Annotated in this window: 51 protein-coding genes (2 of these 51 running past the window's edge); 22 read left to right on the top strand and 29 right to left on the bottom strand. The window is 65.9% G+C overall.

Features of this window, described 5'->3' with window-relative positions:
* The 3 genes in view from EO245_RS01635 to EO245_RS01645 are tightly spaced (each overlapping or abutting the next) and all read left to right on the top strand, a layout consistent with a single transcriptional unit that may run on beyond the window.
* On the top strand, positions 1 to 2,008 hold the 3' portion of the coding sequence (locus EO245_RS01635; protein ID WP_128891295.1) for a polysaccharide biosynthesis tyrosine autokinase. Its footprint begins 182 nt before the window's first position; only the last 2,008 of its 2,190 coding nucleotides appear in the window; its start codon lies beyond the left edge, outside the window; it ends in the stop codon at positions 2,006 to 2,008.
* Positions 2,008 to 3,135, top strand: coding sequence for a hypothetical protein (locus tag EO245_RS01640; RefSeq protein ID WP_128891296.1), 1,128 nt, complete (start codon positions 2,008 to 2,010; stop codon positions 3,133 to 3,135). The genes EO245_RS01635 and EO245_RS01640 overlap by 1 nt, the downstream gene beginning before the upstream one ends.
* Positions 3,132 to 3,707, top strand: coding sequence for a putative colanic acid biosynthesis acetyltransferase (locus EO245_RS01645; RefSeq protein WP_128891297.1), 576 nt, complete (start codon positions 3,132 to 3,134; stop codon positions 3,705 to 3,707). The genes EO245_RS01640 and EO245_RS01645 overlap by 4 nt, the downstream gene beginning before the upstream one ends.
* On the opposite strand, the gene EO245_RS01650 is transcribed toward EO245_RS01645, so the two are convergent.
* The 9 genes from EO245_RS01650 to EO245_RS01685 all read right to left on the bottom strand — a co-directional run bounded on the left by EO245_RS01650 (position 3,698) and on the right by EO245_RS01685 (position 13,596).
* Positions 3,698 to 4,816, bottom strand: a complete 1,119-nt coding sequence (locus EO245_RS01650; protein WP_128891298.1) for a glycosyltransferase — start codon at positions 4,814 to 4,816, stop codon at positions 3,698 to 3,700. The genes EO245_RS01645 and EO245_RS01650 overlap by 10 nt on opposite strands.
* Positions 4,813 to 5,667 carry a glycosyltransferase gene (locus tag EO245_RS01655; RefSeq protein ID WP_164931236.1) on the bottom strand — a complete coding sequence of 285 codons (855 nt, stop codon included), beginning with the start codon at positions 5,665 to 5,667 and terminating at the stop codon, positions 4,813 to 4,815. Before EO245_RS01655 ends, EO245_RS01650 begins: the two co-directional genes overlap by 4 nt.
* Entirely contained in the window at positions 5,664 to 6,974 is a 1,311-nt protein-coding gene (locus EO245_RS13330) for a hypothetical protein (RefSeq protein WP_164931237.1), read from the bottom strand. The genes EO245_RS01655 and EO245_RS13330 overlap by 4 nt, the downstream gene beginning before the upstream one ends.
* Positions 6,937 to 7,917 carry a glycosyltransferase family 2 protein gene (locus tag EO245_RS01660; protein ID WP_234026928.1) on the bottom strand — a complete coding sequence of 327 codons (981 nt, stop codon included), beginning with the start codon at positions 7,915 to 7,917 and terminating at the stop codon, positions 6,937 to 6,939. The genes EO245_RS13330 and EO245_RS01660 overlap by 38 nt, the downstream gene beginning before the upstream one ends.
* Before the next feature lie 72 nt (positions 7,918 to 7,989).
* On the bottom strand, positions 7,990 to 9,375 hold the full coding sequence (locus EO245_RS01665; RefSeq protein WP_164931238.1) for an SGNH/GDSL hydrolase family protein: 1,386 nt from the start codon (positions 9,373 to 9,375) through the stop codon (positions 7,990 to 7,992).
* A gap of 80 nt (positions 9,376 to 9,455) precedes the next feature.
* Complete coding sequence (locus tag EO245_RS01670) at positions 9,456 to 9,806, bottom strand: hypothetical protein (RefSeq protein WP_128891301.1); 351 nt, start codon at positions 9,804 to 9,806, stop codon at positions 9,456 to 9,458.
* Between the two features lie 54 nt (positions 9,807 to 9,860).
* A complete protein-coding gene (locus EO245_RS01675; RefSeq protein WP_128891302.1) occupies positions 9,861 to 11,051 on the bottom strand; it encodes a glycosyltransferase in 1,191 nt (396 codons plus the stop codon).
* The gene (locus EO245_RS01680) at positions 11,048 to 12,376 is read right to left on the bottom strand and encodes a hypothetical protein (RefSeq protein ID WP_128891303.1); all 1,329 of its coding nucleotides are present in this window, start codon (positions 12,374 to 12,376) and stop codon (positions 11,048 to 11,050) included. The genes EO245_RS01675 and EO245_RS01680 overlap by 4 nt, the downstream gene beginning before the upstream one ends.
* The gene (locus EO245_RS01685) at positions 12,373 to 13,596 is read right to left on the bottom strand and encodes a WcaI family glycosyltransferase (RefSeq protein WP_128891304.1); all 1,224 of its coding nucleotides are present in this window, start codon (positions 13,594 to 13,596) and stop codon (positions 12,373 to 12,375) included. Before EO245_RS01685 ends, EO245_RS01680 begins: the two co-directional genes overlap by 4 nt.
* Before the next feature lie 149 nt (positions 13,597 to 13,745).
* Between EO245_RS01685 and EO245_RS01690 the strand changes: the two genes are divergently transcribed.
* Positions 13,746 to 13,979: a hypothetical protein gene (locus EO245_RS01690; RefSeq protein WP_128891305.1), complete on the top strand. Its 234-nt coding sequence runs from the start codon at positions 13,746 to 13,748 to the stop codon at positions 13,977 to 13,979.
* A 22-nt stretch (positions 13,980 to 14,001) separates the two neighbouring features.
* Here the strand turns inward: EO245_RS01690 and EO245_RS01695 are convergent, their stop codons facing one another.
* The 5 genes from EO245_RS01695 to EO245_RS01715 form a co-directional block, all read right to left on the bottom strand.
* Positions 14,002 to 15,396, bottom strand: a complete 1,395-nt coding sequence (locus EO245_RS01695; RefSeq protein WP_128891306.1) for a sugar transferase — start codon at positions 15,394 to 15,396, stop codon at positions 14,002 to 14,004.
* 100 nt (positions 15,397 to 15,496) lie between these two features.
* Positions 15,497 to 16,528 (bottom strand): DNA polymerase III subunit delta, encoded by a 1,032-nt coding sequence (gene holA / locus EO245_RS01700; RefSeq protein WP_128891307.1) that lies wholly within the window; start codon positions 16,526 to 16,528, stop codon positions 15,497 to 15,499.
* Positions 16,525 to 17,013 carry an LPS assembly lipoprotein LptE gene (lptE, locus tag EO245_RS01705; protein ID WP_128893414.1) on the bottom strand — a complete coding sequence of 163 codons (489 nt, stop codon included), beginning with the start codon at positions 17,011 to 17,013 and terminating at the stop codon, positions 16,525 to 16,527. The genes holA and lptE overlap by 4 nt, the downstream gene beginning before the upstream one ends.
* Positions 17,013 to 19,526, bottom strand: a complete 2,514-nt coding sequence (leuS, locus tag EO245_RS01710) for a leucine--tRNA ligase (RefSeq protein WP_128891308.1) — start codon at positions 19,524 to 19,526, stop codon at positions 17,013 to 17,015. The genes lptE and leuS overlap by 1 nt, the downstream gene beginning before the upstream one ends.
* Positions 19,527 to 19,715: 189 nt before the next feature.
* Positions 19,716 to 20,168, bottom strand: coding sequence for a DUF3576 domain-containing protein (locus EO245_RS01715; RefSeq protein WP_128891309.1), 453 nt, complete (start codon positions 20,166 to 20,168; stop codon positions 19,716 to 19,718).
* A gap of 331 nt (positions 20,169 to 20,499) precedes the next feature.
* On the opposite strand from EO245_RS01715, the gene EO245_RS01720 reads away from it, so the two are divergent.
* Positions 20,500 to 21,237 (top strand): hypothetical protein, encoded by a 738-nt coding sequence (locus EO245_RS01720; RefSeq protein ID WP_128891310.1) that lies wholly within the window; start codon positions 20,500 to 20,502, stop codon positions 21,235 to 21,237.
* Between the two features lie 121 nt (positions 21,238 to 21,358).
* Positions 21,359 to 22,081, top strand: a complete 723-nt coding sequence (gene phbB / locus EO245_RS01725) for an acetoacetyl-CoA reductase (protein ID WP_128891311.1) — start codon at positions 21,359 to 21,361, stop codon at positions 22,079 to 22,081.
* A gap of 18 nt (positions 22,082 to 22,099) precedes the next feature.
* Here the strand turns inward: phbB and EO245_RS01730 are convergent, their stop codons facing one another.
* The gene (locus EO245_RS01730) at positions 22,100 to 22,873 is read right to left on the bottom strand and encodes a LuxR C-terminal-related transcriptional regulator (RefSeq protein WP_128891312.1); all 774 of its coding nucleotides are present in this window, start codon (positions 22,871 to 22,873) and stop codon (positions 22,100 to 22,102) included.
* 86 nt (positions 22,874 to 22,959) lie between these two features.
* On the opposite strand from EO245_RS01730, the gene EO245_RS01735 reads away from it, so the two are divergent.
* Positions 22,960 to 23,232, top strand: coding sequence for a ribbon-helix-helix domain-containing protein (locus EO245_RS01735; protein WP_128891313.1), 273 nt, complete (start codon positions 22,960 to 22,962; stop codon positions 23,230 to 23,232).
* 7 nt (positions 23,233 to 23,239) lie between these two features.
* On the opposite strand, the gene EO245_RS01740 is transcribed toward EO245_RS01735, so the two are convergent.
* Both EO245_RS01740 and murA read right to left on the bottom strand, forming a co-directional pair.
* Positions 23,240 to 23,464: a hypothetical protein gene (locus EO245_RS01740; protein WP_128891314.1), complete on the bottom strand. Its 225-nt coding sequence runs from the start codon at positions 23,462 to 23,464 to the stop codon at positions 23,240 to 23,242.
* Positions 23,465 to 23,526: 62 nt separating this feature from the next.
* Positions 23,527 to 24,810: a UDP-N-acetylglucosamine 1-carboxyvinyltransferase gene (murA, locus tag EO245_RS01745; protein WP_128891315.1), complete on the bottom strand. Its 1,284-nt coding sequence runs from the start codon at positions 24,808 to 24,810 to the stop codon at positions 23,527 to 23,529.
* 104 nt (positions 24,811 to 24,914) lie between these two features.
* On the opposite strand from murA, the gene galU reads away from it, so the two are divergent.
* Entirely contained in the window at positions 24,915 to 25,802 is an 888-nt protein-coding gene (gene galU, locus EO245_RS01750) for a UTP--glucose-1-phosphate uridylyltransferase GalU (protein ID WP_128891316.1), read from the top strand.
* Here galU and EO245_RS01755 read toward each other — a convergent pair whose 3' ends face one another.
* From EO245_RS01755 to EO245_RS01790, 8 genes are all read right to left on the bottom strand, one after another.
* Positions 25,803 to 26,459 carry a DUF4259 domain-containing protein gene (locus EO245_RS01755; RefSeq protein WP_128891317.1) on the bottom strand — a complete coding sequence of 219 codons (657 nt, stop codon included), beginning with the start codon at positions 26,457 to 26,459 and terminating at the stop codon, positions 25,803 to 25,805.
* A gap of 76 nt (positions 26,460 to 26,535) precedes the next feature.
* Positions 26,536 to 27,273 (bottom strand): SDR family NAD(P)-dependent oxidoreductase, encoded by a 738-nt coding sequence (locus tag EO245_RS01760; protein ID WP_128891318.1) that lies wholly within the window; start codon positions 27,271 to 27,273, stop codon positions 26,536 to 26,538.
* The gene (locus EO245_RS01765; protein ID WP_128891319.1) at positions 27,270 to 28,571 is read right to left on the bottom strand and encodes a cytochrome P450; all 1,302 of its coding nucleotides are present in this window, start codon (positions 28,569 to 28,571) and stop codon (positions 27,270 to 27,272) included. Before EO245_RS01765 ends, EO245_RS01760 begins: the two co-directional genes overlap by 4 nt.
* Positions 28,571 to 30,109, bottom strand: coding sequence for an acyl-CoA synthetase (locus tag EO245_RS01770; protein ID WP_128891320.1), 1,539 nt, complete (start codon positions 30,107 to 30,109; stop codon positions 28,571 to 28,573). Before EO245_RS01770 ends, EO245_RS01765 begins: the two co-directional genes overlap by 1 nt.
* Before the next feature lie 163 nt (positions 30,110 to 30,272).
* A complete protein-coding gene (locus EO245_RS01775; protein ID WP_128891321.1) occupies positions 30,273 to 30,977 on the bottom strand; it encodes a M23 family metallopeptidase in 705 nt (234 codons plus the stop codon).
* Between the two features lie 145 nt (positions 30,978 to 31,122).
* Positions 31,123 to 31,932 (bottom strand): ferritin-like domain-containing protein, encoded by an 810-nt coding sequence (locus tag EO245_RS01780; RefSeq protein ID WP_128891322.1) that lies wholly within the window; start codon positions 31,930 to 31,932, stop codon positions 31,123 to 31,125.
* A 4-nt stretch (positions 31,933 to 31,936) separates the two neighbouring features.
* Positions 31,937 to 32,410 (bottom strand): peroxiredoxin, encoded by a 474-nt coding sequence (locus EO245_RS01785; RefSeq protein ID WP_128891323.1) that lies wholly within the window; start codon positions 32,408 to 32,410, stop codon positions 31,937 to 31,939.
* On the bottom strand, positions 32,407 to 35,175 hold the full coding sequence (locus tag EO245_RS01790) for a bifunctional [glutamine synthetase] adenylyltransferase/[glutamine synthetase]-adenylyl-L-tyrosine phosphorylase (protein WP_128891324.1): 2,769 nt from the start codon (positions 35,173 to 35,175) through the stop codon (positions 32,407 to 32,409). The genes EO245_RS01785 and EO245_RS01790 overlap by 4 nt, the downstream gene beginning before the upstream one ends.
* Before the next feature lie 30 nt (positions 35,176 to 35,205).
* Here EO245_RS01790 and EO245_RS01795 point away from each other — a divergent pair, with 30 nt between their 5' ends.
* The 3 genes from EO245_RS01795 to EO245_RS13520 are packed head-to-tail and all read left to right on the top strand — an operon-like array spanning position 35,206 to position 38,053.
* A complete protein-coding gene (locus tag EO245_RS01795) occupies positions 35,206 to 36,888 on the top strand; it encodes a M28 family metallopeptidase (RefSeq protein WP_128891325.1) in 1,683 nt (560 codons plus the stop codon).
* Positions 36,889 to 36,920: 32 nt separating this feature from the next.
* Complete coding sequence (locus tag EO245_RS01800; protein ID WP_128891326.1) at positions 36,921 to 37,889, top strand: agmatine deiminase family protein; 969 nt, start codon at positions 36,921 to 36,923, stop codon at positions 37,887 to 37,889.
* 35 nt (positions 37,890 to 37,924) lie between these two features.
* Positions 37,925 to 38,053, top strand: a complete 129-nt coding sequence (locus EO245_RS13520) for a hypothetical protein (RefSeq protein WP_255416948.1) — start codon at positions 37,925 to 37,927, stop codon at positions 38,051 to 38,053.
* Here the strand turns inward: EO245_RS13520 and EO245_RS01805 are convergent.
* The 3 genes from EO245_RS01805 to EO245_RS01815 form a co-directional block, all read right to left on the bottom strand.
* Entirely contained in the window at positions 38,042 to 38,791 is a 750-nt protein-coding gene (locus EO245_RS01805) for a sulfite exporter TauE/SafE family protein (RefSeq protein WP_128891327.1), read from the bottom strand. The genes EO245_RS13520 and EO245_RS01805 overlap by 12 nt on opposite strands.
* 9 nt (positions 38,792 to 38,800) lie before the next feature.
* A complete protein-coding gene (gene thrS, locus EO245_RS01810; protein ID WP_128891328.1) occupies positions 38,801 to 40,810 on the bottom strand; it encodes a threonine--tRNA ligase in 2,010 nt (669 codons plus the stop codon).
* Between the two features lie 244 nt (positions 40,811 to 41,054).
* Complete coding sequence (locus EO245_RS01815) at positions 41,055 to 42,713, bottom strand: alkaline phosphatase (protein ID WP_128891329.1); 1,659 nt, start codon at positions 42,711 to 42,713, stop codon at positions 41,055 to 41,057.
* Between the two features lie 153 nt (positions 42,714 to 42,866).
* Between EO245_RS01815 and EO245_RS13335 the strand changes: the two genes are divergently transcribed.
* The 8 genes from EO245_RS13335 to EO245_RS01850 all read left to right on the top strand — a co-directional run bounded on the left by EO245_RS13335 (position 42,867) and on the right by EO245_RS01850 (position 52,872).
* Positions 42,867 to 43,040 carry a hypothetical protein gene (locus EO245_RS13335; protein WP_164931239.1) on the top strand — a complete coding sequence of 58 codons (174 nt, stop codon included), beginning with the start codon at positions 42,867 to 42,869 and terminating at the stop codon, positions 43,038 to 43,040.
* Positions 43,037 to 43,660: a hypothetical protein gene (locus EO245_RS01820; protein WP_128891330.1), complete on the top strand. Its 624-nt coding sequence runs from the start codon at positions 43,037 to 43,039 to the stop codon at positions 43,658 to 43,660. The genes EO245_RS13335 and EO245_RS01820 overlap by 4 nt, the downstream gene beginning before the upstream one ends.
* Entirely contained in the window at positions 43,657 to 43,848 is a 192-nt protein-coding gene (locus EO245_RS01825) for a helix-turn-helix transcriptional regulator (protein WP_128891331.1), read from the top strand. Before EO245_RS01820 ends, EO245_RS01825 begins: the two co-directional genes overlap by 4 nt.
* A 172-nt stretch (positions 43,849 to 44,020) precedes the next feature.
* Positions 44,021 to 44,761 carry an alpha/beta fold hydrolase gene (locus EO245_RS01830; protein ID WP_128891332.1) on the top strand — a complete coding sequence of 247 codons (741 nt, stop codon included), beginning with the start codon at positions 44,021 to 44,023 and terminating at the stop codon, positions 44,759 to 44,761.
* A 21-nt stretch (positions 44,762 to 44,782) separates the two neighbouring features.
* Entirely contained in the window at positions 44,783 to 45,622 is an 840-nt protein-coding gene (locus EO245_RS01835; RefSeq protein ID WP_128891333.1) for a hypothetical protein, read from the top strand.
* Entirely contained in the window at positions 45,619 to 46,605 is a 987-nt protein-coding gene (locus EO245_RS01840; protein WP_199798667.1) for an LLM class flavin-dependent oxidoreductase, read from the top strand. The genes EO245_RS01835 and EO245_RS01840 overlap by 4 nt, the downstream gene beginning before the upstream one ends.
* A 261-nt stretch (positions 46,606 to 46,866) precedes the next feature.
* Positions 46,867 to 51,597, top strand: a complete 4,731-nt coding sequence (locus EO245_RS01845) for an NAD-glutamate dehydrogenase (protein ID WP_370246166.1) — start codon at positions 46,867 to 46,869, stop codon at positions 51,595 to 51,597.
* Positions 51,598 to 51,645: 48 nt separating this feature from the next.
* Positions 51,646 to 52,872 (top strand): NAD(P)/FAD-dependent oxidoreductase, encoded by a 1,227-nt coding sequence (locus EO245_RS01850; protein WP_128891334.1) that lies wholly within the window; start codon positions 51,646 to 51,648, stop codon positions 52,870 to 52,872.
* Here EO245_RS01850 and queG read toward each other — a convergent pair.
* Entirely contained in the window at positions 52,856 to 53,932 is a 1,077-nt protein-coding gene (queG, locus tag EO245_RS01855; protein ID WP_128891335.1) for a tRNA epoxyqueuosine(34) reductase QueG, read from the bottom strand. The genes EO245_RS01850 and queG overlap by 17 nt on opposite strands.
* A gap of 44 nt (positions 53,933 to 53,976) precedes the next feature.
* On the opposite strand from queG, the gene EO245_RS01860 reads away from it, so the two are divergent.
* The 3 genes from EO245_RS01860 to EO245_RS01870 all read left to right on the top strand — a co-directional run.
* Positions 53,977 to 54,984 (top strand): ABC transporter ATP-binding protein, encoded by a 1,008-nt coding sequence (locus EO245_RS01860; RefSeq protein ID WP_128891336.1) that lies wholly within the window; start codon positions 53,977 to 53,979, stop codon positions 54,982 to 54,984.
* Positions 54,981 to 56,204 carry an ABC transporter permease gene (locus tag EO245_RS01865; RefSeq protein ID WP_128891337.1) on the top strand — a complete coding sequence of 408 codons (1,224 nt, stop codon included), beginning with the start codon at positions 54,981 to 54,983 and terminating at the stop codon, positions 56,202 to 56,204. The genes EO245_RS01860 and EO245_RS01865 overlap by 4 nt, the downstream gene beginning before the upstream one ends.
* Positions 56,205 to 56,336: 132 nt before the next feature.
* Positions 56,337 to 56,635, top strand: the 5' end (the start) of a protein-coding gene (locus EO245_RS01870) for a cytochrome P450 (RefSeq protein ID WP_128891338.1). Its footprint extends 1,039 nt past the window's final position; the window shows 299 of its 1,338 coding nt (coding positions 1–299); its start codon is at positions 56,337 to 56,339; its stop codon lies beyond the right edge, outside the window.

Below are 56,635 nucleotides of genomic sequence, written 5' to 3' on the forward strand. Positions count from 1 at the left end.
CGCCGGGATCATCTTCACGCTTTCGACCACGCCGATCTACCAGGCCACCGGCACCGTCCAGATCGACAGCCAGGTCAACGAAGTGCTCGACGAGGACGCAACCATGCCTCCGGTGGAATGGGATGTGGAGCGCTTCCTGCAGACCCAGCTCGACGTGCTGCTGAGCCGCGGAATGGCCGAGCGGGTGGTCGACCGCCTCAACCTGACGCGCGACGACACCTATTTCGAGCGCATGGGACTGAGCGCGCCGGAAGTCGCCGCGCCGGGCCGGACCATGGCCGAAACCCGCCGCGCGATCATTGCCGCGAACCTGCAGGGCAATGTCTCGGCCGAACTGCCGCGGTACAGCCGCGTGGTCGATATCGGCTTCACCAGCCCCGATGCGACCTACGCCTCGCAGATCGCCAACGCCTATATCGAGACCTTCATCGCCTCGAACCTGCAGCGCAAGTTCGATTCCTCCTCCTACGCGCGCGAATATCTCGAGCAGCAGCTTGAGCTGGCCAAGGACCGGCTGGAGGAAAGCGAGAAGGCGCAGGTCGACTATGCCCGCCGCTTCGGCCTCGTCGATATTCCCGATACGAGCGAGCGCGACGGGGCGGTCTCGATCGTCCAGACCAACCTTGCCGAAGCCAATGCCGCGCTCAATGCCGCGCGCACCGCACGCATCCTCGCCGAAGAGCAGTACCGCGTCGCCCAGCGCTCGAACGGCTTCTCGATCCCCGACGTGCAGGACAACGCCTACATCCAGAGCCTGCAGCGCCAGCGCGCCGAGATTTCCGCCGAGATGGCGCAGGATGCGGAGCGCTATCGCGAAGAACACCCGGTAATGCAGCAGCATGCCGAGAAGCTGCGCGGGATCGAGCGACAGCTCGACCGCGCGGTGTCGGACACGCGCGGTTCGCTGCGCCAGCGCTACGAGGCGGCAATGCGAAACGAGCAACGCCTTGCAGCGCAGGTTGAGCGGCTGCAGGCCGGAACGGCTGCCGAACAATCGGAGCGCGTGCAGTACAACATCCTCTCGCGCGAGGCGGCGACCAACCGCGCGATGTATGACGCACTGCTCCAGCGCTACAAGGAAATCAGCGCCTCGGCGGGCGTGTCGACCAACAACATCTCGCTGGTCGACCGTGCCGAATTGCCCGGCGGCCCGATCCGCCCGCGCCCGCTGATCAATATCGGCCTCGCGCTATTTGCGGGCCTCGCGCTGACCGGCCTGTTCATTTTCGCCCGCGAGTTCATCGACGATGCCGCGCGCACGCCGGACGATGTGACCGATCGCCTTCGCCTGCCCTTCCTCGGTACCGTGCCCAGGCTCGAAAGCGCGGAGCACATCGTCGAGGAGCTCGACCGGCCCAAGTCGAACGCGTCGGAAAGCTTCGCCGCGCTGCGCACTTCGCTCGCCCTGCTTTCGACCGAGGGGCTGCGCTCGATCCTCGTCACCAGCAGCCAGCAGGGCGAGGGCAAGAGCCTCGTCGCCTATGGCATCGCGCGCAGCTTCGCACGTGCGGGCAAGCGCACGCTGATCGTCGACACCGACCTGCGCCGCCCCTCGCAGCACCAGATCCTGGGCACCTCGCGCGAGAAGGGGCTGACCAGCGTCATTACCCGCCAGGCCTCGCTCGCCGACGTGGTTTACGAGGCACAGGACGGGCTGCATCTCGTACCGAGCGGCCCGCTGCCTCCGTCCGTCCCCGAACTCCTCGCCAGCAACAGCTTCGAGGAATTCCGCGACCTCGTGATGAACGAATACGACATCGTCATCTTCGACGGACCGCCGGTGCTCGGCCTTGCCGACACCGTGCTGCTCGCCCAGCGGATCGAGCATCTCGTCTTCGTCACCGAAGCCGGGCGAGCGACGCATGGCCGGGCGCAAGCTGCGATCCGGCGCCTGCGCGACAACGATATCCGCGTCGATGGCGCGGTGCTCAACAAGTTCGATCCGAAGACCTCGGGCTACGGCTATAACTACGGCTATTATTACTCCTACGGCGAGGATGCCGCCTGATGCGGGCTATTGCGGCCCTCGCCGCAACGACCTTGCTCGCACTCGGCGGAGCGGCGCTCATCCTGCCCGGCGCGATCACGGCAGCTGCCGGGCCCGATGCCGCCCGCTTCGCATTCTGGGACCGCACGACCCAGCGCGAACTGGCCGCGCGGCAACTCGAAGCAGATAGTCCGGAAGCGGCAGGCACCCATGCCCGCGCCGCGCTGGCCGCGATGCCCTACGATTCCTTTTCGCTCGCAGTCGCCTCGATCGGCCAGCCGGACGAGCAGCGGGTGATGGCGCTCAATCTCGCAGCCGGTCTCGGCTGGCGCGATCCGGTGACCAATCTCACGCTGATCCGCACCGCGATTGCGAGCGGGGAGGCGACAATTGCCGCGCAGCGCATCGATGCCCTCGGCCGGATCGAGCCCAATGCACCGCTTCAGGGCGAGGTCGACCGCCTGCTCGCCCTGCCCGGCGGAAGCGAGGCGCTGGCCGAGCGGGCACACCGGCGCGGGAAGTCCTATTGGTGGCAAGGGTACCTTCGCTCGGAGCCGGCTGACGCGACCATCGCGCAGCAGCGCGCGGACCTCGTACGCCGCTTCGACCGGCAAGATGGCGCGTGGCAACGCACCGCCGTACGCGATGCGATGATCGGCTTCGACAAGGCGGACATGCGCGCGCTCTCGCTATCCCTGTGGCGCGATACGCTTGCCGATCCGGAACGCTTCTCCGGCATGGTCTACGACCCGGATTTCGCAGGTATCTCGGCTGGCGCTTCGCCGCTGGGGTCGGAATGGCAGGTCTTGGCCAGTGCCAATGCGCGTGTCGAAGCCGCGGAGCGAGGGGTCGTCGTTTCCCCGCTCGGTCTCGGTAACGAAGCCGTGCTGAGCCAGCGTCTCGCGCTTCCGGCCGGTCAATATGTCCTCTCCGTCGAGGGGGCGGGCGATGGCCCCTTCACATGGAGCTTGAGCTGCGAGGGGCGCGAAATCGGTCTCGAAAGCGGCGAGCCTTCGCCGCTCGGTCGCTGGCTGCTGACCCTCGCGACGGATTGCGGCGATGCGACGCTTGCTCTTCGGCAAGCCGGGCGCGGGTCCGACGGCGAACAGCTCAGCCTGACCGGCGTTTCGCTCGAGCCGATGCAATGACCGACCCGCTTCCCGCATCCGAAAGCAGGCCGCTCGAAGGCGGTGCGAGCTTCAGCCTCGGCAACCGCATCGAGCGCGGCTTGTGGGGCGCGGTGTGGCTGCTTCTCGGACGCCTCGTCCCGCCGCCCTTCGGCTTCGGCTGGCGAAGGCTCCTACTGCGCCTGTTCGGTGCGCGCATGGAGGCCGGTAGCCGGGTCTATCCGAGTGCGCGCGTGTGGCTTCCGCGGCACCTGGCGATGGGAAAAGGGGCAACGCTCGGGCCGGGCGTCCAGTGCTACAACATGGCCCCCATCCACATCGGCAAGGGCGCAATCGTCTCGCAGAGAGCCTTCCTGTGCGCGGGCGACCATGACCACCGCGATCCGCATTTCCAGCTCGTCACCCGGCCCATCCGCCTCGAGGAAGGTTGCTGGGTCGCGGCCGAGGCTTTCGTCGCGACGGGCGTGACCATCGGGCAAGGCGCAGTCGTCGCGGCGCGGGGCTGCGCGGTGTCGGATGTGCCGGAATGGACGATCTGGGCTGGAAATCCGGCGACGCAGGTCGGGATGCGCGAAGTGCGCTCTCAGGACTGAGCGAGTAGCTGCAGGACCGATTCGGCAAAGCGCGCCGTATCGCCGAGCGGTGCCGTTGCCTCGGCGCCTTTGCGCAGCCGCAACCATAGCGCTTCGTCGGCTCCGACCCATTCCATCAGCGCTGCGAGGCCTTGCTCGTTCTTAGGATGGAAAGTGAACCCGCTCACCCCGTCCAGCACCAGCCGGTCGGCCGCACCGCAGCGGTTGCTCGCCAGCACCGGCAGGGCAAGCGCGAGCGCTTCGGGAACGACATTGCCGAATTGCTCGACCGTGCTGGGCAGGACGAGGCACAGCGCATCGCGCATTTCCCGTGCGACCCGGTCGGTCTGCACGAAGCCGAGCCAGTCGACATGATCCGCAATGCCGAGGTCGACCGCGACGCTCTTCAATTCCCCCTCAAGCGGACCGGAGCCCGCGATGCGCAACTGCCGCGGTCGTGCGACCAGCGGGCGGTAACGCGCATAGGCGCGCAGCAACAGGCCGAGGTTTTTCTTGCTGACGAGCCGCGCCACGGCGAGGAACGGCCTGTCTGCATGGCCGCGAGGTTGGGCGTCCGGCGTCCCTGCCAGCGCCTTGATCCGCGCCTGGTCGACGGTATTGTACCCGCCCAGCACGCGCTCCTTGTCGAGGCCGAGCCAGCGGAAATAATCGACCGAGCGATCGAGCGAAGCGATCGCTCCCTGATAGGGTCGCAGGAACTGGCGCTTGGCCAGCTCGCGCATCGGCGTGCGTGGCAGGTCGTCGAATTTCGAGCAGCCCATGGTGAAAACCTTGCGCCGCGCCATGCGCGCTCTGCTCGCGGCCATCAGGATCGCCGGCTTGTCGTAGTGGCAGAAGAATACCGCTTCGCAGCCATGCTCGGCCAGCGCGTTGCCGATGGCCCGCGCGATCGCGCCCGCGCCGGTCTCGGACCACGAGCCTTCTTCGAACAGTGTCACCTTCTCGAAACCGGCGGCAGGCGGATTGTCCCATTCGTAGGTATCGCTCTTGCGGAAGATCTCGATCCCCACGACCGACTGCCCCTGCCCCAGCGCTCGCGCGACTGCGTTGCAGCGATCGACGTGGAGCGGGCCGAAATTGTCCCACACGAAGGCCACCGTACCGCTCATGCGCCAAGCTCCGCCCAGCCCGGCGGCTGCGCCTCGGTGAACACGTGGTCGCGCGGCGCCATCGCATCGGCGAGGCGGCGGTACGTGTTGATTGGATGAAGTATCCGGTGCCCCAGCTGGGCTGTGCGCCGGATCACGGCATCGACGCGCGTCGCATCGCGGCCGAACTCCTCTCGGAAATAGCGGGCATGGGTGCGCGCACTTTCTGCCGCGCTGCGCTGGCTCACGGTGATGGAATCGGGCTGCATGCGGAACAGCGACCAGTAGCCGCTCGCATTGACCAGCTCGAAGCCGGCGCGGTCCATGTCGACGAGGATTTCCGCGTCCCAGCTCGTCCGGTTGTCGAGATTGAAGCCTCCGACCTGACGGAACGCCTCGGCGCGGTAGAAGGTCGATTGCTGGAGTGCGAAAGCCGTGCCGCGCACGAAACGCCGCGCCGAAAAGCGGGTCGAGATGGCGCGGCGCAAATAGCGGCCGTGTTCGTCGACGAGGTAGCCGTTCCCGATGATCGCACCGGCCCTCGGGTGCCGGGCGATTGCCAGTGCTGCCTCCTCGAATGCTCCGGGCAGGAAAACGTCGTCGGCGTTGAGATAGATGAACCAGTCGCCGCTCGCCCGCTCGAATGCCTTGTTGAGGCCATCGGCTGGGCCGTCGTCATGCTGCTGGATCAGCGTGAAACGATCCCCGTAGCGTTCGCCAAGCCGCTCGATCACGCGGGGCGTCTCGTCGGTCGAGCCGGGCTCGACGATAAAATATTCGACCTCGGGCCCGGTCTGCGACAGCACGCTTTCGGCTGCGGCGGCGAGGAAGCGCCCCTGGTTGAACGCGTTGGTGACGACCGAGATTTTCACGCACCCGCCCCCACGATGTGCGAGACATCGAACAGGGCGACGCCGCGCCTGCCGTCTTCGCAATGATCGACTGCCACCATGGTCTCGGCACGATTCCAGCGAGGGTGAAGATCGCACTTCGCATCGCTGTCATCGCTGGTGACGCCGTGATGCATCGCCGCGATGTCGACGCGGCTTTGATGCTGGAGGTCGTAGAGCATCAGCGTCAGTTGCCCGGAAGCGTCGGGATAGGTGTCGTTGACCATCCAGCCATGGGTGCGGGCGACCATCGGGTGGCCGTCCTCGTCGAGAGCGGGCCATCCGAACCGGCGGCGCGGCTGCGTATTGCCGAACGTCACGGTGAAGAAACTCTCCGACAGCACGCGTTTCTTCCACCGGCCGGTCATCTTGCGGGCAAGAGACAGCAGCGGTTTGACGACAGGCAGGTTGAGCCCTCCGGCGGCGCGTACTTTTGCCAGCCCGCCGCCCGAGAAACGCGCCCATACAACCAGGCGGTCGTTGTCGAGCCAGTCGAAGTGGCTCACTTTCTCGTCACCGAGAACATGCAGGCCCGAGCCGTCGGCGCCGCACCCCATAAGACGCGTATAAAGCCCGCCATCCGCCGGAAAAAACCGGTGCAGGAAGACAAGGCGGCTGCCGTCAGGCGAAATGCTCGGATGGCTGAGGAAATGTCCCTCGCCCGAGCCCTGCCATGACGCGAGCACATCTTGGAGGCTGACGAGCATTCTCGCCTTGCCGCTCGCCATGTCGACTCGCCAAAGCCCGGTTTCCGAGGGTTCGGGGCGGTAGTCTTCCGACGCGAGAGAGGCATAGCCATACGCAGGCCAGAGCTTGGCAAGCAGCGCGAAATCCTGCGTTATCGCCCAGGTCCCGTCCGGCACGATGGAATAGACGCCGCGCTCGAGCCGCCGGGCTTCAGCGCCATCGGAGGTGCACACCACGCCCTCGCACTGGCCGCTTTCCGAAGCACGGTTGAAGACGAATTGGCCGGTGTCGCCGGGAAGCCATTGCTGCCGGGCGGCCTGCTGGAAGTTCCAGCATTCGGTCTCGGCCAGATCGCGGGTCGCGCCGGTATCGGGATTCCACGCAGCGATAGTGGCTGGCCGCGTGGTATCGACCATGTCGCAGGTGCCCGTCGGCAGGGACAGCAGCAGAAGCTCGCTCCCGTCGGGCGACCACGGGCAAAGGTCGTGGAACCCGAAGAACATGTTCCTGTCGCGCGGCGTCCTCGCCATGAGGCGCGCGCTCGGATTGGTCAGGCGGATCGCTTCAGCGCTCATCGGATAGCCGCCCTCGTGCAAATCCATGAATGTCGAGACCCGTCAGCTCGGCAAGGCGCTCGAGCCGAGCGTCGCGATCCTCGCATCCGTCGAGCGCCCGTTTCAACTCGTAGCGTTTCGCATCGACGAGGAAGCGATACCAGAAGCCCTGCAACACGTGATAGACCAGCCCCGCGCGACCATCGAGAAAGCCCAGCTGGAAGATGTAGCGCCAGAGGAAATAGGCCAGCGGCCCGATGCCGAGCGGCAGGCGGTTGTAGAGCCTGGTCTTGATCGATCGCTTGCGTTTCGCCTGCGCGGTCGAGCCCTCGATCGCCCTATCCTCATCGCCCAATTCACCGAGCAGCGCATCGACCGCTTCGCGTGTCGCATAGGCATTGTGCTTGGTGGTGAAGAAGCCGAGATCGCCGAGGTTCTCGTCGGCAAATGTGCCCGCGACATGCGCGATATCGCCCTTTTCGAGCACCATGTGCTCGTCCATCCAGCGCTGTTCGATATGGGCACCGCCGGTGCGCCAGATGCGCAGCAGCCTGAGCGGATAGCGCCCGCCGAAGCGGATCCACTTGCCGAGGAAGATGTGCCGCCGGTCGAGGCTCACACCGCCGGTTGTCGCGGGCAGGCTTGGCAAGGTGCGGACGAGGCGCTCTACCAAATCCGGCCCGAGCCATTCGTCCGCATCGAGCCTCATGGTCCAGTCGCTGTCGATACCGCAATTGTCGAGCGCCCACTGGAACTGGTCGGCATAGTTGACCCACGGCCGCTCGAACACTTCCGCTCCGTGGGCGCGGGCAATCCCGCGCGTCGCATCGCGTGAACCCGAGTCCACCACTACGATGCGGCTGGCCAGCCCGCCCAGCGAAGCAATGGCGCGCGCAAGATGGCGCTCTTCGTCGCGGGTGAGGATGACGACAGTCAGCGAGGGGGCTTCGCGCTGCCCCCCCATGCCACTGCTGTCCGTCACGCTTCCCATGCCCACGGGTCTATGGCGCGCGCGCAGGCATGGGAAGCGGAGGTGACGGGTTTTGAACCGCCGGAATGTGGCTCAGGCCCTGCCGGTGCTGCGCAAGTGCCGTTTGAGCATGGAGGCGTTGAGCATGCCGATCATGCGGTGACCATGGTCGTTCGGGTGATAGCCATCGTCGCCGACATAGATATCGCCCGTTCCCCAGCCGCTCGGGGCGACGCTGGTCCCGCGACCGGTGATGTAGGCCGGGCCGACCTCGCGCACCGGCTCACCGGCGGCATGGGCATATCTGAGCGCGCCGTCGAAGCCGTAGATCTGCTTGCCGCCGGACAGGCCGACCGCGGTAACCACCACGCGTTCGCGGGTCGCGCCGCTGCCGATCTCGACGGTCGCACCGATCCGCAGGTTCGTGTCGGGCGTCGAACTCGAAGTATTGACCCGGAACCCGGCGGATGCGTCGACGGCGGTGGGCGTCCCCGTATTACCCGCACGGCCAGCGGCAAGATTGTCCATCAGCATGCCTGCATTGCCGACCGCCGGTCCCGAAAATTCCATCGGCATCTCGAGCAGGCTCATCCAGGCACCGCCCGCTTCGGTGAAGGCGGCCTTTGCGGCGTCGAGAACGTCCCAGCTTTCCGAGGGCCAGGCCTCGACGCCGAAGGCGGTATTCATCCCGCCTGCCACGACGCAGTCGGGCAGGGCCTTGCGCAACCGGCTGACGAGCGAGCGCACGCCCGCGCCGACCGCCTGCGGGCCGTAGGACATGTCGTTCACGCTGCCGAACAGGAAGACGACTTCGGGCCGGTACGCGATGACATCCGCTTCGAGGCGCTCGTTCCAGTTGGGGCTGAGACCCGAGGCATTGGCGACATAACCGGTCCCGCCGATGCCCGAGGTCCAGACATCGTCCCACCCCATCGCGTCGGCGAACCAGTTGGTCCATCCGGTCGGGGCTGCGGTGGTGAAGCTGTCGCCCATGCAGATCGCGCGTGGCCCGCGAGCCGGCGCGGCCCAGATCCCGTCGCCCGTGCCGGTCCAGACACCGGCGAAAGCCGACTTATAGCTCACGAGATCGATGCGGCGCACATCGCGCGAAGCGAAATCGATGCGGATATATTGCTCACCGTCCGTCGTGATCGGATCGAGCGAGAGATACTGCCCGTCGATCTTGACCAGCACACCTTTGGAATTGTTCTGGAAGTGAAGCTCGATCGCGGCGCCATCGTGATAGAAAGAGAATTGCTGGCTGGCGGGAACGCGCGGCCCCGCCAGGTCGCTCGTCACCGTGGCAGCGCTGCGAAAGCCGAGAGTGGGGCCGGTCGTATCGGGCAGGCCGCGTGCGAAGGTGAAGTGCGCACCGGTCGGCTGCGATGCGATGGGGTAGGAAACGTTGCCGCTGCCCGCGAACCATGCGCGCGGCAGGCTCCGCGTGGAGGAAACGGCAAACGGCGGGGGCGAAGCCATTTGGGCGGCAACGTGATCGGCAGCCGGCATGGGCCATGGGCGAACGGGCGGGCTTGGCCGCGGCATGTGGAGCGCGCGCATCAGTCGAGCACCCACGCACTGGCAGTTGCCGTCGAGCCGAGCGACATTCGCTGGCGGACAGAGAACGGCAGCAGCGTCACCCCCGGAGCGAAAGTCAGCGGAAGCTGCGTCGTATCGGCGAGCTCGAAATTGAGCACGCCGCCCTGGCTGCAATCGACCAGCAGCGCCTTTCCGGGTTCGACAGCGGTATCCTCGACCAGCGCCCGCGCGGCCACATAAGGCGCCTCGACAACCGGGACGGGATTGGAAGGTGAGACAGGCAAGGCGGCGCCGTCGGCCCCTTCGGTTGCAACGGCGGCGAGCGGCACGAAGCGCGCTGGATGTCGGATGACGGGAGTAAGGTCAGGCATAGATGGCTCCTTTCGAACCAGTGCCTAACCAAATGGGTTATCTGTAGGAAAGCTCTATTTCGCTGCGCGAGCCTCGATCGACAGGAGTTCGATTAACCGCGCCGCAACCGCAACGATTTCGAATTGCTGCTCGAACAGCTTCCTGCCCCGCTCGCCCATCGCGTCGCGCTCGCTAGCCTCGAGCGAAGCGATTTCCCGGATCGCTGCGGCGGCACCATCGACATCGGTTGCGCAGACGATGCCTGCCCTCGCGCGCACGATTTCCGGTGCGATATTGACCTGGTCGGAGATGACGACGGGGCGGCTGCAGGCAAGCGCTTCCGCGACGATCACGCCGAAATTCTCCTGATGCGAGATGAGCGCCATCGCTTCGCAGCCTTGAAGCGCGCCCCATTTGGCGTCGCCCTGCAGCATGCCCGGCCATGCGATCCGTTCACCGGCGCGCCTGGCGCTTTGGCGAGAAAGCAGCGCCTGCCGGTAGTCGTCATCGCCCGGCCCGGCCATGACGAGCGCGTAGTCGTGCTGGTCCAGCGTAGCCTCGAACGCATCGAGCAGGATTTCGCACCCTTTCTTGGGATGCAGCCTGCTCATGAAGAGCAGGTACGGCCTCTCCCCGATCTCAGGCACCAGCTTGCGAAAGGCTTCGACCTGGCCCGGCGCGAACGGCGGCACGCTCGTGCCGTAGCCGACAATCTCGCCGCGCACACCCCATGGCTTCCATGTGCCGCGCGCCAATTCCAGCTCGCGCTCGCAAGTGAACGCGCCGGCTGTCGCCGCATGCATCAGCGGGCCTTCGTTCACGCGCCACAGAACACGCTTCACGGCATCCTTCAGCGGGTATTGCTCCCGGAACCATGGGTCGAGCATGCCGTGGGGAAACACGACATAGGGGATACCCGATCCGGGCAGCACCAGGCGCGCCGCCCGCGTCGCGTAATTCCACAAGCCGTCGACGATAACCCCGTCGTAGGAAGCGAGATTGTCCGCCAGCCAATTCACCGCCTCGGGCGAACGCCGTGCCCAGCGCCGCAACGAGGCAAGCGGCCCGGACCCGTCGGGCGCTGGCGCACCCTTCGCGTGGACCGGCATCGGGCAGTCGCTCACCCAAGGATCGTCAGGCCGATCAAGCGTAAGCATCTCGGACGAGTGGCCGGCTGCCTCGAAAGCCTCGTGAAGCCGAAGCACCCCTTCGACCGGGCCGCCGCCATCCGGGTTGCAGCTCGCAATGACGTGCAGCAGCTTCATCGGCGATTGGGGGACAGTTTCTCGGCTTGCGGCGCAAAGGTGATCGGCCGCCACCACCCCGGCTCGGGACGAGCCTCGCGGATTATCCAGAGCAGGGTGACGATCTGGAAAGCAGCGGTGAACCGCTCGGTCGATCCGAAGGGCGAGAAGGGTATCGCCCAGACCAGCCCGACAGCGAGGAAGGCGACCAGCGGCAGCAAGGGCTCGCGGCTCTTCAAGAGGCGATAGCTGGCGATGAAAGGCAGGGTGAAAATGTACAGCCAGAACACGGCCCCGAGCACCCCTGCCTCGACCCAGGATCCGAAGAAATAGCTGTGCGTCGGGATCAGCTCGCGGCGCTGGAAGAACGGGTCTTCCCAATCCATTCCGAGCCGAAGGCGAAGCGAGCGATAGAGCTCGACATAGCGCCGGTCCTTCGCCCAGCTGCCGTGCCCGATGATCGGGGAATCGGCGATTGCCCGCACCGAGATCAGGCTTTCAGAGCGTCCACCGAGCAGCAGCGAGATCTCGCCCGATGTCTGCTTCTCGTGCTTGACCTGTGCCTCGGTGCCGAGCGCACCCGATCGCGCGATATCGCCGTAACCTGCACTGATCGCGCCTGCCCCGATGATCCCTCCGATAAGCAGGATGACGAAGCCAGTCGGCCTTATCCGCTGCTGCAGGGCGGGCCAGCGTTCCACCATGATGACGAGCATGCAGATGACCGCCGCAAGCGCGATCACTACGAATGCGGATCGCGCGTTCTGGAACAGCACGAAAGCTGCAAGGCCGCCGAGCAGGAGCGGAGCGAGCTTGCGCAAGTGCGGGGCGAACCGCGCCGCGAGGATCAGGGACGAGGCAAGAATGAAGACCGCCGCCTGGTCGTAGCCGAACTTCCATTCGGCTCCCTCGTATTCCTCCAGCACGCCTAAGCCGGCGGCCAGTCCCATGCCGAGGGCGAAGGCCACCAGGTAAGCTCGGCGGCGCGGCAGGAAGAGCCAGAGCGCCGCGATCTGGATGCCGAAGAAGGCGATCTTGGCCCAAACCCTCAAATAGTCCTGCGGCGCGGTATCCCGGACGAGGTCGGTCACGATTTGCGATACGAGCCACAGGGCGAGGAGTATGAAGACGGTCTTGATCCGCGCGAGCCGCTCGATCGCATCGGGCGCCTTGAGCAGGAATACGAACAAGGCGACGCCGATCAGGTCGGTCAGGTACAGGCGCCCGAAGAACTCGATGACTACCAGCCGGGTCAGGGGATAGGCGAAGGCGACCAGCACCCAGGGATCGAATTCGATCCGCCCCCTTTCGCGGGATTGTGCCAGTGTCTGGTCGATCGTACTCATGGCCCGCCGTGCTCGCTCGCCGCCTGTTCCAAGGCTATGGCAAATCGCTCGAGCAAGACAGGGGCCGACCAGCGTTCGCGCGCAAGTTCCCCGGCTTTCTTGCCGAGCCGGACGCGCAGCCCCTCGTCGCTTGCCAGCCGTTCGACCGCCATGGCGAGCGAGGCCGCATCTCCGGGTTCGGCAAGGATGCCGCAGGGTGCAACCTCTTCGCCGAGCGCGGTGGCCGGATCGGCAGTCGCGACGACCGGACGGCCAGAAGCGAGCATGTTGGTCAGCTTTGATGGCAGCACGAGGTCGGCGGCCCCGGCGATCTGGGTCAGCACGTGAATATCCGCCATGGCGAGCAGCGCGCCCAGGTCGCGGCGCTCGACCAGCGGGCGGATATGCAGGTTCGTCGTTCCTTCCGCATCGGCCTCGAGAGCCTCGCGCGCGGTGCCTTCCCCGCACACGACCCATTGGACATCGCTTCGCCCGGCCGTCAGGCGCGCGGCCTCGCCGATGATATGCGCGCCCTGCTTGAGCGCGAGATTGCCCGAATAGAGCGCGATCGGCCCGTCCGGGATCGCGAGCTTCCTGCGCAGCTGCTCCACTTCCTCCGCTCTGGCTGCGAGGTCGGTGTCGGCCCAGTTGCGCAGCTCGATCGCGCGTTGCGGCGCCGCGCCCTTCTCGATCGCCTTCGCCACCATCGGCCGGGATATCGAGCTGACATGGTCGAAGCCCGCGATGACCCGGCGCTCGAATGCCGATCCCATGCGTGCAAGCATGCCGCTCGACAGCAGGCCGGTAGCCACCGCTGCCTCGACTTCGAAATCCTGGATATGCAGCCAGGAGGCCGCGCCCCACTTGCGCGCGAAGCCAAGCGCTACGGGCGCCGCGACGAGAGAAGGCGCGATGGCGAGGACAAGGTCCTGCCGGTCCAGCTTCGTCATTGCCCTGCGCGCGCTCCGCGCGAAGCTCAGGTAATGCGCCATGCGTGATGCCGCGCGCGGACGAGCGGGAATGAAATGCGAAACCCTGACGACGGTGACGCCGTTCTCGACGCTGCGGCTGCCGTGCTTGTCGAAACCGGGGGCGAGCCGCCAGTCGGGGTAATAGGGATTGCCCGCGACAACCGTCACATCGTGGCCCCGCCGTGCGAGGAACTCCGCGAGCCCGCTCGTGTATGGCCCGATCCCGATCGGTTCGGGGGCATAGTTCAGTCCGAGAATGGCGATCTTCATGGGCTATTTCGGAGGTAATGCAACCGCGCAGCCGCCACCAGCATACACTCCGGATTAATCCCCCTCGGGCTATGGAAATGGCGGAAATTCGCGGTTTCGGTTGACCTGCGAATCGCGAAACGGCAGAATCTGTTGCCGGAGAACGAGTTGTGAGACGCATTGTTACCCTGCTGGCCGGCGCGAGCCTGGCCCTTGGCGCGGTTTCCGCGCAGGCAGCCGTGCGTCCGCAGGTCGCTGAATTCGGCATCATCGCCGATGACGATTACCAGGCAAAGGAACGCTTTGGCTGGGCTTGGGCCGGGGTAGCGATCCTGCTCGGTCTCGGCGTAGTCCTGTTCGTCAACGACGATCCCGGCAGCCCGCGCGGCAACAGCCCGCGCTGACCGCCAACCCTTTAGCAAATACTCAATAGGCGTTGTGGTGTCGCAGGACGCCCAGTGTCCTGACGGCGATCATCAGGTCGCGCTGCAGGCTCCAGTTCGCGATATATTCGAGATCGGATTGCAGGCGCATCTCGAGGTCGCTCTCCTTCTCCGTCGCCCCCCGATGCCCGCGAACCTGCGCGAGGCCGGTCATGCCCGGCTTCAAGGAATGGCGGTGCCAATAACGCTCGTCGACTTCCCAGAAGCGCTTGTCGCCCGCTTGCGAAGCGATCGCGTGCGGCCTCGGCCCGACGATCGACATCTCGCCTCGCAACACATTGAACAGCTGCGGCAGCTCGTCGATGCTCGTCTGCCTGAGGAAGCGGCCGAGCGGGGTGATCCGGTCATCGTCGCGCGCGGTCGAACGCTCGCCCGTCCCGTCCGCGTGTTCGCTGCGCATGGTGCGAAACTTGAACATCGGGAAGAAGCGATTGCCGCGACCATGGCGTTTCTGGACGAACAGGGCGCGCTCGCCGTCCTGCAGCCGGATCGCGACGGCAATCAGCAGCATTGGCAGGGCGAGGACCAGTAGCGCGCTTCCGGCAACGACAAGATCGAAGAAGCGCTTGCCGATACGTCCGCGCAAGCCCAGCGGGCCGGTCGATACGACGAGGCCGGTGCGCGCCTGGTTGTCGTAGCGTTCGATCCCGAGGATCGGCATTTCGCCGGTCGTGTCGCTGATCACCTGCCCGTCGACACCAGCGGAGCGCAGGACGAAAGCCCAAAGCTCGCGGCGCTCGGCAGGGCAGGTGACGATCACCTGCTCCTGGTTCGTCAGGCACTGGCCGAGACGGTTGAGCATGTCGGGATCGTCGCGATTGGGGACGAGGCCGGCCTCGCCCGCACACAGGTGGCGCGCATGGCCGAGCGTGAAACTCGGGCCGCCATCGTCGATCACCAGCACATTGCGCGCGACCTCGCCCCAGCGGCGGCGCAGGACAGCGGCGCTGGCGACCCGCAGTCCGGCAAGCAAAGCCCCCGAAATGACGATCCCGAGGGTGAATGTCCCGCGCGAGAAAGTGGCGTTGAACTTCGCATAGAAGGCAATGAAGTTGAGCAAGGCCGCTGCCACGATCATGGCCAGCGCAATCCGCCTGATCGCATAGCCGGCATCGGTCAGCGAGCGGATCGAATAGACCCTCTGGTAGAGCGCGATCGTCAGGAAAAGCGGCACGATAAGCTGCGCCTCGAGCATCGCCTGCGCGTCGGGCAAGGCGCCGCGATAGGCGAGCCCGGCAAGCGCGAAACCCAAGGCGACCAATGCGACATCGGCAAGTACGAGGAACAGGTACGCGCGCAGCCGCTTGTGCTCGAGCGAAGGCACGGCCGGGCCTACGGCCGATCGTTCGCCATTCAGCCTGAATGCTGGCGCGTTCATTGCAACTCGCTTTCGTGCGGACCCGACCGGGTTCTATCAGGACGGAACCGATTAACCGCTCTACGCAGTACTACTTATCAACAGTAGATGGAATTCCGCCCTAGCGGCGCGGTGCAGCGGCGCGGGCGATCTCGGCGAGCCCCTGCGACAGCAGAAGGTCGGCGGACTGGCTGTTGGCGAGCAATTGCTGGTGCATTTCGGCGAGGCGCGAGACCAGCCGGTCGAGCTTCTTGCCACGCCAGCGGCGCAGCTGGTTGGCGATGTCGCGCTCGTCCTTCCAGAAGATGCGACGCGCACGCTTTTCTGCCTGGATCGTCTGCCCGATATCGGCGCGCGGCCCCATGCGGGCGGAGATCTGCGCCAGTTGCGCGGCGCGGCGCTCGAATGCGAGCAGCAGTCCGACCGGGTTGAGCGAAAGCTCGCGCATGCGCTGGAGCTCTCCGCCGAGCTTGTTCACCTCGCCCGAGAGGACGGCATTGACGACCGGCATGAAGCCGTCGTCGTCGGTCTTGGCCCCGATCGCATCGAGATCGTCCGCCGATACGTCGACCGGGCTGGAAGGCGAGCCGTCGAGATAGAGCGCCAGCTTTTCGACCTCGGACGTCGCCAGCCGGATATCGAGGCCCGAGGCACGCGCGATGCGTTCGGCGATGCCGTCGTTCATCCTCAGCCCGGATGCATCGGCGAGATTGCGCACGGTTGAGGTGATGTCGCGAATGTCGGGCGGATAGAACATCGCGACCAGCGCATCGTCGCGGGTCGCGAGCAGCTTGGCGATGCGCGATTTGTCGGTCGCGCCGGTTGCAACGATCAGGACCGGGCAAGCCTCGCCCGAACCCAGCAGGAGGTTGCCGACAGCATCGAGCGCCTCGTCACCCGCAGTGCGCACGAGGATGTGACGCTTTTCGCCGAACAGCGAGGTCGAATGCGCTTCGTCACCGAGCAGGACCGGATCGCGGCGCAGCTCCGCGCCGGGGATTTCGACGCGCTCGCCTGCGTCGGGCAACAAGGAGACGATGGACTGCGCGGCGGCGGAGGCCCCGGCCTCGTCGGGACCGCAAAAGTAGAAGACCGAGCACTGCTGCGCGGCGCGGCGCGCCTGGTTTGCGAAATCGCGCTGCGTCGCCTTCACTGGCGATCCCTGAGCGCGAGCGAGACCTGCGTCACAATGCGCCCGGCGACTTCCTCGGCGAGGTTTTCGAGCGCGCGTTCTTCCGCCGCAATGGTCGCATATTCGCTTGAGACGACGTCGATGCCGGCATCCGAGCCGGCGGTCCGGTCGAGCAGGATTTCGCCATTGGCCAGGTCGACCAGTTGGTAACGCGCGCGCAGGATGCGGCGCTCGCGGCTGATCGAATCGTCGCTCAGCACGCCTAGGCCTTCGAGCTGGTCGTCGAGCCGCACATCGAGCCGGTAGCGCGGGCTCGCATCGCCCGCGACGCCGAGCCGGTCGGTCAACGCATTGCGCATGAGCCAGCCGGCACGCCCCTCGATTGCGGGAACATCGACGGCCGCGAGTCCCTGTCCGACCTGCCCGCTGCTGCCGCCCGCATACATCGGCTGCAGGCCGCAAGCCGACAGCGCGAGAGCGAGGAGAAGAAGGGCAGAAGCGCGGATCACGTAACGATATTCACCAGCCTGTCGGGCACGACGATGACCTTGCGAACCTCGGCCCCGTCGATCGAACGCTGCACCTTCTCGCTGGCGAGCGCAAGCGCCTCCAGCTCGTCCTTCGACAGGCCCTTGGCGACGGTCAGCGTGTCGCGCAGCTTGCCGCGGTGCTGGACCGCGATGGTCACCTCGTCGTCGACCAACAGCGCCGGATCGACTTCGGGCCAGGCTGCTTCGGCCAGCAGCCCTTCGCCGCCCATGTTCGACCAGGCTTCCTCGGCAAGGTGCGGCATCATGGGGGAGACGAGATGCAGCACGGCGCGGATGGCCTCGCTGCGGCTCGCGCTCGCCTCGGCCTTTTCGATCGCGCCGGTCAGCTCGTAAATACGGGCAACCGCCTTGTTGAAGCCGAGCGCTTCGATGTCGTCGGCAACCGCAGCAATGGTCTGGTGCGTCTTGCGGGCAAGCGCCTTGTCCTCGCCCTCGGCCGAAGCATCGTACTGGCCGAACAGGCGCCAAAGCCGCTGGACGAAGCGCCAGCAGCCCTCGATGCCAGCTTCGGACCAGGGCAGGTCGCGTTCGGGCGGGCTGTCGGACAGCATGAACCAGCGCACCGCATCGGCGCCATATTGTTCGATGATCGTGTCCGGATCGACGACGTTCTTCTTCGACTTGGACATCTTGATGACGCGGCCGATCTTCACCGGCTTGCCATCCGCCTTGAGTGTCGCAGCCTCGCCGGTCCGCTCGACTTCTTCGGGGGTGAAGTAGGTCTCGCGCCCGCCGTCATCGCGGCTGTAGGTCTCGTGCGTCACCATGCCCTGCGTGAACAGCGAGGCGAAGGGCTCCTTCACGTCGACCAGCCCGCAATGCGCCAGCGCGCGGGTCCAGAAGCGGGCGTAGAGCAGGTGCAGGATCGCGTGTTCGATCCCGCCGATATACTGTTCGACCGGCATCCACTTGGCGACCTCGTCCTTGTCGAACGGCTTGTCGTCCGGCTGGCTGGCGAAGCGCAGGAAATACCACGAGCTGTCGACGAAAGTGTCGAGCGTGTCGGTTTCGCGCTCGGCCTTGCCGCCGCAGGTCGGGCAGTCGACATGCTTCCATGTCGCGTGGCGCAGCAGCGGGTTGCCCGGGGTCTGGAAGTCCACGTCTTCCGGCAGGGTGATTGGCAGGCTGTCCTTCGGCGCCGGGACGACACCGCACTTCTCGCAGTGGATGAAGGGGATCGGCGTGCCCCAGTAGCGCTGGCGCGAAACGCCCCAGTCCCGCAGGCGCCAGACGGTCTTGCCCTCGCCCGCACCCTGCGCCTCGATGCGCTTGATGATCTCGCGCTTGGCGTCCTCGACCTCCATGCCGTCGAGGAAGTCGGAGTTCACGATCACGCCATCGCCCGCTTCCGCTTCGCCATCGAAGGGCTTGCCCGCGTCCTCGACGCTCGTAGCGACGACACGCGGGATCGGCAGGCCGTACTTGGTCGCGAATTCGAAGTCGCGCTGGTCGTGGCCCGGCACCGCCATGATCGCGCCGGTGCCGTAATCCATCAGCACGAAGTTCGCGATGTAGACCGGCAGGTCCGCACCGGTGAACGGATGCCTCGCGGTGATGCCGGTGTCGAAGCCAAGCTTCTCGGCCTTCTCGAGTTCGGCCGCGGTCGTGCCGCCCTTCTTGCACAGGGCGATGAAGTCGCGCGCCGCATCGCTGTCGAGCGATTGCGCGACCGGGTGGTCGGCGGCCACCGCGACGAAGCTCGCACCGAAGATCGTGTCCGGGCGCGTCGTGTAGACCGGCAGCTTCTCGCCATTCGACAGCTCGAAACTGAATTCGAGGCCCTTGGACTTGCCGATCCAGTTTTCCTGCATCAGCCGCACCTTGTCGGGCCAGTCTTCGAGATCGCCAAGGCCGGCCAGCAGGTCTTCGGCGAAGTCGGTGATCTTGAGGAACCACTGGTTGAGCTTGCGCTTCTCGACTTCCGCGCCGCTTCGCCAGCCCTTGCCGTCGATCACCTGCTCGTTGGCGAGCACGGTCATGTCGACCGGGTCCCAGTTGACCTCGCTCTCCTTGCGATAGACGAGGCCCGCTTCGTAGAGGTCGAGGAACAGCGCCTGTTCGTGGCCGTAATATTCCGGGTCGCAGGTCGCGAATTCGCGAGACCAGTCGAGCGCGAAGCCGATGCGCTTCAATTGCGCTTTCATGTTGGCGATATTGTCGCGCGTCCAGCCGCCCGGATGCACGCCCTTCTCCATCGCGGCGTTTTCCGCCGGCATGCCGAAAGCGTCCCAGCCCATCGGGTGGAGCACTTCGTGGCCGCGCATCTTCTTGTAGCGCGCGAGCACGTCGCCCATCGTGTAGTTGCGCACATGCCCGATGTGGATGCGCCCCGACGGATAGGGGAACATCTCGAGCACGTAGCTCTTCGGCTTGGTCGAGTTGCTGTCGGCCTCGAAGCAACGCGCGTCGTCCCACGCACGCTGCCAGCGCCCGTCGGCGCTCGACGGATCGAAACGGTTATCGCTCATGTCAGCCCTGTTAGGGATTTGGCGGCTCATTGGAAGAGCCTAGACGCTAGGGAAGGACTTTCCCCGGGCCGGAGCGAAAATCGTTCTGTGCGAGAACCGGCGCGCAGCGACTGCAAAGGTCGTGAGCACCGGAAGCGCAGCGCAGGGCGATTTGCAGCCCGGCCCCAAAAACAAAAAGGGGGGGGGAAGTTAGCCCGTGACGGCCTGGCGGCGCAGTTCGCGGGCCTTGGTCAGGATGATGTCTTCCAGCTTCTGCACGGTGGCAGCCTGGACCGGAGCATCGACCCAGTTGCCGCCCTGCATGACCTGGCGGCTGGCGGCGACGCGAAGTGCATCGGCGCGCAGGTCCTGGTCGAGGATGGAGACGGTCAGCTTGACGCGTTCGCTCGGGTTCTGCGGATTGGCGTACCAGTCGGTGACGATCACGCCGCCCGCACTGTCGGCCTGCAGCAGCGGCGCGAAGGCCACCGTGTCGAGCGAGGCGCGCCAGAGGTAGGAGTTCACCCCGATCGTCGTCACCTGCGCTGCGGCAAGGTCGGCCTGCGGGCGCTCGCGCCCTCCGCATGCGGCGAGGCTCGCCACGGCAGCGGTTGCAAGCAGGATGCGCCCGGCAGAGCGCGCGAAAGTCTTGGGTGAAGCCATGGTCCGTCCCGGTCCTCGAAATTCTTGTTCGTTCACGCCTCTAAAGAGGCATCGCCCCAACGGCAAGGCATCGCGCCACAAAGCCGTGCGCCAATTGCCGGGGCCGCCTGATCAACACGCCCCGGCGGCTGAACCGGGCCTTAAACTATCCATGGGGCACACAAGTGTGGACCTGCTGCCACACAGCGGCAGATTAGCCATTCCCTAGGGTTAAACCGCTTTCCCTGCTATCGTGACAAACCTATCAATGTGAGTCGCTTAGCAGGGACTCGGTCAGGAACCGTTCAGCGGGTTTCGTGTCTAAGCAGCGGAGAGGTAATTCGACGACGCCATGGGCAAGCGAGCAAACATCGTAAAAGGTCGGGCTGGCCGCGCAGTATGCGCCGCCGCCGCTTTTGCGCTGCTCGTGCCGAGCGCGGTCGTTGCTCTCCCCTCGCTGACGCAGGATGGCGAGATCGCCAATTTCGGGATTTTCACGCCCGCGAATGTCGATCCCGAACTCGCGCAGCGCGTCTCGGCCAACATTCGTTCGAAGGGGCTCGCCGCCCGCTTCACGCCGGTCGGCACGGAAGAGAATCGCACCGTCACCGTCGCAGTGCGCGTCGATGAAGGTACGGCTCGCGCCATCTCGGTTCGCAATGCGACTGCCGCAGCAGCCGGTCCTGCCGGCCAGCGCAGCAGCACGCTCGCGGCGACTCAGTACAATCTCGGCATCGCGCGCGGTTATCAGAACTTCGCCAAGGCGCCGGCGCTGCCGGATAACGTCCGCCGGATCGACATGCCCGATCTCTCGGCCTTCGAGCCGGGTCGTGGCAGCGAAGCCGACAAGCCGTCACGCTTCCAGCCGCGCATCTCGCTCGAGCAGAGCGAATCGATCGGCCGCGCCCCGCGCACGCTCGATTCGCGCGGCGAACAGTCGTTCGACCTCGGCGGTGCCTATCGCATCACCAGGAACCTCGACGTGACCGCGGGTGTCCGCCTGTCGCAGGAAAACGATCGTCTCGCTCCGCTGACCGACAATGTGCAGGACAGCCAGGCGGTCTATGTAGGGACTCAGTTCCGCTTCTGATCCCGCTTCCGGATCGTGAATTCGTATGACAAGCCCCGCTCCGGCGGGGTTTTTCTTTGCCTGCATTCCCGGCTGGCCTATGCCTGACGTTACGGAATCTTGAGAACCGAGGGGATGGAAGATGGCACGCGTTGCAGTTGTTACCGGTGGTTCGCGCGGGATCGGCCGCGCCATTTGCGAAGCCCTGAAGGCAGACGGCTTCACGGTCGTCGCCAACTATGCGGGCAATGACGCAGCGGCAAAGGCCTGCGCGGACGAGCTCGGCATCAAGTGCTACAAGTTCGACGTCGGCGATCACGAGGCGGTTCTCGCCGGTTGCAAGCAGATCGAGGAAGAGGTCGGCCCGATCGACGTGGTCGTGAACAACGCCGGCATCACGCGCGACGGCACGCTCCACAGGATGAGCTGGGAAGACTGGAACGAGGTGATGCGCATCAACCTCGGCGGGTGCTTCAACATGGCCAAGGCCTGCTTCCCGGGCATGCGTGAGCGCGGCTGGGGCCGGATCGTCAACATCGGTTCGATCAACGGACAGGCGGGCCAGTACGGCCAGGTCAACTACGCCGCCGCGAAGTCGGGCATCCACGGTTTCACCAAGGCGCTGGCACAGGAAGGCGCGAAATTCGGCGTGACGGTGAACGCGATCGCGCCGGGCTATATCGACACCGACATGGTCGCCGCCGTGCCCGAGCCGGTGCTGGAAAAGATCGTCGCCAAGATCCCGGTCGGCCGCCTCGGCCATGCAGAGGAAATCGCGCGCGGCGTGTCCTTCCTCTGCGCGGACGATGCAGGCTTCGTCACCGGCTCGACCATGAGCATCAATGGCGGCCAGCACATGTACTGATGTCCGCCCGGGCGCACCTTATTCGAATTCGTAATCCCGGGTGATGAAAGCCTGCCCGTCGTAAGCGAGCGTCACTTTTTCGTAAGCACCCCGGAAGCGCTCGAAATCGGTGTGGAAATAGACGGTCCATTCGTCGAGGCCGTCGCGCTCTATGACGCTGATGCGCTGCGCTTCCCTTTTCGTCGCCCGTCCGACTTCCATTCGCCGCTCGACGAGACTGTTCCATCCTTCGAGATTGCGCTCATCGGGCGCAGTCGTTCTCGAATCGGGGCCGAAGTCCTTGCCGTCGACCAGTCCAAGCCAGGCACGCGCGACAAGTTCAGCCTGTTCGAGCTCTTCCTGGGGGACCGGGGCCGCAGCTGCCATTCGAGATGCGTCGGTCGGGGTATCCGGGGTGGCGGGCATGGCTTCCGGCGAAGTGCCCTGCGTGGCGAGCAGTAGCGAGGCAAAAATAAGGGACATGAGTGCGGCTCCGATCAGGACGTTTCGAGACGCCTTCGAATGATGGCCATCCGAGGCAGTCGCACCGTCCCCTCCCCCGCTCTCGGGCGCACCCCCCAAATCCTTGGCCGCAAAGCTTTCGGGTGCCTCGCACTCCGTCTCGAACAGCTTGCGCGCGGCTTCCTTGCTGCTCGTCACGCCCAACTTGCGACGCGCAGCGCGCAGCCGGTCGTTGATCGTGTGGACCGAGAGAGACAGCTCGCGCGCCATCGACTTCGCGTCGTGCCCGCGCACCATGAGGCGCAGGGTTTCCTTCTCTTTCTCGGTGAGTTGCGCGAGCCCGTCGGTCATTGCGCGGCAAGGGTAAGCCTCCCTCACGCAGACAACTACCCCAAAAAATTCGTGTCGAGCGGGCGGCAGGCGTTTAGGACGGCACCATGCCCGCACCCTATCACCCCCCGGTCAAACGCTCGGTCGAGATTGCCGGGCACAAGACCTCGATCAGTCTCGAACCGCTGTTCTGGGAAATGCTGCGCGAGGCGGCTGAGGCGGAAGGCGTGCCGGTCAACGCGCTGGTCGCGCGGATCGACGAGGAGCGCATTGCCGCAGATACACCGCCTGGCCTTGCGGGAGCCATCCGCATCTGGCTCGTCGCGCGCATGAAGAAAGGGCGACCTCGCTTGAGGCCGCCCCTTTCGCATTCGTCCTGACCCTCGGTCAGTATTTCGCGGTCGCGTCGCTCGCCGGGTAGGTCTCGTCGAGCGCCTCGTCGGTCTTGCTCATCGAATCGTGGGTCGCTGTCGATTCAGAACCGGCATTGCGGAACTGGCCTTCCGGTTCGCCATCGGCAAAGGCGACGCCGTTCTTGTCGACGCGCTTCTTCTCGTAATATTTGTACCCGGCAAAGCCGAGCGCACCGAGTGCTGCAAGCTTGAGTAGCATGGTGGAACTCCTTTCTTGCCCGGTAAACGGTCGACCGGGCAGAAAGGTCCGCGAATTCAGCGCTATTCGTCGCCGACCCGTTCGATATCCGCGCCGACGAGTTGCAGCTTCTCTTCCAGCCGCTCGTAACCGCGGTCGAGGTGGTAGATCCGGCGCACGGTCGTCTCGCCTTCGGCGGCGAGCGCGGCGATGATGAGGCTCATCGAAGCGCGCAGGTCGGTCGCCATTACTTCCGCGCCGGTGAGCGTCTCGACGCCCTTGACGATCGCGGTGCGCCCTTCGGTCTCGATGTCCGCGCCCATGCGGTTCAACTCGGGCACGTGCATGTAGCGATTCTCGAAGATGGTCTCCTTGAGAACGCTGGTTCCTTCCGCCTTGCACAGCAGCGCCATCAGCTGCGCCTGCATGTCGGTCGCGAGGCCCGGATAGGGCGCGGTGGTCAGGTTGGTCGCCTTGAGCGGTTTGTCGGCGCACACGCGCACGCCTTCCTTGTGCTCCTCGCAGGTCACGCCGATGTTGCGCAGCGCGTGGAGCGTCGCCTGCATGTCTTCGGCGCTCGCCCCTTCGAGCATTACGTCGCCGCCGGTGATTGCCGCAGCGCAGGCATAGGAGCCGGCCTCGATACGGTCGGCCATGACCTTGTAGGTCGCGCCGTGCAGCTGCTTGACGCCGTGGATCGTGAGGTCGGAGGTGCCGATCCCCTCGATCTCCGCACCCATCGCGACGAGCAGCTTGCACAGGTCGACGATTTCCGGCTCGCGCGCTGCGTTGAACAGGCGGCAGGTGCCCTTGGCGAGGACCGCGGCCATGATCGCGTTCTCAGTCGCGCCGACCGATACGACGGGGAAGTCGAATTCGCCGCCCGGCAGGCCGCCTTCAGGCGCGATAGCCTTCACATAGCCGGCTGCCAGCTCGATCTCGGCGCCGAACGCCTCGAGAGCTTTCAGGTGCAGGTCGATCGGGCGGTTGCCGATCGCGCAGCCGCCGGGAAGCGAAACGGTCGCTTCGCCCATACGCGCAAGCATCGGGCCGAGCACGAGGATCGAGGCGCGCATCTTGCGTACCAGGTCGTAGGGCGCGACGGTCGAGGTGAGGCGCGAGGCTTCGAAAGTCACCACGCGGCCGAATTCTTCAGGACGTTTCCCGCGAATGCCGACCGAGACGCCGAACTGCGTCATCAGGTGCTGGAAACCGTCGATATCGGCAAGGCGCGGCAGGTTGCGCAGCGTCACCGGTTCCTCGGTCAGCAAGGCGCAGGGAATGAGCGTCAGTGCGGAATTCTTGGCCCCCGAAATGGGGAGCGTGCCGGTGAGGCGATTCCCGCCCCGGATGAGAAGCTTGTCCATACGCCAGCGTTTAGCGGGATTGGCGCGCGTGGCAAATGTCATCGCAGCGCAATGCCCTTGTCGCAGTTGACGCGCATCGGACACTCGCCCACACGAAGAGCCCTATGAGCAATCCCAAACCGATCAAAAAGGCCGTTTTTCCCGTCGCGGGTCTCGGCACGCGCTTCCTTCCGGCCACCAAGGCGATCCCGAAGGAACTGCTTCCGATCGTCGACCGGCCACTGATCCAGTATGCGGTGGACGAGGCGCGCGAGGCGGGGATCGAGCAGATGATCTTCGTCACCGGGCGCGGCAAGACCGCCATCGTCGAGCATTTCGACGTCGCCTACGAACTCGAACACACGATGGGCGAACGCGGCAAGGACATGGGCGCGCTCGAGCCGACCCGCGCGACGCCGGGCGACATCATCACCGTGCGACAGCAGGTGCCGATGGGCCTCGGCCACGCGATCTGGTGCGCGCGCGCCATCGTCGGCGACGAGCCCTTCGCCATTTTCCTCCCCGACGAGCTGATGATCGCGAACCGCGACGGCGGCCAGGGCTGCATGAAGCAGATGGTCGATGCCTACGAGAAGACCGGCGGCAACCTCATCAGCGTGCTCGAAGTGCCGCAGGAGGAAGTCTCGAGCTACGGCGTGATCGATCCGGGCGCATCGCAAGGCGCGCTGACCGAAGTGAAGGGGCTGGTCGAAAAGCCGCCCGTCGCCGACGCACCGTCGAACAAGATCATCTCGGGGCGCTACATCCTCCAGCCGGAAGTCATGCGCGTGCTCGAGGACCAGGAAAAGGGCGCGGGCGGCGAAATCCAGCTGACCGACGCGATGGCGAAGATGATCGGGACCCAGCCGTTCCACGCGGTGACATTCGACGGGCGCCGGTTCGACTGCGGCAGCAAGCTCGGCTTCGTCGAGGCGACCCTCGCCCTTGCACTCGAACGCGAGGACATGGGAGCGGACGTACGCGCGATGGCCGAGCGCCTGCTGAAGGGCTGATTACTTTCCCTCGCGCTCGGCTTCGAGCTTCTTCATCACCCATTCGAGCAGTTCATCGTCGAACTGCCAGTTCTGGATCATGTGCTTGGGATGCAGCGCCGCATTGAGGCACTGCAAATGCACCCAGCCGCCGCGCTTGGAAGTCGAGATGTCGTCCTCGTGGATGGTCAGGTCGAGCATGTGGAACTGCTCGTCGCCCATCGGCTGGTCGCAGAACATGCAGGGCGACGGATTGGGCTGCGGCTTCTTCTTGCGCGGCTTTCGCGCCGATTTGGCGGGCTGGTTGAGGCGCTCCATCAGGTCGGTGACCGCGCGGTTCCAGTCGCCCGAACCTTCTTCCGCCCACAGCTCGACCAGCTCGCCCCGGCTCATCACCGCCGAGAGATTGTCGCGCGCATCGTTGTAGAGTTCGAGCGAGGCCTTGCCGAATGCGTGCACCTTTTTCGCCAGCTCGTCGGGCATGTCTTTCGAGCGGTGCCCGCGCATGGCGGCAACGCATTCGCCGGCGACGATGGCGCGGCTTCCCTCGTCGGCCTCGATATACCCGGCCTGGCCGGCGAGCTTCAGCGCACCCGCAATGTCATCGACGCTTTCGATCTCTTCGACGTAATCCAGCGCCGCGTCATTCTCGAACGATCCGGCTCCCCATGCGCCCATGGCCTTGCTCCCCTCGGTTGAGGGTGCGCCCTAACATGGCGTGGGTAAACAAAGCGATGCGCTCGTCGGCGCAGCCCTATTGGAGGGTGAGTCCCCCGTCGACCACGATGGTCTGCCCGAGCACGTAGGACGACAGCGGCGAGGCAAGGAACAGCGAGGCCCCTGCCATTTCCGACGGTTCGCCCATGCGGCGCAGCGGTATGCGCTGGAGCGCGCCTTCGAGCCGCTTGGGATTGTCGGTCGTGACCTTGGTCATCTTGGTCGCGACGAAGCCCGGCGCGATCCCGTTCACCCTGATCCCGTCGCGCGCCCATGCTGCGGCGAGGTTGCGCACCAGTGCGACGGCAGCGGCCTTGGACGCGCCGTAAGCCGGATTGCCGATGGTCGCATGGAAGCCCGCGGTCGAGCTGACGATCTGCAGCGATCCGCCCGCTTCGGCGAGGGCATCATGATGCTTGCGCGCGCAATCCATGACCGAGTTCAGATTGACGTCGAGCACGCGGTTCCAGCCCTCGCGCTCGAACTCCGCGCGGCCGTATTCGACTGCACCCTGGCACAGCACGCAGACGTCGAGACTGTCGAAGCCGGGTGCCGCATCGACCGCCGCCGGATCGGAGACATCGACCTGCGCGTATTCGAGCCCGGTCAGGTCCGAGCCTTCGTCGCCCGCATAATCGTCTGCCGAAGCCCGCGTGCCCCAGACGTGGACCGATGCGCCGCGCTCGCGAAAGGCCTGCGCGATACCATTGCCGATCCCGCTGGACCCGCCGACGACGAGCACTGTCTTGCCGGAGAAATCGAGCGGGTCGCTCATGCCGGGGTGATCCGCAGCGGCAGCGTCTTCAGCCCGCCGACGAAGGTCGACTTGGAGCGCGCCGGTTCGCCAGCCAGCTCGACGCTATCGACGCGGTCGAGCAGGGTTTCGAACAGGATGCGCATTTCGAGGCGCGCGAGATGCAGGCCGAGGCACTGGTGCGCCCCTGCCCCGAAGGCAAGATGGCGGTTGGGGCTGCGCGCGGCATCGAACTTGCGCGGATCCTCGAATTGCTCGGGGTCGTGATTGGCCGCGACATAGTTGATCATCAGCCAGTCGCCCTTGGCGATCTTCTGCCCGCCGACCTCGGTATCTTCGGCCGCGGTGCGCATGAAGTGTTGCACCGGGCTGGTCCAGCGGATCGCCTCCTCGACGATACCGGGCAGCAGCGAGCGGTCGGCCTTGACCTTGGCCCATTGCTCCGGGTCCTTCGCGAGCGCGAGCATCGCGCCCGCCGTGCTGGCAGAGGTGGTGTCGTGACCCGCGGCGGCGACGATGATGTAGTAGCCCATCATGTCGCGGTCGTTGAGTGGTTCGCCGTCGACCGTCGCATTGGCGATCGTGCTCGCCACATCGTCGCTCGGATTGGCCCGCTTTTCCGCCGTCAGCCCGGCGAAATAAGCCTCGAAATCCTTCACCGCGCCTGCAACGAGCTGCGTAATCGCCTCGGGCGGCAGGTCCTTCATGCCCGACTGGTTGAGGTCCTCGTCCTGCCCGCCGAACATCTGCTGGGTGAGCATCAGCATGCGCGGCTCGTCCTCTTCCGGCACGCCGAGGATCTGCATCACCACATGCAGCGGATAGGGCGCGGAGACGAGCTTGCAGAAGTCGACCTCGGGCCCAGCCGCGAGCATCCGGTCGACCGTGGCATTCGCGATGCCGCGAATCTCGTCTTCGATGCTGCGCAGGTTCTTGGGCATGAACCATTCCTGCGTCAGCTTGCGATACTTCATGTGGATCGGCGCATCGAAAGTGACGAGGCTCGCCACCATGTGCGGGCTACCGCCGGTGATCTGCTTGGCGAACTCGATCCCCTCGACCAGCGAGAACACGACGCTGCGCGGATTGTTGAGGAAGGTCGCATTGTCCTTCGAAATGCGCATCACGTCGTCATAGCGCGTGACCAGCCAGAAGGGATCGAACACGCCGTCTTCCGATGGCTCGATCCACGCGACGGGGTTCTCTTCGCGCAGGCGGTCGAACGTGTCGAGCAGCGGGTCCCACGCGGCATAGCTCTGCGGATCGATGACCGCGCGGGCGGTGTCGGGATCGACGCTCGGTTTCGCGCTGGTAGCCATCACGCGCTCTCCTGCGCCTTGGCGGCATATTCATCGCGCAATTCGCGCTTGTAGAGCTTGCCGTTCGCCTCGCGCGGTAGCTCGGGGCGGAAGTCGAACATCTTGGGCATCTTGATGCGCGCGAGGTTCGGCGCGAGATAGTCGCGCAGTTCCTGTTCGAAGTCGTCACCCGCATCCGCCATGTCGACCGGCTGGACGACCGCGACGACCTTCTCGCCGAGATCGGGGCACGGCGCGCCGATGACCGCCGCATCCATCACCTTGTCATGGCTGACGAGCAGGTTTTCGACTTCCTGCGGATAGATGTTCACCCCGCCCGAGATGATCATGTGGCTCTTGCGGTCGGTGAGGTAGAGATAGCCGTCCTCGTCCACGTGGCCGATGTCGCCGATGGTGAACCAGCCCTTGGGATGCATCGCCTCGGCGGTCTTGTCGGGATCGTTGTGATAGGTCGGCAGGATCTCGTTCTCGAAATAGATGAGCCCGTCCTGGCCCGTCGGCAATTCCTCGCCATCCGGGCCGCAGACATGGAGCGTGCCGTAGATCGCCTTGCCGACGGTGCCGGGATGCTCGAGCCAGTCGGCGGCGTGGACCATGGTCATGCCCGTGCCTTCGGAGCCGGCATAATATTCGTTCACGATCGGGCCCCACCATTCGATCATCTGCTTCTTGATCGGGACCGGGCATGGCGCCGCGGCGTGGAGCGCGCGCTGGTGGCTCGACAAGTCGTATTTGGTGCGGATTTCTTCCGGCAGCTTGAGCATGCGCACGAAATGCGTCGGCACCCACTGGCTGTCGGTCACCTTGTATTTCTCGATAGCGGCGAGCGCGGTTTCCGGATCGAAGCGCTCCATCATCACCACCGTCCCGCCAAGGCGGTGCACGATCGACGACCAGGCGATCGGCGCGGCATGATAGAGCGGCGCAGGCGAGAGATAGACCATCGATCCGTCGCTCGGCATCTGCGCGCCCATCACGGCGAGGCCCATGAGCGGGATGACCGCCTGCGGATCGGGATCTTCCGGCGGGGCGGGGCGCACACCTTTCGGCCGGCCGGTCGTGCCCGAGCTGTAGAGCATGACGAGGCCAGCCTGCTGGTCGTCGATCGGATCGGATGGCTGGGCCGCGAGCGCTTCGGCGAAGCTCTCCTCGCCCTCGGTATCCATCATCAGTACCGGCAGGTCGGGGCACTCGGCGCGAATGCCTTCGAGCACGTCGGCGAACTTGGGCGACGTGATCAGCAGCTTCGCTTCGCTGTCCTTCAGGATGTAGGAAATCTCCGGCGCGGTAAGCCGGGTGGAGATCGGGACGAGCATGGTGCCTGCCCGCTGCGAACCCCAGATCAGCGTGTAATATTCGATCCGGTTTTCGAGTAGCAGCGCAAAGGCGTCTTCCGGGCCGAAGCCGCGCGAGCGCAGCAGCTGGGCGAAGCGGTTGGCGTTGGCTTCCAGTTCGCCATAGGTCATCTGCTCGCCGCTGCCCGCCATGATGATGGCGGGATGATCGGGACGGGTTTTCGCATGTGCGATAGGGTGCATCGGTAACTCTCTCCCTTTCGGCCTCTTTTGAGCCGTTTGGTTGTGAGTCGAAACCTACCCGTCACACCGCGCTCGGCAAGGAAAAAGGGCGCCGGATTGCTCCGACGCCCCTTTTCTTTCGTCCTGCCGGGGCAGGAACGATGGAATCTTGTGTCTGGTCCGCTTACTCGGCGCCGCCGCGGCCGCCTTCGCCGCGATACATGGCGTAGGCCTGCTGCGCGTCGTTTTCGGCCATGTAGGGAACCGGGTTCACCGGGCGGCCGTCGATGCGCACCTCATAGTGCAGGTGCGGGCCGGTCGAACGGCCGGTCGAGCCGACGAAGCCGATCAGTTCGCCCTTCTTCACTTCCTGGCCGGCGCGCACGTTGAGGCGCGAGAGGTGGGCGAAGCGGGTCTGGATGTCCGAGCCGTGCTCGATCGCGATATAGAGGCCGTAGCTGCTGAAGCGGTCGGCGCGGCTGACGGTGCCGTCGGCGGTCGCGTAAACCGGCGTGCCGGTCGGAGCAGCGAGATCGACGCCGTTGTGGCGACGCTTGCCACCGAGGACCGGATGCGTGCGCATGCCGTAGTCGCTGGTCAGCTGTGCCATGTCGAGCGGCATGCGCGAGGGAACCGAAACGCTTGCGACCGGAGCCGGTGCCGGGCCCTTGCCCACGTTGTCGAGCTTCTTCCACTGCGCGAAGAGCTGGCGGAAATCTTCATCGCCCGCGCCATCCACGGCGACTTCGGCAGCGGCCTTGGGAGCCGGTGCAGCGACGTCTGCGGCATTGGTGACATCGGCGAGTGCCGGGGTGGCAGCGATCGTAGCGTAGCCGGCGATGGCGGCGATAAGCGACTTAGCTGCGCGCTTGGTAAGGTTAGCGACCAATTTTCCCGTCCTTTTTATCTCGGCCCGTTTTCGAACCGAAGGATCCCTATCGCGACCTGCCGAGACCCCTTCTGGACCGGTATCGCGATGTTTTTTTGCCAAGTGCGGAACAAACCGCCTCAGTGCGTATTGTGGTTCTGACGGATTAAATCGCAGGCGCAAGGCTCTCGTAGAAGTCTCGCGACAAACCGGCTGCAAGACGCGCCGAGTCGTTGAATGGCGGTTTTATCGCACCCCGAAAATGCGTTCGAACGAGGTTTTTCCAGTGATTCTGGGGGTGAAGCCCGTTGTGCTCGCAGAATGCCAGGAAGTGCTTGGTGCCGTAGGCAACGTGGCGCACTTCGTCGTCAAGGATTCGTTCGAGAATCCTGGCACCGTTCTCGTCCCCCTGCGCGCGCACGCGTGAAAGGGTTGCCGGCGTGACGTCGAGACCGCGCGCCTCCAGCACCATGGGAACGATGGCGAGCCGCGCCGCGACGTCATGCGAAGTCGATTCGGCGGCCTGCCACAGCCCGGCGTGGGCAGGCAGGGCGCCATAGTAGCTGCCGAGCGTCTTCAGCTTCCGGTCGAGCAGGGCGAAATGCATCGCTTCATCGGCTGCGACCGACAGGAAGTCGGAGACGAACTCCTCCCCCATCCCAGCGCCGAACCGCCCGACGATATCGAGCGCGAGGTCGATCGCGACGAATTCGATATGCGCGAGCGAGTGCCACAGCGCGATGCGCGTGCGCTCGGAGCCCGCCTTGCCGCGCTTGGGCATCTCGCGCGGGGGCAGGAGCTGCGGCTCGTCCGGCCAGGCCGGTCGGTCGGGCATCGCCTCGCCCAGCTCGAGCCGCAGCCTGCCCAGCCGCCAGTTGCGCGCGACGTCACGCGCCGCGAAGGCCTTGGCCTTCGGATCGGCGGTCAGCAGCGCCGCGCGGATCGCGCGGTCGAGGGGCGGACGGGAGTCGGTCAAGCTTCTAGAGCGATTGGGCCACGGCGAGCACTTCGGCCGCGTGGTCCTTCACCTTCACCTTGGGCCAGATGCGCGCGATCTTGCCGTCGGCATCGACGAGATAGGTCGAGCGGATCATGCCCATGAAGGTCTTGCCGTACATCTTCTTCTCGCCCCACACGCCGAGCGCGTCGGACAGGCCGCCCTCTTCCGCGTCGGTCGCGAGGTCGACGGTCAGGTCGTGCTTGGCGATGAAGTTCTGATGCTTCTTGGGCGAGTCCTTGCTTACGCCGAGCAGCGCGCAGCCAGCCTTCTCGAAATCGGCCTTGAGCGCGGAGAAGTCCTTCGCCTCGGTCGTGCAGCCCGGCGTGTTGTCCTTCGGATAGAAGAACACGACCAGCTTGCGGCCCTTGAAGTCGGACGGCTTCACGCTGCCGCCATCGGGGGTTTCCATCGCGATATCGGGCATGACGTCGCCTGCCTGCGGAAATGCGCTCATTGCTCTGTCTCCAGTGTCTCGCCGAATGTCTCGGCCCATTGCGTAGCGACCCCTTGCCGTGCCTCGGTGATGGCTTGCAAGAGGGTCTCGATGGTTTCCTCGCCGACCAGCCGCGCCATGGCCTGCGCCGCGGTCGGGTGCGGAATGCTGCGCTCGGGCGCGAGCAATCGCCCGACGACGAGGATACGCGTCATGAAGTCATGCGCGTCGACGACGGCCCGGGATACCAGCCCTTTCGCCTGCAACGCCGCCAGCGCCTCGCCCAGGTCCTGCACCAGCGCGGTGCGTTCGCGTAGCTGGAGGAAATGCGCGAGGAACTCGATATCGACCAGGCCGCCGCGCAGCAGTTTCACGTCGAGCGGTCCGCCCGGCACCTTCGCCTTGGCGATCTCGTCGCGCATGGCGAGCACGTCCTTGCGCAGCTGGGCGGGCTCGCGCTCGATGCACAGCACTTCGCCGACGACGCGTTCGATTTCGCTGCGCACTTCGCTCGATCCGGAGAGGACGCGCGCCCGGGTGAGCGCCATGTGCTCCCACGTCCAGGCATCCTCGTGCTGGTAGCGCTCGAACGCCTCGATGCTGACGGCAAGCGGCCCCTGCACGCCCTGCGGCCGCAGCCTTGTATCGACCTCGTAGAGCGCGCCCTCGGCAGTCGGCACGCTCATCGCCGCGCTCACCCGCTGGGCGAGGCGGTTGTAATAATGCGTCGGGCCGAGCGGGCGCTTGCCGTCGCTTTCCCCGTCGAGCGAGCCGTTGAAGAGATAGATGATGTCGAGGTCGGAGGCATGGGTCAGCATCCCGCCGCCCAGCCTCCCCAAGCCGACCACCGCCAGTTCGCTGTCGGCAAAACCGCCGTGCTGGCGGGCGAACTCGCGCGATGCGGCGCGCGTGGCGACCTGCAAGGCCGCTTCCGCCAGACGCGCGAGAGCAGCACCCACTTCGAGCGGGTCGCGTGCGCCGGTGATCAATTGCACCCCGAGCGCGAAGCGCGTCTCGCCAGTGACGATGCGCAGCCTGTCGAGCAGCCGCTCGTAATCGTCGGTATCGACTCCGGCTTCGAGCTGCTCGACCAGCTCCTCGACACTGCCGGGAAGTTCGAGCGCGCTGCGATCGATCAGCGTGTCGAGCAATTCTGGCCGCCGGCCGATCGCATCCGCCAGCGGGTCGGCGAGGGTGAGGATCTGCACCATCTGTTCGAGCAGGCCGGGCCGCGCCTCGATCAGGCGGAACAGGTTGATCGCGCTCGAGGCCTTCTCCAGCACCTGCTCCCAGCGAACCAGCGCGCGTTCCGGGTCGGGCGCCTCGGCGAGCGATTCGAGCAGGGCGGGTCGGATCGCCTCGAAAGCGGCCAGCGCCGCCGGGCTGCGCAGCGCGCGGTAGCTGCCGTCGCCCCATGCGCGGACCCGCTCGGCCGTGGCTTGCGGATCGTCGAACCCGAGATGCGCGATCTCTTCGGTGAGCGTGCGTTCGCTGGAACCGCCGCCGGGCTTCTCGGTATCGATCAGCCGGTCGAAGCGGCTCGCGACCGTCTCGGTCAGTTCGCGGCAATGGGCGACCAGCGCGGCGCCATCGGCAAAGCCGGAAAGATGCGCGACGTTCTCCAGCGCCTCGCCTTCGGGGAAGGAATGGGTCTGGCGATCGTGGACCATCTGCAATCTGTGCTCGATCGTGCGCAGGCCGTCGTAGGCATCGCCCAGTTCGCGCGCGTCCTCACCCGCAATGATGCCCGCTGCAGCCAGCGCATCGAGTGCATCACGCGTGCCCTTGCAGCGCAGCGAGCGGTCGCGCCCGCCATGGATCAGCTGGTGCGTCTGGGCGAAGAACTCGACCTCGCGAATCCCTCCGCGCCCCTGCTTCACATTGAAGCCGGGCCCCGGCTCGCGCGGGCCGTCGTGATTGGCCCTGATCCGCGCGGTCAGTCGCTCGATCTCCTGGATCGCCCCGAAGTCGAGACTGCGCCGCCAGACGAACGGCTTGATCGCATCGAGGAAGTCCTCGCCCGCCGCGACATCGCCCGCCGCTGCTCGCGCACGGATATAGGCCGCACGCTCCCACGTCAGGGCGCTCGATTCGTAGTGCGACAGGGCGGCATTGACCGAAACCGCGAGCGGGCTGACTTCCGATGCCGGGCGCAGCCGCAGGTCGACGCGGAAGACGTAGCCGTCGGGCGTAGTCTCCGACAGCAGCCGCGCGACCTCGCGCGCATAGCGCTGTGCCGCCTCGCCCGGCTCGTCGCGCTCGCGACGGGCAAGGCGTTCGGGATCGAATAGCAGGATCGGGTCGATGTCGGAACTGTAGTTGAGCTCGCCCGCGCCGTGCTTGCCGAGTGCGAGCGCGATGAAACCGTCGGCTCCCGCACCTTCGACGCGGCGGTCGATCGCTGCGGCGATGGCCCGGTCGAGCGCATCGTCGGCGAACTGCGAAAGTTCTTCCATGACACGGGTGACGGGGAATGCCCCGGCAAGATCGCCCACCGCCAGCGCGGTCGCCAGGCCCAGGCGTTCGCGCCGCAGCGCCTTGCCGGTGTCGCTTTCATCGCTGCCCTGATTGCGCGCCCAGGTGAGTGCCGCCTCGCCCTCGCCCTTCGCGAGCAGGTCGGCGAGATCGGGCTGGCGCTCCAGCGCGCGGCACAGGAAGGGCGAGAACCGCCGCGCCCGCTCCAGTGCATCTGCCCAATCAGCCATGGCCCAAGCACTGCCCGCGACGCGTGACGAGTGCAAGCATCGCGCTTGCGGGCGGGCGCGCTCTTTGCGATGGAGGCGCATCGCAAATCCCAATGGGACGAGGAAATCCGAATGATCCGCAGTATTCTTGCCGCCGGTGCGGCACTCACACTTGCCGCCTGCAACGGCGCGGGAACCGAAACGGGCTCGTCGCTCGACATCCCGCAGGTCGAACCCGGCGACATTTCGCAGCAGACCATGATCGACGTCACGCGCACGCTATCGTCCGACGAATTCGAGGGCCGCATGCCCGGCACCGCGGGCGAGGAAAAGACCGTCGCCCTGCTGACCGAGAAATTCGCCGCCGCCGGTCTCGAACCGGGCAATAACGGCTCGTGGGTCCAGAAAGTCCCGCTGGTCGAAATCACCGGCAAGGATTTCGCCCCGCTCACCATCAGCGGCGACGGCGAAACCAAGAGCTACGATTTCGGCCCGCACTGGGTCGGCGTGACCTATCGCGAGGAAGTGCAAACCAAGCTCGATGACAGCGAGCTCGTCTTCGTCGGCTACGGCATCGTCGCGCCCGAACGCGGCTGGAACGACTACGAAGGCATCGACATGACCGGCAAGACCGCGGTCATCCTCGTCAACGATCCCGACTTCGGCACCGAAAGCCTCGAAGGCCCGTTCGGCGGCAAGGCGATGACCTATTACGGCCGCTGGACCTACAAGTATGAAGAAGCCGCGCGCCAGGGCGCTGCCGGTGCGATCATCGTCCACGACACCGCGCCTGCTTCCTACGGCTGGAACGTGGTCGAATCCTCGTGGAGCGGCCCGCAGGCCTATGCCCAGCGCGGCGAAAACGCTCCGCCGCTCACGACCATGAACGGCTGGGTGCAGAACAATGTCGCGCGTGAAATCCTGTCGATGGCGGGCAAGGACCTCGACGAGCTGACGGGCATGGCGAAGACCAAGGGCTTCAAGCCGGTCCCGCTCGGCGTCAATGCCTCGACCAGCTTCCGCAACGACATCCGCACCTTCGAATCGCAGAACGTGATCGGCGTGCTCAAGGGCAAGACGCGCCCCGAGGAATATGTCATCCACACCGCGCACTGGGACCACCTCGGTCGATGCACGGCGGCGGAAGACGGCGACGACATCTGCAACGGCGCGGTCGACAATGCGACCGGAACCGCAGCGCTCGTCGCTCTCGCCGAAGCGCATGCCAAGGCGGGCGCCCCTGATCGCAGCCTCGTTTTCCTTGCTGTCACGGCAGAGGAATCGGGCCTGCTCGGCGCCTATTATTACGCCTCGAACCCGGTGTTCCCGCTGAGCCAGACGGTCGGCGGCATCAATATGGATGCCTTCCTCGTCGGCGGCCCGTCGAAGGATGTGACCGTCGTCGGCCCCGGCAAGTCGCAGCTCGACGAGTTCCTCAACCAGGCGCTCAAGGCCGACGGCCGCTTCCCGACGCCGAACCCCAATCCGGAAGCGGGCTACTACTATCGCTCGGACCACTTCGCTTTCGCGAAGCAGGGCGTGCCGATGCTCTATGTCGATGGCGGTGAAGACCTTGTCGAAGGTGGCCGCGAAGCGGGCGCTGCGCTCGGTGCCGAGTACCGCGAGAACCGCTATCACGGGCCGAAGGACGAGTTCGACGAGAACTGGGACTGGTCGGGCGTGATGCAGGACCTCCAGCTGTTCTATCGCATCGGCCGCATGCTCGCGATGAGCGAGAGCTGGCCGAACTGGAACGAGGGTGACGAATTCCGCGCCACCCGCGATGCCAGCTGCGAGGCCGGCGAGGGCTGCTGAGCCCTCTCGGACAGGAAACGGAAGGCCGATCCATGAGCATCCTCATGCCGCCCGAATGGGCGAAGCAGGACTGGTTGTGGATCGGCTTCCCGCATGATGGCGAGGAATGGCCCGGCTACCTCGCCCGCGCGCAGGAGCAGATCGCCGCATTCGCCAATGCGGTCGCCGACAGCGGTCAGGAAGTGCGCCTGCTGGTGCGCGACGCGGCGAACGAGGCACGGGCGCGCGAACTCGTCTCGGGCGGTGTAACGCTCGAGCGGCGCGAATTCGGCGACATCTGGCTGCGCGATACCGGTCCGCTGGTGCGGGCCGACGGCTCGGCCCTGCGCTGCCGCTTTAATGGCTGGGGCGAGAAATACCTCATGGACGGCGACCAGACGATCGGCGCCGAGCTGGCCGAGGATGCCGGGCTTCCGGTGGTGGCGAGCGACTGGATCCTCGAGGGCGGCGCGATAGATGGCGACGGAACGGGGCTGGTCGCTACGACCGAGCAATGCCTGCTCAATCCCAATCGCAATCCCGAACTCTCGCGCGAGGAGATCGAGCAGCGCCTTGCCCGCGACCTCGGGTTCGATCGCGTGCTGTGGCTCGGCGACGGGCTGATCAACGATCACACCGACGGCCATGTCGACAATCTTGCGCGCTTCGTCGCACCGAACCGCCTGTGCCTGCCGCGCGCCACGGGCGAGGCCGATCCGAATGCAGCGATCTATGCCGATGCGAAACGGCGGGCGCAGGATTTCGGGGTCGAAGTGGTCGAAATCCCCTCGCCCGGCCTGATTACGCGCGGCGACATGGTCGAACCGGCGAGCTATGTGAATTTTGCGATCACCAGCAATCTCGTCGTTGTGCCGACATTCGGTTCGGTCCATGACGAGGCGGGGGTCGCCGCGATTGCCGAGCTGTTCCCCGACCGCGCCACCATCGGCCTGCCGGGCGATGCCGTGCTAGCGGGCGGCGGCGGCTTCCACTGCGCCAGCCAGCAGATGCCTTCGCTTTAAGGCTTTCTTAGGGGGCGACGCGCCATGCTCGTCCCATGAGCAAGGCCATTGCCCTCATCCGTAGCGAAACGCGCCCGCAGGACCTGCTGCGCACGGCTATCGTCGTCGGCTGCGCCGCGTCGCTCGCGCTCGCAGGCCAGGCCTTCCCGCTACTAGCCCTGTAACAGCTTCACCAGCGCAGCGATTGCCGCTGCCGCCAGCGTGAACGCGACGAACCCGCGCCACAGCGCGTCGTTCACCTTGCCGAACGCCTTCGCGCCGAGCCAGTTGCCGACCAGCACCGCAGGGAACAGCATGAGCCCGAAAAGCAGCAGGCGCCATTCCATCACGCCGATCGCGACGCCGGAACTCAGGCCCGCGAAGGATGCGATGGTGAAGATCAGCAGCATCGACGCCTTTGCGGTCACGCGCGGGATCGCGCGGCCGACGTAGTAAGGCACGACCGGCGGGCCGGGCATGCCTGCAAAGCCCGTCAGGAGCCCGCTCGAAATGCCGACCGCACCGGTGACCAGCGGGCCCGGCTGCGCGGCTCCGCGCTGCGGGAGAAGGATCGCGGCAAAGGCCGACAAGGCGACGAGCGCGATAAGGAAACGGGCGAGGTTTTCCGGGGTCGATGCAAGCGCGACAAGCCCCGGCAGGGTCGCGACGAGGACGAGCCCGCCGATGACCAGCGCGGATTTCTCCGCCTCGCGCAGGATGGTGCGGATTTCGCTCAGCCCGATCATCAGCGCGAGGACATTGGTCACCAGCACCGCCTCGACCGGCGAGAGAGCCAGCGCGAGGATCGGGACCAGCAGGATCGCCATGCCGAACCCCGCCAGCCCGCGCACGAAGGCGGAAACGAAGGTCGCAGCCAGCGCCGCCGCGATCTGGACGGCGGTGAAGCCGGCGAGGATTTCCACGTCCTGGCCCTAGCGCAGGTCGGGCGGCGTCGCCGCGTCCTTGAGCATGGCGATGGCTTCATCGAGGCTCATCACCTTCTGCTCCTTCTCGCCGAGCGTGCGGACCGCGACCGTGCCTTCCTCGGCCTCGCGCTTGCCGACCACCAACAGGTGCGGGACCTTCGCGAGGCTGTGTTCGCGCACCTTGTAGTTGATCTTTTCGTTCCTGAGGTCGCTTTCGACGCGGATGCCGGCAGCTTCGAGCTTGGCGACTGCTTCGCTCGCATAGTCGTTCGCATCCGAGACGATCGTCGCGACGACCGCCTGTACCGGTGCGAGCCAGACCGGCAGGCGGCCCGCGAAGTGTTCGATCAGGATGCCGATGAAGCGCTCGTAGGAACCGAAGATCGCGCGGTGAAGCATGACCGGGCGGTGCTTCTCGCCGTCCTCGCCGACATAGCTGGCATCGAGACGTTCGGGCAGCACGCGGTCGCCCTGGATCGTGCCAACCTGCCAGGTGCGGCCGATCGCATCGGTCAGGTGCCATTCGAGCTTGGGAGCATAGAACGCGCCTTCGCCCGGGAGTTCTTCCCAGCCGAATTCCTCGTTCATCATGCCCGCTTCCTCGACGGCATCGCGCAGTTCCTGTTCGGCCTTGTCCCAGTCGGCATCGGAGCCGAGCCGCTTTTCGGGCCGCAGCGCGAGCTTGATCGCGAAGTCGAAGCCGAAGTCCTTGTAAACTTCCGCGGCGAGGCGGCAGAAGGCCCGCACTTCTTCGACGACCTGCTTCTCGGTGCAGAAGATATGCGCATCGTCCTGCGTGAACTGGCGCACGCGCATCAGCCCGTGGAGCGCGCCATGCGGTTCGTTGCGGTGGCAGCAGCCCATTTCGCCCAGCCGGATCGGCAGGTCGCGATAGGAGGTGATGCCCTGCTTGAAGACCAGCACGTGAGCCGGGCAGTTCATCGGCTTGATCGCCATCCAGTCGGCATCGTCAGCGACCTTGGGCGAGGCGGCCTCGTCCTCGCTCTCGACGTCGGGCACGATGTCGGGGACCGCGAACATGTTCTCGGCATATTTCCCCCAGTGGCCCGACTGGGTCCACTGGCGAACGTCCATCAACTGCGGCGTCTTGATCTCGCGGTAGCCCGAACCGTCCATCTTGCGACGCATGTAGGCTTCCAGCTCGCGCCAGATGCGATAGCCCTTGGGGTGCCAGAAGACGCTGCCGTGCGCTTCTTCCTGCAGGTGGAAGAGGTCCATCTCGCGGCCGAGCTTGCGGTGGTCGCGCTTGGCGGCCTCTTCCAGCCGCATGAGGTGCGCGTTCAGCTGCTTCTTGTTGAGCCAGCCCGTGCCGTAGATGCGCGTGAGCTGCGCGTTCTTCTGGTCGCCGCGCCAGTAAGCACCGGCGACGCGCATCAGCTTGAACGCCTGCGGGTCGAGCTTGCCGGTCGAGGCAAGGTGCGGGCCGCGGCACATGTCGAGCCAGTCCTCGCCCGACCAGTAGACCGTCAGCTCCTCGTCTTCGGGCAGTTCCTTCGCCCATTCGGCCTTGAAGACCTCGCCTTCGGCTTCCCACTTGTCGATCAGCTGCTGGCGGCTCCACACTTCGCGGCGCAGCGGCTTGTCGGCCTTGATGATGCGGCGCATCTCTTCCTCGATGGCGGGCAGATCGTCCATCGAGAAAGGCTCGCGGCCCTCGGGCGCCTTCACGTCGTAGTAGAAGCCGTCGTCCGTTGCCGGGCCGAAGGTGATCTGCGTGCCGGGAAAGAGCGACTGCACCGCTTCGGCAAGCACGTGCGCGAAGTCGTGGCGTGCGAGTTCGAGCGCGTCTTCCTCGTCGCGGGCGGTAACCAGCGCGAGCTCGGCATCGCCCTCGAACGGGCGGTTGATGTCGCGCAGTTCACCGTCCACGCGCGCGGCGATCGCGGCCTTGGCGAGGCCAGGGCCGATCGCGGCGGCAACGTCGGCGGGCGTGCTGCCCGGCTCCATTTCGCGCACCGAACCGTCGGGCAGGCTGATCTTGAGCAGTTCCGTCATGTCACTCGTCGTCCGTTGTCTCGGCAGGCCCATGGCACAGCAGGGCGCAGCCTTGAAGCGGCGTTTGCCAGAAAATCACGATTTCGGGAGGAAACGCCTGCCACCCGAAACCGGGGTGGCGGCAGTGCGCGTGTCTAACGCGCGACCGACCGCCCCCGGTTGCCCGGGGTGGTGGTAGTCGCAGTCGTGAGAGCGCGAATAAGCATGGCGCCGCAGATAGCGGGAAAGGGTTAAACCTTCAACCTCACGCCAGACGGCGCGATCCGGCGGCGCTCGTCATGCGATGGGTCCCGGCGAGCGACGAGCCGCGCTGGCGGACATTGCCGACGAAGCGCCATTCGCAGCTGGCCTCCTGCGGCGTGAGTTCGACCGCCATGTAGCCGCGCTGGCTGGTATCGGCCCAGCGCAGTTCCTCGTTCCGTTCGACGAGCGCGCGGCGAAGGTCAGCCGGGGCAACGCTGCCGAGGTAGGATTCGAGGCCGGGCGAGGTGACGCCCTGCACTGCAAACTCGACCCCGACCCGCTCGCCGTCCTGCGCAAGATCGAACGCCCAGGCATTGTGCGTGTCGCCCGCGAGCACGACGAGATTGGCGTCGGCCTCCAGTGCGGAGCCCATCACGCGTTCGCGCGCTGCGGGATAGCCGTCCCATGCATCCATGTTCGCCGGCAGACCCGCCTTGCTGGCGAGCGAGGAGGCGATCAGCCTGCGGCGGACATAGTCGGGTGCCGAACCGGCGAGCCCGTCGAGCAGGCTGGAAGCGCTCGCGAGCTTGCCCATCACTACCTGCTGGACGAGCACCTGCCATTGCTTGCCCGAGGCGCGCGAGGCCTTGAGCCCGTCGGCGAGCCAGGCTTCCTGCGTCATGCCCATCACCGTGCGCGAGGGATCGCGGTAGGCATCATCGCGGAAGGCGGCGAGCGCCGCGACCATCGCTTCCTGATCGGTCTTCCCGGCGAGGATCTTGGCGATATTGAACTGCTCGGAGCGCGCCGTGAGCCGCGTTTCCAGCCGGAACAGCGTCGCCAGATCGCCGATCTCGTAGCTTGCCCAGTCGTCGTCCGAGACCGGGAGCCATTCGCGATAGGCGCGCTTGGCCGCGCGCTTGCGGGCCGACCAATCGCCCTCGTTCTCCGGCTGGTGGTTCTCCGCCCCGCCTTCCCAGCTGTCGTTCGCGCTTTCGTGATCGTCCCAGCCGAGGATCATCGGGTAGAGCTGCGTCAGTCGCTGCAAGTCCTGGTCCGCGCGGTAGGATGCATGGCGCAGGCGATAGTCGGCGAGCGTTATCGTCTCCGCATCGGGCCACGCATCGCGGCCCGCCACGCGCTCTTCGGCGGACGGGTAGGTCCCGCCGGGATATTCGTAGAAATAGTCGCCGAGGTGCAGCAGCAGGTCGAACTCGTTCGCTTCGGCGGCATGGGCATAGGCGTTGAACCAGCCGAAGCCGATGTTCGAGCACGAGAACACGCCGAGGCGGTAGCGTGCGACATCGCCGACCGGCAGCGTCATCGTGCGCCCCATGCAGGACTGGCTGCCGTCCGGTGCGGTAAAGCGATAGAAATAGGTCCGACCCGGCTCGAGCCCGGTGGCAACCGGCTTCACGCAGAAATCATGCTCGGCCCGCGCCTCGACATCCCCGCCTGCAACGATCGTGCGGAACTCGGTGTCGGCAGCCATTTCCCACTCAAGCGAAACATCCTGCTCCGCCTTGTAGCGGGTCCACAGCATGACGCTGGTGGCGGAAGGTTCGCCGCTCGCGACCCCGCTCGAAAATCCCGGACGCGCCGATGCGGCGAGCGCGGCAGGGGAAGCCAGCAGCCCCGCCCCAAGTGCCGCACCGCGGAAAAGCGAGCGGCGGTCGATCATCGGTCCGGAATGCGAGCGGGCGGGCGGTTCTGTCTTCATGCGCGCACCCTAGGCCCGCCACATGACAGCGCCAAGAACAATGACGACGCGCGTTCCACGGGACAAGCGACATGGTCATTTTGTAAAGCACCATTGACATAACACCGAATCACTGTAAAAGAAGCTTTACATAGTGAAAAGGAAGTTTGACGCATGGAACAGGTTTGGAAAGCACTCGGATGGGCGGCGGTGATCCTCGTCATGGCATTCATCGGTTCGAAGACCGGCATGTCGGACGGCACGATGATCGCCATGATCGCGGGCATGTCGGGAGCGGTAGTGGCGGGCAGGAACGCCAGGCGCTGCGGATCTTTCGGGAGGGCATGACGATGAGCGCGCAGGAAACGCAAAAGGGGCGCAGCCCGTTCTTCTGGGGCGCGATGATCTTCGTCGCCTACGCCGCAATCGCCGCGCTCGGCATTACCGATGCGATCAACGAGACGACCTTGCTGATCCTGATGATCGCACCGGCCGGCCTGATGATCCCGCTCATCAAGGCGGCCAACCGCCGCATCGACGATGGTGGAGCGGCGTGCATCGGGAAAGGCGAGGCGCAGAAGCGCTATATCAGGCGGGTCGCGTTCTCGGTTTCGCTATACCTGATCGCCATGGCGGTGATGGTGCTGGTCGAGAACGGCAGGAGCGACGACACCGTCCTGCGCGCAATTGTCGCCATCCTGCCGGGCCTCGCGATGATCGGCGTGTTCTGGGCGATCGGAAGACTGATCGTCGAGGAGCAGGACGAGTTCATCCGCATGCTGGTCGTGCGCCAGTCGCTGATCGCGACAGGAATTACGCTGAGCGTCGCTTCGGTATGGGGCTTTCTCGAAGGGGCTGACCTGGTCCCGCATGCACCGGCATATTGGTGGGCGGTCCTGTGGTTCGTCGGACTGGCGCTCGGCGCGGTCTCGAACAGGCTCAAGTTCGGCGCGTGGGGCGCGGTATGAAGAACCGCCTCAAGGTGCTGCGCGCCGAGCGGGACTGGAGCCAGCAGGAGCTCGCCAACCGGCTCGGCGTGTCGCGGCAGAGCGTCAACGCGATCGAGACCGGCAAGTACGACCCCTCGCTACCGCTCGCCTTCAAGATTGCCGATGTTTTCGGCCTGATCATCGAAGACATCTTCGAAAAGGAATGATAAGGTGCCCGTCATGCGCTTGATCCTCCTCGCCTTTCTGATGCTCGGCCTGTCGGCCTGCCATGGCGAGCGCCCGGAAGAGCGCGACGACGCGCCGCATTACGTGCCGCATCTCTATTAGTCGCACGCGCGCTCTTGCCACCCGATCGCTGTTGGGTGACAAGCCCTGGCAATGAGCGACATAGCCTATCTCGAACTGAAGGACGGGCGCCGTATCGCCCACCGTTTCAATCCCGGTGCGGGTCCGGCGCTGGTCTTCCTGCCCGGCTACATGTCCGACATGGACGGCGGCAAGGCGAGCGCGGTGATGGGCTGGGCGCGCGAGGAAGGGCGCGCGTGCCTGCTGCTCGACTATTCCGGCTGCGGCCATAGCAGCGGCGACTTCGCCGACGGGACGCTGTCGATCTGGCGGGACGAGGTCCTCGCGCTGATGGGGGCGCGCGACATCGAAGAGGCTGTCGTCATCGGCTCCTCGATGGGCGGGTGGCTGATGCTGATGATCGGCCTTGCACTGGGCGACCGGCTCGCCGGGCTGGTCGGCATCGCTTCCGCGCCGGACTTCACCGAATGGGGACGCAGCTCCGGCGACAAGAAGAAACTGCGTGCGGGCGAGACCGTCTATGACGAGAACCCCTACGGCCCCGAACCCACGCCCATGCATCCCGGCTTCTGGGCCGACGGACAGGCGAACCTGATGCTCGGCGGCGAGATCGCGATCGACTGCCCGGTGCGGCTGCTGCACGGCCAGCAGGATGCCGATGTGCCGTGGGATATCTCGATGCGCCTTGCCGATGCGCTGCGTTCGGACGCGGTACAGGTCACGCTGGTAAAGGACGGCGACCACCGCCTGTCGCGCGAGCAGGACATCGACCTGCTGCTCCAGCTGATTGCCGGATTGCCGACAGCCGACTGAACCGCCGGAGCCGAACTTTCCATGCTGACTGCGACCCTCGTTCCCCTTCTCCTCCTGCAAGTCGGGCCCAACCCCGATCCCAATGCGATCGGCAACATGATCCCGCGCGATCCGCGCGAGGAAAGCATGCTGCCGAGGCGGCTGGTCCGTTCGGTCAGCGAGACCGCGAAATGCGAACTCGGCGCCGGTATCGACGCAGCCGAGGTCGCCGAGATCGCTTCGGCCCGCGCGCAGCTCGTCTCCGGGAACGAGCGGATTGCCGCGCTTCAGTGCGCCGCCATGGCCAAGGCTGACCAGGGCCTGTGGGACGAGGCGGCGAGCGGCTTCCTCGAAGCGCGCAATGCGGCGGGCGGAAACCTGTTGTGGCAGGCGCGGATCGGCACGCAGCGCGCCCATGCGCTGGTCGAGGCGGGCCGCGTGATCGATGCGCGTAGCGCTTTCGAGATCGCCATTCGCGATGCGCTGAGCGGCGGCGACACCGTCACCGCAGGCCAGATCGCCGCCGACCAGGCGATCGCCGAAGTGGCCGCGGGCGACCTCGAAGCTGCGGGACAGACATTGGCCGAAGCGCGCAGCCAGTCGCCGGGCGAATACCGCGTCTGGCTCCTCTCCGCGACGCTTGCGCGGCGCGAAGGCGACCTCGCTACGGCGCAAGGCCATATCGAGAAAGCGGCCGAGCTCGACGGCATCGATCCGGAGATCGGCCTCGAGGCAGGCGTGATCGCAGCGCTCGACGGCAGGCTCGATGCCGCACGGGCGAGCTTCGAATCGGTCGCCGCCCAGCCGCATGCGGGCGAGACCGGCAACAAGGCGCGCGCCTATCTCGCGCAGCTCGATTCCATGCTAGCGGAGAACGAATGAGCATCGACCTTTCCGTCCTCGACCTCGTCCCCGTCCGCGAAAACGGCACATTGAGCGAGGCCTATGCGGCGAGCGTCGCGCTCGCGCAGGCGGCGGAAAAGGCAGGCTACCGGCGGTTCTGGGTCGCCGAGCACCACGTGATGGAAGGTATCGCGGGCGCCGCCGCCTCGGTCGTCATCGCGCATATCGGCAATGCCACGTCGACCATCCGCATCGGTTCGGGCGGCATCATGCTGCCCAACCACACCCCGTTCCAGATCGCCGAGCAGTTCGGCACGCTCGATGCGCTTTTCCCGAACCGCATCGACCTCGGCCTCGGCCGTGCGCCGGGGGCGGGCCCGGAATTGCAGCGGGCGCTGCGCAAGGATTTGCACCGAGCGGCGGAGAATTTCCCGCACGACGTGGTCGAACTGCGCGCGCTGCTGACCGGCGACATCGACCTGCCGATCAAGGCGACGCCGGGGCTTGGTGCGAATGTCGAGCTATGGATGCTCGGCTCGAGCCTGTTCGGCGCTTCGCTCGCCGCCAAGCTCGGCATGCCCTACGCTTTTGCCTCGCATTTCGCGCCCGACCATCTCGACGAGGCGATCGCGCTCTACCGCCGCAATTTCGAGCCGTCCGACGCGCTCGATAAGCCGCACGTCATGGCCGCGATGACGGTGGTCGCGGCCGACAGCGACGAGCAGGCCGAATACATCGCCTCCTCGCAATTGCAGGCCTTCGCGCGCCTGCGCAGTGGCAATCCGGGCAAGCTGCCACCGCCGGTCGAAGGCTATCGCGACAGCCTACCCGCGCCTGTGCGCGCGATGCTCGAACACATCGGCCAGGCAAGCGCCATCGGCACGCCGCAGAACGTGCGCGAGAAGATCGAGGCCTTCGTGAAGCGGACCGGGGCGGACGAGATCATCGTCGCGGGATCGACCTATGATCCCGAACACCGGATCCGCTCGCTCGAACTCACCAGGGACGCCCTGACTGGCTAGGACGCTTCACGGCGAGCGGATCCGGCACCGGCTTGGGGCTACCGGAATGGGCCGAAGACCAGGCCCCCATCGGCAGCGACCGGGGTGATGGTCGCGCCATGGTTTCAAGACTATAGAGAGCAAATGCTACGCGCGGGCACGGCGGTCTGCTAAAGGCGGAAAAGGCTGCGCTTGCAGGCCGGGAGAGATAAGCCTATCGCGCAGCATAGCTGCTGGACGCAGCAACAATATAACAGGGCACGAAGCCCGATGGAGCATGTGATGGGCTCGAGGAAAGCGACCGACACGGAGCAACCGCAACGCCGCATGGCGGGTCGTGACGATCTTGCGAAGGCGCTGGCAAAGCAGATGCGCGCCTCGCTCCTGCCGGGCGATACGCCCTTCGCGAACAAGCAGCTCGAAGAAGCGGCCTTCTTCGTCCTCGACACCGCGTCGCGCCGCGCGGACGCGCGCTCGGCAATGTCGATCGCATCGGCCAGCGACGACCGGCGCTTCGTGCGCATTGCGGTGGTCAACGACGACATGCCGTTCCTGGTCGATTCGATCGCGGCGACCATTGCCGCGCAGGGCCTCGCCATCGACCGCCTCGTCCACCCGGTCGTGCCCGTTTGCCGCGACAATGACGGCAACCTCCTCGACGTACGCGGCTGCGACGACGGCGAGACTGCGCGCGAATCGATGATCTATATCGAGACCGCGCGCGTCGATGCCCGCGAGCGGCGAGCCCTCGAAAGCGCGCTGCGCGAAACGCTCGCCGATGTGCGCGCGGCGGTGAGCGACTGGCCGAAGATGCGCCAGACCATGTGCGAAGACGCGAAGAAGCTCGGCGACGAAGAGGGGCAGGCGCTCCTCCAGTGGCTCGAAAGCGGCATGCTGACCCAGCTCGGCCATGTCACTCGCCACCGCGACGGGACCCAGACCGACAAGCTCGGCATTTGCCGCAAGAGCGCGAAGGAACTGCTCGCGCCCGCATCCTTCGAGCGCGCCTTCGAATGGTTCGACGACCCCAGGCTGCGCGACAGCCGCCTGCCGCTGATCATCAAGGCGAACATCGTCGCCAACGTCCACCGGCGCGTACCGCTCGACCTGTTCCTCATCCCGGTGATGGAGGGCGACAAGGTCACCGCGATCTCGATCCATGCCGGCGTCTGGACCAGCGCCGCACTGGCTGCCTCGCCTGCCGAAATCCCGGGCCTGCGCGCGCATCTGTCCGCGCTGATGGACAAGTTCGGCTTCGACACCGGCGGCCACGCTGGCAAGGCGCTCGTCCATGCGTTGACCGCCCTGCCGCACGACCTGCTGATCGGTTTCTCGCGCCGCGATATCGAGCGCGTTGCGACGACCATGATGAGCCTCGTCGACCGGCCGCGCCCGCGCCTGTCGCTTGTCACCGCGCCGCTTGCGCGCCACCTGTTCGCCTTCGTCTGGCTGCCGCGCGACACGCTGTCGACGCAGCTGCGCCACCAGATCCAGGACATGCTCGAAGAGGGCGCTAATGCCGAGCTGCTCGACTGGAGCCTGACGGTCGAAGGCGGCAATCTCGCGCTGCTGCGCTTCGTGCTCGACGTGCGCCATTCCTCGACCGAGGCGGACGAGAGCGCGCTCGAACACAAGCTCCAGTCCATGCTGCGCGGCTGGACCGAAGAGGTCGAGCACGAACTCGCAAAGCTCGAAGATGCAGGCCGGGCCGCCGCCATCGCGACGCGCTATGCCGATGCCTTCCCGACGTCCTACCGCGCGGATTATGGTGCAGCCGAAGCAGCCCGCGATATCCGGCGGATGCGCCACCTCATGGCGGTCGATGCGGACCGCGAGGATGCCTCGCTGTTCCAGCGCGATGCGCGCCTGCTGCGCCACGAGAACGAGAGTGGCTCGCACCTGCGGCTCAAGATCTACGAGCACGAAGGTGCGCTGCCGCTGTCCGATGCGGTTCCGGCGCTGGAGAATTTCGGCCTCGTCGTGCTCGACGAAATCCCGACCCCGCTGGCCGACGGCAGGCTCGGCACGATCCACGATTTCTCGGTCTCGCTGCCCGAAGGTGACGATGCCGATGCCCTGCTCGAACGGGCCGACACGATCGAGGCCGCGATCGCCGCAGTGCTCAACCACCAGGCGGAAAACGATCCGTTCAACCGCCTCGTCCTCGGCACCGGATTGTCGGCGCATGAGGCCGACTGGCTGCGCGCCTTCTATCGCTACCTGCGCCAGGCGGGCATGGGCTTCACCATCTACACGGTGGTCGACGCGCTGAGCCGCGCGCCTGCCGTCACCAAGGCCCTCATCGCGCTATTCCGTGCGCTGCACGATCCAGATTTCGAAGGCGACCGCGAAGCCGGCGCGAAGGAAGCGGACGCGGCGGTCAAGGCCGGCCTCGCCAAGGTCCAGGCGCTCAACGACGATCGCCTGATGCGCCTCTATCACGCGCTGATCGGCGCGATCCTGCGCACCAACGCCTTCTCGCCCGCGGCCGAGGAAGCGCTCGCCTTCAAGATCGAATCGAAGCTGGTCCCGAACCTGCCCAAGCCGATCCCGTGGCGCGAGATCTTCGTCTATTCGCGCCGGGTCGAGGGCATCCACCTGCGCTCCGGCCCGGTCGCCCGCGGCGGCCTGCGCTGGTCCGACCGGCGCGACGACTTCCGCACCGAAATCCTCGGCCTGATGAAAGCCCAGCGCGTGAAGAACGCGGTCATCGTGCCGACCGGCGCGAAAGGCGGCTTCTATCCCAAGCAGCTGCCCAACCCGGCGATCGACCGCGACGGTTGGGCCGCCGAGGGACAGGCGAGCTACGAAGTCTTCATCCGCACTCTGCTGTCTGTCACCGACGACATCGAAGGCGACAAGGTGATCCATCCGGAACGCGTCGTCATCCGCGACGGGGAAGACCCCTATTTCGTGGTTGCCGCCGACAAGGGCACCGCGCGCTTCTCCGACGTTGCCAATGCCATTGCGGAAGACCGCGGCTTCTGGCTCGACGATGCTTTCGCGAGCGGCGGCTCGAACGGTTACGACCACAAGGCGATGGGCATCACCGCGCGCGGCGCGTGGGTCTCCGTCCAGCGGCATTTCCTCGAGATGGGCGTCGACGTGCAGAGCGACAGCATCGACGTGGTCGGCTGCGGCGACATGTCGGGCGACGTGTTCGGCAACGGCATGCTGTTGTCGAAGGCCATCCGCCTGCGCGCCGCCTTCGACCACCGCCACATTTTCCTCGACCCCGATCCCGATCCGGCAGCCAGCTGGAAGGAGCGCAAGCGCGTCTTCGACCTGCCGCGTTCGAGCTGGGAGGATTACGACGCCTCGCTCATCTCCAAGGGCGGCGGGGTCTTCTCGCGCTCGCTCAAGAGCATCAAGCTCTCGGCAGCGGTGCGCAAGATGCTCGGCATCGAGGAGAAGGAGATCGAGCCCGATGCGCTGATTTCCGCGATCCTCGCAGCGCCGGTCGACCTGATCTGGTTCGGCGGCATCGGCACCTACATCAAGGCGAGCCACGAGAATAACGTCCAGGTCGGCGACCCGGCCAACGATGCGCTGCGCATCGATGCGAAGGACGTGCGCGCCAAGGTCATCGGCGAGGGCGCGAACCTCGGCGCGACGCAGGCCGGTCGCATCGAATTCGCCCTCAATGGCGGGCGCATCAATACCGACTTCATCGACAACTCGGCAGGCGTCGATTGCTCGGACAACGAGGTCAACATCAAGATCGCGCTCGCCGCGGCGAACCGTGCGGGCAAGCTGTCGCGCAAGAAGCGCAACGTCCTGCTCGAGCAGATGACTGACGAGGTCGCGCATCTCGTGCTGGAGGACAACCGCCTGCAGGCGCTCGCCCTGTCGATCGCGGAGATCGACGGAGCCAAGGCGACCGCATCGCAGCTGCGCCTGATCGAATCGCTTGAAGATCGCGACGCGCTCGATCGGAGGACCGAGGGGCTGGCCGACAGCGAAACCCTGTCGCGCCGCGCGAGCGATGGCGCAGGCCTGACCCGCCCCGAACTGGCGGTACTGCTCTCCTCGAGCAAGCTCGTGCTGCAGGACGCGATCGAGAAGACCGGCCTGCCCGACGATGCGAGCGTCCAGCCGCTGCTGGTCGAGTATTTCCCGACGCAAATGCGCAAGAAATTCCGCAGCGAGATCGAAGGGCACCAGCTGCGCCGCGAAATCATCGCGACCAAGCTGGCGAACAAGCTCGTCAACCGCCTCGGCATCGTCCATCCCTTCGAGCTTGCGGAGGAAGAGGGCGTCGGCCTCGGCGATGTCACCGCGAGCTTCGTCGCGGCGGAGGAACTGTTCGGTCTCGACCAATTGTGGGCCGATATCGAAACCGCGAAAATGAGCGAAAGCGCGCGCCTGCTGATGCTCGACCATGTGGCTGCGGCAACGCGCATCCAGATGGCCGACCTGCTGCGCGCCGGTGCGAGCCTCGTCCCGCCGTCGGAAATCATCGCGCGCCTCAAGAAGGGCGTGACCATGCTGTCCGATGCGACCGACACGCTGCTCGCCAGCCAGTCGCGCTCGCAATCGAGCAAGCTGCATGCGCGCTTCGTCGAGGCCGGTGCGCCCGATGCGATTGCCGCGCGGGTCACCCACCTGTTTGACATGGACGGTGCAGTCGGCCTTGCCTCGCTCGCGCGGGATGCGGAAATCAAGCCGATGAAGCTCACCAGCGCCTTTACCGACCTCGGCGACCGCCTCGGCCTCGACTGGGCGCAGGGTACCGCCGCGCTGATGAACCCGTCCGACGTCTGGGAGCGCCTGCTCGTGTCGGGCCTTGCGCGCGATTTCCAGCAGATGCGCCTCGACTTCCTGCGCCGCCTCTCGCGCCGCAAGGGGGCGAAGGACGATCCGGCAGGAGCCGTCGCCAACTGGGCGGACGATCATGCCGCGGCGATCCGCCAGTTCCGCTCGATGATTTCGCGCGCGCAATCGCATACGCCGGTCGCCCCGGCGATGCTCGCGCAGATCGCCAGCCAGGCGCGCAACCTGCTCGGTCGCTGAGCCGATGCGCGCTTGACCGGCGGGAAAATTCCGCCAAGCCTTTCGCGCATGGATCATTTCGACGTCATCATCGTGGGTGCGGGCCATGGCGGCGCGCAGGCGGCCATCGCTCTGCGGCAGAACGGCTACGAGGGCTCGATCGCGCTCATGGGGCGCGAGCGCGAAGCACCTTACGAGCGCCCCCCGCTATCCAAGGAATATCTCGCGGGCGACAAGCCGTTCGAACGCATCATGATCCGCCCCCAGCAGTTCTGGGCGGACAAGGACGTGACGCTGATGCCGGGCTGCAATGTCACGGCAGTCGACCCGGGCGAGCACACCATCACGGTCGGCGACGAGACCCAGTATTCCTATCGCAAGCTGATCTGGGCGACCGGCGGCGATGCGCGGCGCCTGTCATGCGAAGGCGGTCATCTCGAAGGCATTCACACCGTGCGCACCAAGGCGGATGCCGATCGCATGCGGGCCGAACTCGATGCCGGGGTGAAGCGCGTCGTGGTGGTCGGCGGCGGATATATCGGGCTCGAAGCGGCGGCAGTCTTGCGCAAGCTCGGGCGCGAGGTCGTGCTGCTCGAAGCCCTGCCGCGCCTGCTCGCACGCGTCGCCGGGACGCAGCTATCCGATTTCTTCCTCGAGGAGCACCGTCGCCAGGGCGTCGATATCCGCCTCGAGACGACGGTCGAGACAATCACCGGCGAGAACGGCAAGGTGACCGGAGTGACCACGCAGGCGGGCGAGGAGATCCCGGCCGACATGGTGATCGTCGGCATCGGTATCGTGCCTTCGGTCGGCCCGCTGATCGCTGCTGGAGCAAGCGGCTCGAACGGGCTCGACGTCGACGAGTATTGCCGCACCGTGCTCGACGATATCTACGCCATTGGCGACTGCGCCTGCCACGCTAACGAGTGGGCCGACGGCGCGGTGATCCGGCTGGAATCGGTGCAGAACGCCAACGACATGGCGACCACGGCGGCCAAGGCGATTTGCGGCGACAAGCAGTCCTATCGCGCCTTCCCGTGGTTCTGGTCGAACCAGTACGACATCAAGCTGCAGACCGCGGGCCTGTCGATCGACCACGATGCGACCGTGCTGCGCGGCGACCCGGCAGAACGCAAGTTCTCGGTCATCTATCTCAAGGAAGGGCGCATCATCGCGCTCGACTGCGTCAACAACGTCAAGGATTACGTGCAGGGCCGCAAGCTGATCGAAGCCCATGCCGAGATCGCGCCGGAACTTCTGGCCGACGCGGAAGCCCCGCTCAAGTCGCTGCTGTAAGCCGCGCCTTTGCCCACCCGGCCGCCTCGGCAACGACCGGGTCGGGATCGGTGAGGAGCGCCTCGACCTGCGGCAACAGGGCCGGTTTTGCGCTGTTGCCCGCCGCAATCAGGCAATTTCGCACGAACCTGTCGCGCCCGATGCGCTTGATTGGCGAGCCGGAAAACAGCCGGCGAAAACCCGCATCGTCGAGCGCTAGGAAATCGGCAAGGCGCGGTGCGACCAGTTCGGCCCGCGCGGCAAACGCTTTGTGCCGCGAGACCGTGCTGGCGAACTTGTTCCACGGGCAGACCGCAAGGCAATCGTCGCAGCCGTAGATCCGGTTGCCCATCGCTTCGCGGAATTCCTCCGGTATCGGCCCCTTGTGCTCGATCGTGAGGTAGGAAATGCAGCGCCGCGCATCGAGCCGGTAGGGCGCGGGGAAGGCATCGGTCGGGCAGGCGACCTGGCAGGCATTGCACGAGCCGCAGCGATCGTCATGCGGTTCGTCGGGTGCGAATGCGAGCGTGGTGTAGATCGCGCCGAGGAACAGCCAGCTGCCTTCTTCGCGGCTGACGAGATTCGTGTGCTTGCCCTGCCAGCCGATCCCCGCCGCCTCGCCCAAAGGTTTCTCCATCACCGGCGCCGTATCGACGAAAACCTTGAGCTGCGGCTCGTCCAGCCCGTGCTTCTTCGCCTCGGCGACGAACCAGCGCGCCAGCGCCTTCAGCGCCTTCTTCACGACGTCGTGATAATCGCGGCCCTGCGCATAGACAGAAATCCGCGCGCGATCAGGCGAGGATTCGAGCGCCAGCGGATCGTGCGAGGGGGCATAGCTCATGCCCAGTGCGATCACGCTTTGCGCCTCGGGCCACATGGATTGCGGACCCTGGCGCACATCGGCGCGGTCGGCCATCCACTCCATCGAACCGTGGTAACCGGCATCGATCCACTGCGCGAGCCGTTCGGCGCGGACCGGGTCGTCCTCGGCGGGCGCGAAGCCGATCGCGGCGAAGCCAAGGCGCTTCGCTTCGGCGATCAGGCCTTGCTTAAGCTGCTCGATAATCGCGCTGTTAACCACGCTTGGGGTTGCTCCCGTTCACACGCTACGGTTAACCCGCGCGAATGGATATGGCGCTAAGCGATCCCGCGCTCGCGGGCAATGACCCCCTCAAGGCCTCTTCACGGCGCGATACGCGGCCGCTCGCGATCGAGGCACGCGGGCTGGTCAAGCGGTTCGAAGGCACGACCGCAGTCGACGGGGTCGACCTCGAAGTGCCGGAAGGGGCGATCTACGGCGTGCTCGGCCCGAACGGTGCGGGCAAGACGACGACGCTGCGCATGATGCTCGGCATCATCGATCCGGACGAGGGCGTGCGCCGCGTCTTCGGCCACGACAACCCGCACGAGATCGCCAAGCTCATCGGTTACCTCCCCGAAGAACGCGGGCTCTACCCGGCGATGAAGGCGATCGATGCGATCGGTTTCATGGGCGCGCTGCGCGGCATGGACCGCAACGAGGCGCGCGAGCGGGGCCGCGAACTGCTCGAGAACCACGGCATGGGCTTTGCCGCCGATCGCCAGATCCGCCAGATGTCGAAAGGACAGGCGCAGACCGTCCAGCTGCTCGGCACGCTGGTCCATTCGCCCAAGCTGGTCGTGCTCGACGAGCCGTTCAGCGGCCTCGACGCGATCAATCAGGGCAAGCTCGAACGAATGATCCGCGATCTTGCAGACGCAGGGACGACGGTAATTTTCTCGACCCACGTCATCCACCATGCCGAACGCCTGTGCGAAGGCGTCGCGATCATTGCAGGGGGCAAGGTGCCCTACGCCGGCTCGGTCGAGCAGGCGCGCGACCGCATCCCCGCGCAGGTTCGCCTCGAAACCCACCAGCGCGAGGGCGCATGGCTCAACGCGCTGCCCGCCGACGCGAGGCGCGAAGGCGACTTCTTCTACTTCCCGCTGCCCGAAAGCGGTGTCGAGCCGCTGCTGCGCGCACTCATCGAAGGCAATGCAGGCATCGAATCGCTCTCGATCGAGCGTGCAGGCTTGCACGATGCGTTCGTCGCAATCGCGGGCGAGGCTGCGGCCAAGGCGATGGAGACGGGCGACATGGAGGACGGCCAATGAGCGGCGAGATGCATTCCAAGTCGCGCCTGTCGATCTTCCAGGCGGCGCTGGTCGTGGCGCGGCGCGATTTCGTCGCCGTGCTGTTCAGCAAGGCGTTCTTCTTCTTCCTCATCGGGCCGATCTTCTTCCTCGGGATCAGCGGCGGTGCGGCGATGCTCGGCGCTTCGGCTGCCGACCGTGCGTCACCTCCGGCGCTCGCACTCGCGATGGAGGAACCCGACAGCACCGCATTCCTTGCCGCTCACGAGGAGCTGGCGGAGTTCGCGCGCATGCCCGACCTCGCCGTCGACGAGAGCTACGCTTCGGCAGAGCCGGTCGAGCTGCTCGCAACCCCCGACCGCAATATCGCCGCCGTGCTCACCGGCACGATCGAGGAGCCGCGCCTGGTCGGCCCTGGCGAGCGGATCGAGGCATGGAGCGGCGAAGTCGCGCTGATCGCCTCGCGCGCTAGCGGCGAACGGGGCGGCAACTATCCCGAAGTCGGCCTCGAATCGACCGAGACGAGTGTTGCCAACCAGCGCAGCAACAAGGCCAAGATCGCCACCGGATCGCTCACCCTGCTGTTCCTGCTGACCATGCTGCTCGCCGGCATGGTGCTGTCCAACCTCGTCGAGGAGAAGGGCAACAAGATCATCGAAATCCTCGCGGCTGCCGTGCCGATGGACGCCGTTTTCCTCGGCAAGCTGTTCGCCATGCTTGCGATCAGCTTCGTCGGGATATCGGTCTGGGGAAGCGTGATCGGCGTGATCATGCTGCTTGGCGGGGAGTCCTTCGACCTGCCGACACCGGCGGTTGGCTGGGGCATCTTCGTCCCGCTGTTCCTCGCCTATTTCGCCATGGCCTATCTGCTGATCGGCTCGATCTTCCTCGCGATCGGTTCGCTCGCCCCCACGGTGCGCGACGTGCAGACGATCTCGATGCCGGCGACGATGCTGCAGCTCGGGGTCTTCTTCCTCGCCACCTATGCGATGAGCGACACCGGTTCGCCGGCCGAGCTGTTCGCCGTCGCCTTCCCCCTGTCCTCGCCCTATGCCATGCTGGCACGCGCGGCGCAGGAGCCGGTGCTGTGGTGGCATGTCGCCGCGCTGGCCTGGCAGGTGCTGTGGGTTGCGATCTTCGTGCGGGCCGGGGCCACCCTGTTCCGCAAGAAGGTGATGAAGTCCGGACCGCGAAACACGAAACGCAAAGGTTGGTTCAAGAAAGGCGAAAAGCCCGCCTGACGTAGCGAAATTGCCGAAAAGAGCATGATTAGGTCGCAAATCGAAACTCACTATTGACAGTGAGGTAAGTAAGCGCAGGATGCGCAGACATACGACTCCGGCACCGAAGCCGGGGCGATGAGGAGAGATTTGATGGCCACGATTGCCCCGCAACGCCCCGAGTGCCGCTCGGAGCCGACTGCCTATCAGGCGCTCAAGAAGCATTTCGAAGAGCATCCCGAGCATCGGCCCGAACACACGCACAAGTGGGACGTCAGCCGGTCCGACATCTATTACGAGAACACCTGGCATCCGATCTTCAAGGAAATGCGCGAGGCCGGGCCGCTGCATTACATCCCGGAAAGCCCGTTCGGCCCCTATTGGGCGGTCGTGCAGCACAAGGCGATCCAGCATATCGAGGCGCTGCCGGAAGTCTTCTCCTCCAGCTGGGA

The organism is Erythrobacter sp. HKB08 (genome assembly GCF_004114695.1).
Classification (GTDB): Bacteria; Pseudomonadota; Alphaproteobacteria; order Sphingomonadales; family Sphingomonadaceae; genus Parerythrobacter_A.

What these genes read in the sequence shown, in the direction of transcription:
- EO245_RS01640 (WP_128891296.1), top strand. Translation starts at nt 2,008, where the DNA reads ATGCGGGCTATTGCGGCCCTCGCCGCAACGACCTTGCTCGCACTCGGC.
- EO245_RS01645 (WP_128891297.1), top strand. Translation starts at nt 3,132, where the DNA reads ATGACCGACCCGCTTCCCGCATCCGAAAGCAGGCCGCTCGAAGGCGGT.
- EO245_RS01650 (WP_128891298.1), bottom strand. Translation starts at nt 4,816, where the DNA reads ATGAGCGGTACGGTGGCCTTCGTGTGGGACAATTTCGGCCCGCTCCAC.
- EO245_RS13330 (WP_164931237.1), bottom strand. Translation starts at nt 6,974, where the DNA reads ATGGATTTGCACGAGGGCGGCTATCCGATGAGCGCTGAAGCGATCCGC.
- EO245_RS01660 (WP_234026928.1), bottom strand. Translation starts at nt 7,917, where the DNA reads ATGGGAAGCGTGACGGACAGCAGTGGCATGGGGGGGCAGCGCGAAGCC.
- EO245_RS01665 (WP_164931238.1), bottom strand. Translation starts at nt 9,375, where the DNA reads ATGGCTTCGCCCCCGCCGTTTGCCGTTTCCTCCACGCGGAGCCTGCCG.
- EO245_RS01670 (WP_128891301.1), bottom strand. Translation starts at nt 9,806, where the DNA reads ATGCCTGACCTTACTCCCGTCATCCGACATCCAGCGCGCTTCGTGCCG.
- EO245_RS01675 (WP_128891302.1), bottom strand. Translation starts at nt 11,051, where the DNA reads ATGAAGCTGCTGCACGTCATTGCGAGCTGCAACCCGGATGGCGGCGGC.
- EO245_RS01680 (WP_128891303.1), bottom strand. Translation starts at nt 12,376, where the DNA reads ATGAGTACGATCGACCAGACACTGGCACAATCCCGCGAAAGGGGGCGG.
- EO245_RS01685 (WP_128891304.1), bottom strand. Translation starts at nt 13,596, where the DNA reads ATGAAGATCGCCATTCTCGGACTGAACTATGCCCCCGAACCGATCGGG.
- EO245_RS01695 (WP_128891306.1), bottom strand. Translation starts at nt 15,396, where the DNA reads ATGAACGCGCCAGCATTCAGGCTGAATGGCGAACGATCGGCCGTAGGC.
- leuS (WP_128891308.1), bottom strand. Translation starts at nt 19,526, where the DNA reads ATGAGCGATAACCGTTTCGATCCGTCGAGCGCCGACGGGCGCTGGCAG.
- EO245_RS01715 (WP_128891309.1), bottom strand. Translation starts at nt 20,168, where the DNA reads ATGGCTTCACCCAAGACTTTCGCGCGCTCTGCCGGGCGCATCCTGCTT.
- EO245_RS01720 (WP_128891310.1), top strand. Translation starts at nt 20,500, where the DNA reads ATGGGCAAGCGAGCAAACATCGTAAAAGGTCGGGCTGGCCGCGCAGTA.
- phbB (WP_128891311.1), top strand. Translation starts at nt 21,359, where the DNA reads ATGGCACGCGTTGCAGTTGTTACCGGTGGTTCGCGCGGGATCGGCCGC.
- EO245_RS01730 (WP_128891312.1), bottom strand. Translation starts at nt 22,873, where the DNA reads ATGACCGACGGGCTCGCGCAACTCACCGAGAAAGAGAAGGAAACCCTG.
- EO245_RS01735 (WP_128891313.1), top strand. Translation starts at nt 22,960, where the DNA reads ATGCCCGCACCCTATCACCCCCCGGTCAAACGCTCGGTCGAGATTGCC.
- EO245_RS01740 (WP_128891314.1), bottom strand. Translation starts at nt 23,464, where the DNA reads ATGCTACTCAAGCTTGCAGCACTCGGTGCGCTCGGCTTTGCCGGGTAC.
- murA (WP_128891315.1), bottom strand. Translation starts at nt 24,810, where the DNA reads ATGGACAAGCTTCTCATCCGGGGCGGGAATCGCCTCACCGGCACGCTC.
- galU (WP_128891316.1), top strand. Translation starts at nt 24,915, where the DNA reads ATGAGCAATCCCAAACCGATCAAAAAGGCCGTTTTTCCCGTCGCGGGT.
- EO245_RS01755 (WP_128891317.1), bottom strand. Translation starts at nt 26,459, where the DNA reads ATGGGCGCATGGGGAGCCGGATCGTTCGAGAATGACGCGGCGCTGGAT.
- EO245_RS01760 (WP_128891318.1), bottom strand. Translation starts at nt 27,273, where the DNA reads ATGAGCGACCCGCTCGATTTCTCCGGCAAGACAGTGCTCGTCGTCGGC.
- EO245_RS01765 (WP_128891319.1), bottom strand. Translation starts at nt 28,571, where the DNA reads ATGGCTACCAGCGCGAAACCGAGCGTCGATCCCGACACCGCCCGCGCG.
- EO245_RS01770 (WP_128891320.1), bottom strand. Translation starts at nt 30,109, where the DNA reads ATGCACCCTATCGCACATGCGAAAACCCGTCCCGATCATCCCGCCATC.
- EO245_RS01785 (WP_128891323.1), bottom strand. Translation starts at nt 32,410, where the DNA reads ATGAGCGCATTTCCGCAGGCAGGCGACGTCATGCCCGATATCGCGATG.
- EO245_RS01790 (WP_128891324.1), bottom strand. Translation starts at nt 35,175, where the DNA reads ATGCGCCTCCATCGCAAAGAGCGCGCCCGCCCGCAAGCGCGATGCTTG.
- EO245_RS01795 (WP_128891325.1), top strand. Translation starts at nt 35,206, where the DNA reads ATGATCCGCAGTATTCTTGCCGCCGGTGCGGCACTCACACTTGCCGCC.
- EO245_RS01800 (WP_128891326.1), top strand. Translation starts at nt 36,921, where the DNA reads ATGAGCATCCTCATGCCGCCCGAATGGGCGAAGCAGGACTGGTTGTGG.
- EO245_RS13520 (WP_255416948.1), top strand. Translation starts at nt 37,925, where the DNA reads ATGAGCAAGGCCATTGCCCTCATCCGTAGCGAAACGCGCCCGCAGGAC.
- thrS (WP_128891328.1), bottom strand. Translation starts at nt 40,810, where the DNA reads ATGACGGAACTGCTCAAGATCAGCCTGCCCGACGGTTCGGTGCGCGAA.
- EO245_RS01815 (WP_128891329.1), bottom strand. Translation starts at nt 42,713, where the DNA reads ATGAAGACAGAACCGCCCGCCCGCTCGCATTCCGGACCGATGATCGAC.
- EO245_RS13335 (WP_164931239.1), top strand. Translation starts at nt 42,867, where the DNA reads ATGGAACAGGTTTGGAAAGCACTCGGATGGGCGGCGGTGATCCTCGTC.
- EO245_RS01820 (WP_128891330.1), top strand. Translation starts at nt 43,037, where the DNA reads ATGACGATGAGCGCGCAGGAAACGCAAAAGGGGCGCAGCCCGTTCTTC.
- EO245_RS01825 (WP_128891331.1), top strand. Translation starts at nt 43,657, where the DNA reads ATGAAGAACCGCCTCAAGGTGCTGCGCGCCGAGCGGGACTGGAGCCAG.
- EO245_RS01830 (WP_128891332.1), top strand. Translation starts at nt 44,021, where the DNA reads ATGAGCGACATAGCCTATCTCGAACTGAAGGACGGGCGCCGTATCGCC.
- EO245_RS01835 (WP_128891333.1), top strand. Translation starts at nt 44,783, where the DNA reads ATGCTGACTGCGACCCTCGTTCCCCTTCTCCTCCTGCAAGTCGGGCCC.
- EO245_RS01840 (WP_199798667.1), top strand. Translation starts at nt 45,619, where the DNA reads ATGAGCATCGACCTTTCCGTCCTCGACCTCGTCCCCGTCCGCGAAAAC.
- EO245_RS01845 (WP_370246166.1), top strand. Translation starts at nt 46,867, where the DNA reads ATGGGCTCGAGGAAAGCGACCGACACGGAGCAACCGCAACGCCGCATG.
- EO245_RS01850 (WP_128891334.1), top strand. Translation starts at nt 51,646, where the DNA reads ATGGATCATTTCGACGTCATCATCGTGGGTGCGGGCCATGGCGGCGCG.
- EO245_RS01860 (WP_128891336.1), top strand. Translation starts at nt 53,977, where the DNA reads ATGGATATGGCGCTAAGCGATCCCGCGCTCGCGGGCAATGACCCCCTC.
- EO245_RS01865 (WP_128891337.1), top strand. Translation starts at nt 54,981, where the DNA reads ATGAGCGGCGAGATGCATTCCAAGTCGCGCCTGTCGATCTTCCAGGCG.